Source organism: Planococcus sp. FY231025, from assembly GCF_052078085.1.
Taxonomy (GTDB): domain Bacteria; phylum Bacillota; class Bacilli; order Bacillales_A; family Planococcaceae; genus Planococcus.
This window is the reverse complement of the sequence record NZ_JBQJJG010000003.1, coordinates 115,344-170,739: the sequence shown is the minus strand read 5'-3', so window position 1 is coordinate 170,739 and position 55,396 is coordinate 115,344. Positions and strand designations below refer to the sequence as shown.

General features: G+C 48.6%; 61 protein-coding genes and 1 pseudogene (2 of these 62 only partly in view). 18 read left to right on the top strand and 44 right to left on the bottom strand.

The annotated features are described in order from the left end of the window. The 13 genes from ACTL32_RS03135 to ACTL32_RS03075 form a co-directional block, all read right to left on the bottom strand. On the bottom strand, positions 1 to 713 hold the start of the coding sequence (locus ACTL32_RS03135) for a penicillin-binding transpeptidase domain-containing protein (protein ID WP_441340104.1). Its footprint begins 1,612 nt before the window's first position; the window shows 713 of its 2,325 coding nt (coding positions 1-713); it begins with the start codon at positions 711 to 713; its stop codon lies beyond the left edge, outside the window. Beyond that, on the bottom strand, positions 710 to 1,069 hold the full coding sequence (gene ftsL / locus ACTL32_RS03130; RefSeq protein WP_441340103.1) for a cell division protein FtsL: 360 nt from the start codon (positions 1,067 to 1,069) through the stop codon (positions 710 to 712). The genes ACTL32_RS03135 and ftsL overlap by 4 nt, the downstream gene beginning before the upstream one ends. A 41-nt stretch (positions 1,070 to 1,110) precedes the next feature. Beyond that, entirely contained in the window at positions 1,111 to 2,061 is a 951-nt protein-coding gene (gene rsmH / locus ACTL32_RS03125) for a 16S rRNA (cytosine(1402)-N(4))-methyltransferase RsmH (protein WP_441340102.1), read from the bottom strand. 22 nt (positions 2,062 to 2,083) lie between these two features. After that, the gene (mraZ, locus tag ACTL32_RS03120; protein ID WP_204892703.1) at positions 2,084 to 2,515 is read right to left on the bottom strand and encodes a division/cell wall cluster transcriptional repressor MraZ; all 432 of its coding nucleotides are present in this window, start codon (positions 2,513 to 2,515) and stop codon (positions 2,084 to 2,086) included. 148 nt (positions 2,516 to 2,663) lie between these two features. Further along, on the bottom strand, positions 2,664 to 4,280 hold the full coding sequence (gene bshC / locus ACTL32_RS03115) for a bacillithiol biosynthesis cysteine-adding enzyme BshC (protein ID WP_441340101.1): 1,617 nt from the start codon (positions 4,278 to 4,280) through the stop codon (positions 2,664 to 2,666). 118 nt (positions 4,281 to 4,398) lie between these two features. Next, entirely contained in the window at positions 4,399 to 4,782 is a 384-nt protein-coding gene (locus ACTL32_RS03110; protein WP_441340100.1) for a DUF3397 family protein, read from the bottom strand. Positions 4,783 to 4,785: 3 nt separating this feature from the next. Then, the gene (locus ACTL32_RS03105; protein WP_441340099.1) at positions 4,786 to 5,643 is read right to left on the bottom strand and encodes a ketopantoate reductase family protein; all 858 of its coding nucleotides are present in this window, start codon (positions 5,641 to 5,643) and stop codon (positions 4,786 to 4,788) included. 81 nt (positions 5,644 to 5,724) lie between these two features. Beyond that, complete coding sequence (locus ACTL32_RS03100; protein ID WP_441340098.1) at positions 5,725 to 7,275, bottom strand: acyl-CoA carboxylase subunit beta; 1,551 nt, start codon at positions 7,273 to 7,275, stop codon at positions 5,725 to 5,727. Positions 7,276 to 7,304: 29 nt separating this feature from the next. After that, complete coding sequence (locus ACTL32_RS03095) at positions 7,305 to 7,520, bottom strand: biotin/lipoyl-containing protein (protein ID WP_441340097.1); 216 nt, start codon at positions 7,518 to 7,520, stop codon at positions 7,305 to 7,307. Continuing rightward, positions 7,517 to 8,866, bottom strand: a complete 1,350-nt coding sequence (locus tag ACTL32_RS03090) for an acetyl-CoA carboxylase biotin carboxylase subunit (protein ID WP_441340096.1) — start codon at positions 8,864 to 8,866, stop codon at positions 7,517 to 7,519. Before ACTL32_RS03090 ends, ACTL32_RS03095 begins: the two co-directional genes overlap by 4 nt. Before the next feature lie 246 nt (positions 8,867 to 9,112). After that, on the bottom strand, positions 9,113 to 9,865 hold the full coding sequence (locus ACTL32_RS03085; RefSeq protein ID WP_441340095.1) for an enoyl-CoA hydratase/isomerase family protein: 753 nt from the start codon (positions 9,863 to 9,865) through the stop codon (positions 9,113 to 9,115). Between the two features lie 85 nt (positions 9,866 to 9,950). Further along, positions 9,951 to 10,127 carry a 50S ribosomal protein L32 gene (gene rpmF, locus ACTL32_RS03080; protein WP_204892585.1) on the bottom strand — a complete coding sequence of 59 codons (177 nt, stop codon included), beginning with the start codon at positions 10,125 to 10,127 and terminating at the stop codon, positions 9,951 to 9,953. Positions 10,128 to 10,151: 24 nt separating this feature from the next. Continuing rightward, on the bottom strand, positions 10,152 to 10,685 hold the full coding sequence (locus ACTL32_RS03075) for a YceD family protein (protein ID WP_204892586.1): 534 nt from the start codon (positions 10,683 to 10,685) through the stop codon (positions 10,152 to 10,154). A 127-nt stretch (positions 10,686 to 10,812) separates the two neighbouring features. Here ACTL32_RS03075 and ACTL32_RS03070 point away from each other — a divergent pair, with 127 nt between their 5' ends. Then, positions 10,813 to 12,012: a nucleotidyltransferase gene (locus ACTL32_RS03070; RefSeq protein WP_441340094.1), complete on the top strand. Its 1,200-nt coding sequence runs from the start codon at positions 10,813 to 10,815 to the stop codon at positions 12,010 to 12,012. On the opposite strand, the gene ACTL32_RS03065 is transcribed toward ACTL32_RS03070, so the two are convergent. From ACTL32_RS03065 to rsmD, 3 genes are read right to left on the bottom strand one after another with little or no spacing between them, the layout of a single operon-like run. After that, on the bottom strand, positions 12,000 to 13,025 hold the full coding sequence (locus tag ACTL32_RS03065; RefSeq protein ID WP_441340093.1) for a SepM family pheromone-processing serine protease: 1,026 nt from the start codon (positions 13,023 to 13,025) through the stop codon (positions 12,000 to 12,002). The genes ACTL32_RS03070 and ACTL32_RS03065 overlap by 13 nt on opposite strands. 52 nt (positions 13,026 to 13,077) lie before the next feature. Continuing rightward, the gene (gene coaD / locus ACTL32_RS03060; RefSeq protein ID WP_441340092.1) at positions 13,078 to 13,557 is read right to left on the bottom strand and encodes a pantetheine-phosphate adenylyltransferase; all 480 of its coding nucleotides are present in this window, start codon (positions 13,555 to 13,557) and stop codon (positions 13,078 to 13,080) included. Next, positions 13,550 to 14,125 carry a 16S rRNA (guanine(966)-N(2))-methyltransferase RsmD gene (gene rsmD / locus ACTL32_RS03055; protein ID WP_441340091.1) on the bottom strand — a complete coding sequence of 192 codons (576 nt, stop codon included), beginning with the start codon at positions 14,123 to 14,125 and terminating at the stop codon, positions 13,550 to 13,552. The genes coaD and rsmD overlap by 8 nt, the downstream gene beginning before the upstream one ends. Positions 14,126 to 14,207: 82 nt before the next feature. Between rsmD and ACTL32_RS03050 the strand changes: the two genes are divergently transcribed. Further along, on the top strand, positions 14,208 to 14,588 hold the full coding sequence (locus ACTL32_RS03050) for a DUF7147 family protein (protein WP_441340090.1): 381 nt from the start codon (positions 14,208 to 14,210) through the stop codon (positions 14,586 to 14,588). On the opposite strand, the gene ACTL32_RS03045 is transcribed toward ACTL32_RS03050, so the two are convergent. Next, positions 14,589 to 14,861 carry a YlbG family protein gene (locus ACTL32_RS03045; RefSeq protein ID WP_441340089.1) on the bottom strand — a complete coding sequence of 91 codons (273 nt, stop codon included), beginning with the start codon at positions 14,859 to 14,861 and terminating at the stop codon, positions 14,589 to 14,591. A 207-nt stretch (positions 14,862 to 15,068) separates the two neighbouring features. Between ACTL32_RS03045 and ACTL32_RS03040 the strand changes: the two genes are divergently transcribed. Further along, the gene (locus ACTL32_RS03040) at positions 15,069 to 15,986 is read left to right on the top strand and encodes a glycerophosphodiester phosphodiesterase (protein WP_441340088.1); all 918 of its coding nucleotides are present in this window, start codon (positions 15,069 to 15,071) and stop codon (positions 15,984 to 15,986) included. Positions 15,987 to 16,080: 94 nt separating this feature from the next. Here ACTL32_RS03040 and ACTL32_RS03035 read toward each other — a convergent pair whose 3' ends face one another. Then, positions 16,081 to 16,527 carry a YlbF family regulator gene (locus tag ACTL32_RS03035; protein ID WP_441340087.1) on the bottom strand — a complete coding sequence of 149 codons (447 nt, stop codon included), beginning with the start codon at positions 16,525 to 16,527 and terminating at the stop codon, positions 16,081 to 16,083. 73 nt (positions 16,528 to 16,600) lie between these two features. Between ACTL32_RS03035 and ACTL32_RS03030 the strand changes: the two genes are divergently transcribed. Then, complete coding sequence (locus ACTL32_RS03030; protein WP_441340086.1) at positions 16,601 to 17,086, top strand: PaaI family thioesterase; 486 nt, start codon at positions 16,601 to 16,603, stop codon at positions 17,084 to 17,086. A gap of 6 nt (positions 17,087 to 17,092) precedes the next feature. Here the strand turns inward: ACTL32_RS03030 and ACTL32_RS03025 are convergent, their stop codons facing one another. Beyond that, the gene (locus ACTL32_RS03025) at positions 17,093 to 18,160 is read right to left on the bottom strand and encodes a CAP domain-containing protein (RefSeq protein WP_441340085.1); all 1,068 of its coding nucleotides are present in this window, start codon (positions 18,158 to 18,160) and stop codon (positions 17,093 to 17,095) included. A gap of 142 nt (positions 18,161 to 18,302) precedes the next feature. On the opposite strand from ACTL32_RS03025, the gene ACTL32_RS03020 reads away from it, so the two are divergent. Both ACTL32_RS03020 and ytvI read left to right on the top strand, forming a co-directional pair. Further along, the gene (locus ACTL32_RS03020; protein ID WP_441340084.1) at positions 18,303 to 18,668 is read left to right on the top strand and encodes a YugN family protein; all 366 of its coding nucleotides are present in this window, start codon (positions 18,303 to 18,305) and stop codon (positions 18,666 to 18,668) included. A 106-nt stretch (positions 18,669 to 18,774) separates the two neighbouring features. Continuing rightward, positions 18,775 to 19,833, top strand: coding sequence for a sporulation integral membrane protein YtvI (gene ytvI, locus ACTL32_RS03015; protein ID WP_441340083.1), 1,059 nt, complete (start codon positions 18,775 to 18,777; stop codon positions 19,831 to 19,833). A gap of 35 nt (positions 19,834 to 19,868) precedes the next feature. Here the strand turns inward: ytvI and ACTL32_RS03010 are convergent, their stop codons facing one another. From ACTL32_RS03010 to cyoE, 7 genes and pseudogenes are all read right to left on the bottom strand, one after another. After that, positions 19,869 to 20,330, bottom strand: a complete 462-nt coding sequence (locus tag ACTL32_RS03010) for a DUF420 domain-containing protein (protein WP_441340082.1) — start codon at positions 20,328 to 20,330, stop codon at positions 19,869 to 19,871. Between the two features lie 23 nt (positions 20,331 to 20,353). Further along, positions 20,354 to 21,277, bottom strand: coding sequence for a cytochrome c oxidase assembly factor CtaG (gene ctaG, locus ACTL32_RS03005; protein ID WP_441340134.1), 924 nt, complete (start codon positions 21,275 to 21,277; stop codon positions 20,354 to 20,356). 174 nt (positions 21,278 to 21,451) lie between these two features. Continuing rightward, on the bottom strand, positions 21,452 to 21,784 hold the full coding sequence (ctaF, locus tag ACTL32_RS03000; RefSeq protein WP_441340081.1) for a cytochrome c oxidase subunit IVB: 333 nt from the start codon (positions 21,782 to 21,784) through the stop codon (positions 21,452 to 21,454). A 1-nt stretch (position 21,785) separates the two neighbouring features. Beyond that, entirely contained in the window at positions 21,786 to 22,412 is a 627-nt protein-coding gene (locus tag ACTL32_RS02995; RefSeq protein ID WP_204892601.1) for a cytochrome (ubi)quinol oxidase subunit III, read from the bottom strand. A 490-nt stretch (positions 22,413 to 22,902) separates the two neighbouring features. Next, positions 22,903 to 24,243 (bottom strand): annotated as a pseudogene (locus ACTL32_RS02990) (cbb3-type cytochrome c oxidase subunit I); the annotation flags it as partial. 85 nt (positions 24,244 to 24,328) lie between these two features. Continuing rightward, complete coding sequence (coxB, locus tag ACTL32_RS02985; RefSeq protein ID WP_441340080.1) at positions 24,329 to 25,414, bottom strand: cytochrome c oxidase subunit II; 1,086 nt, start codon at positions 25,412 to 25,414, stop codon at positions 24,329 to 24,331. A 55-nt stretch (positions 25,415 to 25,469) separates the two neighbouring features. Further along, on the bottom strand, positions 25,470 to 26,387 hold the full coding sequence (gene cyoE / locus ACTL32_RS02980; RefSeq protein ID WP_441340079.1) for a heme o synthase: 918 nt from the start codon (positions 26,385 to 26,387) through the stop codon (positions 25,470 to 25,472). 401 nt (positions 26,388 to 26,788) lie between these two features. On the opposite strand from cyoE, the gene ACTL32_RS02975 reads away from it, so the two are divergent. Beyond that, positions 26,789 to 27,652, top strand: coding sequence for a COX15/CtaA family protein (locus tag ACTL32_RS02975; RefSeq protein WP_441340133.1), 864 nt, complete (start codon positions 26,789 to 26,791; stop codon positions 27,650 to 27,652). Between the two features lie 682 nt (positions 27,653 to 28,334). Here the strand turns inward: ACTL32_RS02975 and pyc are convergent. The 3 genes from pyc to ACTL32_RS02960 all read right to left on the bottom strand — a co-directional run bounded on the left by pyc (position 28,335) and on the right by ACTL32_RS02960 (position 33,300). Next, positions 28,335 to 31,775 (bottom strand): pyruvate carboxylase, encoded by a 3,441-nt coding sequence (pyc, locus tag ACTL32_RS02970; protein ID WP_441340078.1) that lies wholly within the window; start codon positions 31,773 to 31,775, stop codon positions 28,335 to 28,337. A gap of 15 nt (positions 31,776 to 31,790) precedes the next feature. Continuing rightward, positions 31,791 to 32,957 (bottom strand): FtsW/RodA/SpoVE family cell cycle protein, encoded by a 1,167-nt coding sequence (locus ACTL32_RS02965; RefSeq protein WP_441340077.1) that lies wholly within the window; start codon positions 32,955 to 32,957, stop codon positions 31,791 to 31,793. 61 nt (positions 32,958 to 33,018) lie between these two features. Beyond that, positions 33,019 to 33,300, bottom strand: coding sequence for a DUF1507 family protein (locus ACTL32_RS02960; protein WP_204892608.1), 282 nt, complete (start codon positions 33,298 to 33,300; stop codon positions 33,019 to 33,021). Between the two features lie 165 nt (positions 33,301 to 33,465). Between ACTL32_RS02960 and ACTL32_RS02955 the strand changes: the two genes are divergently transcribed. The 3 genes from ACTL32_RS02955 to ACTL32_RS02945 are packed head-to-tail and all read left to right on the top strand — an operon-like array spanning position 33,466 to position 34,636. After that, the gene (locus tag ACTL32_RS02955; RefSeq protein WP_441340076.1) at positions 33,466 to 33,972 is read left to right on the top strand and encodes a peptidyl-prolyl cis-trans isomerase; all 507 of its coding nucleotides are present in this window, start codon (positions 33,466 to 33,468) and stop codon (positions 33,970 to 33,972) included. An 11-nt stretch (positions 33,973 to 33,983) separates the two neighbouring features. Further along, positions 33,984 to 34,187 (top strand): YlaI family protein, encoded by a 204-nt coding sequence (locus ACTL32_RS02950; protein WP_204892610.1) that lies wholly within the window; start codon positions 33,984 to 33,986, stop codon positions 34,185 to 34,187. Continuing rightward, positions 34,187 to 34,636: a hypothetical protein gene (locus tag ACTL32_RS02945; protein ID WP_441340075.1), complete on the top strand. Its 450-nt coding sequence runs from the start codon at positions 34,187 to 34,189 to the stop codon at positions 34,634 to 34,636. The genes ACTL32_RS02950 and ACTL32_RS02945 overlap by 1 nt, the downstream gene beginning before the upstream one ends. Here ACTL32_RS02945 and ACTL32_RS02940 read toward each other — a convergent pair. Both ACTL32_RS02940 and typA read right to left on the bottom strand, forming a co-directional pair. After that, on the bottom strand, positions 34,630 to 34,929 hold the full coding sequence (locus tag ACTL32_RS02940) for a YlaH-like family protein (RefSeq protein ID WP_036807104.1): 300 nt from the start codon (positions 34,927 to 34,929) through the stop codon (positions 34,630 to 34,632). The two genes, ACTL32_RS02945 and ACTL32_RS02940, sit on opposite strands and share 7 nt — an antisense overlap. Positions 34,930 to 34,992: 63 nt before the next feature. After that, positions 34,993 to 36,840 (bottom strand): translational GTPase TypA, encoded by a 1,848-nt coding sequence (gene typA / locus ACTL32_RS02935; protein ID WP_441340074.1) that lies wholly within the window; start codon positions 36,838 to 36,840, stop codon positions 34,993 to 34,995. Between the two features lie 110 nt (positions 36,841 to 36,950). On the opposite strand from typA, the gene ACTL32_RS02930 reads away from it, so the two are divergent. Next, positions 36,951 to 37,136: a YlaF family protein gene (locus tag ACTL32_RS02930; protein WP_204892613.1), complete on the top strand. Its 186-nt coding sequence runs from the start codon at positions 36,951 to 36,953 to the stop codon at positions 37,134 to 37,136. Positions 37,137 to 37,224: 88 nt separating this feature from the next. On the opposite strand, the gene ACTL32_RS02925 is transcribed toward ACTL32_RS02930, so the two are convergent. Continuing rightward, positions 37,225 to 38,016: an inositol monophosphatase family protein gene (locus ACTL32_RS02925; protein WP_441340073.1), complete on the bottom strand. Its 792-nt coding sequence runs from the start codon at positions 38,014 to 38,016 to the stop codon at positions 37,225 to 37,227. An 84-nt stretch (positions 38,017 to 38,100) separates the two neighbouring features. Further along, the gene (locus tag ACTL32_RS02920) at positions 38,101 to 38,295 is read right to left on the bottom strand and encodes a hypothetical protein (RefSeq protein WP_441340072.1); all 195 of its coding nucleotides are present in this window, start codon (positions 38,293 to 38,295) and stop codon (positions 38,101 to 38,103) included. A 157-nt stretch (positions 38,296 to 38,452) separates the two neighbouring features. Here ACTL32_RS02920 and ACTL32_RS02915 point away from each other — a divergent pair, with 157 nt between their 5' ends. Continuing rightward, positions 38,453 to 39,091 carry a YktB family protein gene (locus tag ACTL32_RS02915; protein ID WP_441340071.1) on the top strand — a complete coding sequence of 213 codons (639 nt, stop codon included), beginning with the start codon at positions 38,453 to 38,455 and terminating at the stop codon, positions 39,089 to 39,091. Between the two features lie 13 nt (positions 39,092 to 39,104). Here the strand turns inward: ACTL32_RS02915 and ACTL32_RS02910 are convergent, their stop codons facing one another. Next, on the bottom strand, positions 39,105 to 39,383 hold the full coding sequence (locus ACTL32_RS02910) for a UPF0223 family protein (RefSeq protein WP_441340070.1): 279 nt from the start codon (positions 39,381 to 39,383) through the stop codon (positions 39,105 to 39,107). Between the two features lie 9 nt (positions 39,384 to 39,392). Further along, positions 39,393 to 40,364 carry an NAD(P)H-dependent flavin oxidoreductase gene (locus tag ACTL32_RS02905; RefSeq protein WP_441340069.1) on the bottom strand — a complete coding sequence of 324 codons (972 nt, stop codon included), beginning with the start codon at positions 40,362 to 40,364 and terminating at the stop codon, positions 39,393 to 39,395. A gap of 135 nt (positions 40,365 to 40,499) precedes the next feature. On the opposite strand from ACTL32_RS02905, the gene ACTL32_RS02900 reads away from it, so the two are divergent. Beyond that, a complete protein-coding gene (locus ACTL32_RS02900) occupies positions 40,500 to 41,969 on the top strand; it encodes an aminotransferase class I/II-fold pyridoxal phosphate-dependent enzyme (RefSeq protein ID WP_441340068.1) in 1,470 nt (489 codons plus the stop codon). A 40-nt stretch (positions 41,970 to 42,009) separates the two neighbouring features. On the opposite strand, the gene ACTL32_RS02895 is transcribed toward ACTL32_RS02900, so the two are convergent. From ACTL32_RS02895 to ACTL32_RS02870, 6 genes are all read right to left on the bottom strand, one after another. After that, complete coding sequence (locus tag ACTL32_RS02895) at positions 42,010 to 42,876, bottom strand: polysaccharide deacetylase family protein (protein ID WP_441340067.1); 867 nt, start codon at positions 42,874 to 42,876, stop codon at positions 42,010 to 42,012. A 92-nt stretch (positions 42,877 to 42,968) separates the two neighbouring features. Next, positions 42,969 to 44,378, bottom strand: coding sequence for a dihydrolipoyl dehydrogenase (gene lpdA / locus ACTL32_RS02890; RefSeq protein ID WP_204892621.1), 1,410 nt, complete (start codon positions 44,376 to 44,378; stop codon positions 42,969 to 42,971). Between the two features lie 5 nt (positions 44,379 to 44,383). Then, positions 44,384 to 45,793: a dihydrolipoamide acetyltransferase family protein gene (locus ACTL32_RS02885; protein ID WP_441340066.1), complete on the bottom strand. Its 1,410-nt coding sequence runs from the start codon at positions 45,791 to 45,793 to the stop codon at positions 44,384 to 44,386. Positions 45,794 to 45,820: 27 nt separating this feature from the next. Then, positions 45,821 to 46,798 carry an alpha-ketoacid dehydrogenase subunit beta gene (locus tag ACTL32_RS02880; protein ID WP_441340065.1) on the bottom strand — a complete coding sequence of 326 codons (978 nt, stop codon included), beginning with the start codon at positions 46,796 to 46,798 and terminating at the stop codon, positions 45,821 to 45,823. A 3-nt stretch (positions 46,799 to 46,801) separates the two neighbouring features. Further along, entirely contained in the window at positions 46,802 to 47,914 is a 1,113-nt protein-coding gene (gene pdhA / locus ACTL32_RS02875; RefSeq protein ID WP_441340064.1) for a pyruvate dehydrogenase (acetyl-transferring) E1 component subunit alpha, read from the bottom strand. Between the two features lie 254 nt (positions 47,915 to 48,168). Next, the gene (locus tag ACTL32_RS02870) at positions 48,169 to 48,813 is read right to left on the bottom strand and encodes a YkyA family protein (RefSeq protein ID WP_441340063.1); all 645 of its coding nucleotides are present in this window, start codon (positions 48,811 to 48,813) and stop codon (positions 48,169 to 48,171) included. Positions 48,814 to 48,956: 143 nt separating this feature from the next. On the opposite strand from ACTL32_RS02870, the gene def reads away from it, so the two are divergent. After that, a complete protein-coding gene (gene def / locus ACTL32_RS02865) occupies positions 48,957 to 49,523 on the top strand; it encodes a peptide deformylase (RefSeq protein WP_441340062.1) in 567 nt (188 codons plus the stop codon). A gap of 583 nt (positions 49,524 to 50,106) precedes the next feature. Here the strand turns inward: def and ACTL32_RS02860 are convergent. Further along, positions 50,107 to 50,877, bottom strand: a complete 771-nt coding sequence (locus tag ACTL32_RS02860; RefSeq protein WP_441340061.1) for a Cof-type HAD-IIB family hydrolase — start codon at positions 50,875 to 50,877, stop codon at positions 50,107 to 50,109. A 281-nt stretch (positions 50,878 to 51,158) separates the two neighbouring features. Here ACTL32_RS02860 and ACTL32_RS02855 point away from each other — a divergent pair, with 281 nt between their 5' ends. Then, the gene (locus tag ACTL32_RS02855) at positions 51,159 to 51,371 is read left to right on the top strand and encodes a DNA-dependent RNA polymerase subunit epsilon (protein ID WP_204892628.1); all 213 of its coding nucleotides are present in this window, start codon (positions 51,159 to 51,161) and stop codon (positions 51,369 to 51,371) included. Positions 51,372 to 51,373: 2 nt separating this feature from the next. Next, on the top strand, positions 51,374 to 53,041 hold the full coding sequence (gene rnjA, locus ACTL32_RS02850; RefSeq protein WP_441340060.1) for a ribonuclease J1: 1,668 nt from the start codon (positions 51,374 to 51,376) through the stop codon (positions 53,039 to 53,041). Between the two features lie 59 nt (positions 53,042 to 53,100). On the opposite strand, the gene ACTL32_RS02845 is transcribed toward rnjA, so the two are convergent. Continuing rightward, a complete protein-coding gene (locus ACTL32_RS02845) occupies positions 53,101 to 53,760 on the bottom strand; it encodes a potassium channel family protein (protein WP_441340059.1) in 660 nt (219 codons plus the stop codon). An 87-nt stretch (positions 53,761 to 53,847) separates the two neighbouring features. Continuing rightward, positions 53,848 to 54,081 (bottom strand): hypothetical protein, encoded by a 234-nt coding sequence (locus tag ACTL32_RS02840; RefSeq protein WP_377339334.1) that lies wholly within the window; start codon positions 54,079 to 54,081, stop codon positions 53,848 to 53,850. A gap of 358 nt (positions 54,082 to 54,439) precedes the next feature. Between ACTL32_RS02840 and ACTL32_RS02835 the strand changes: the two genes are divergently transcribed. Beyond that, the gene (locus ACTL32_RS02835; protein WP_441340058.1) at positions 54,440 to 54,982 is read left to right on the top strand and encodes a helix-turn-helix domain-containing protein; all 543 of its coding nucleotides are present in this window, start codon (positions 54,440 to 54,442) and stop codon (positions 54,980 to 54,982) included. Between the two features lie 21 nt (positions 54,983 to 55,003). Next, positions 55,004 to 55,396 carry the 5' end (the start) of an ABC transporter ATP-binding protein gene (locus ACTL32_RS02830; protein WP_441340057.1) on the top strand. It continues 714 nt past the right edge of the window, so 393 of the gene's 1,107 nt are visible here — the first part of the coding sequence; the start codon lies at positions 55,004 to 55,006; the stop codon falls past the right edge of the window.

Below are 55,396 nucleotides of genomic sequence, written 5' to 3'. Positions count from 1 at the left end.
ACGGCTTCTGTGACCGCCGATTCGCTATTCGGGAGCAAGAATCCCCATTTATCGGTGCTGAACTCGATTTTGCCGTTCTTTCCAGTTAACACTTCATCATGGATCGCTTCAAGTCCCATTTTGCCTTTTGTAACCATCTGCCCATTTTCCTGTTCTTCCTTCAGTGCGAAGCCGATCAGATGGGAGGCAAAGGCACCATTGGGGTACAAGCGCTTCAGGTCCCTGACGAAAAGGATTCCGGGAAGCTCTTCTTCCTTCATCTCGAGCATCTTCGTATGGCTGATTTCGCGCCCAGCCACTCCGAACTCTACTTGGTAACGGTCTTTTTCCATACCGGTTTCCAATATGCTTAGAAGTTTTTCTTTCGGGGTACTTAAGTACTCAGACAGAATTTTGGCTGTTTTCTCCGCATCCGTAACATGTCTTGGATTGCTCGCTTTCTGTGTAGCGGATTCATCCAAAACGGCGACCACTTTATATGTCAGCGTATCTTCCGCAATCACTTCCCCGTTGCGGTCGATTATCTTTCCGCGCTTAGCTGACAGCACTTCTTCCTGGCTGTACTTCGCCGCCGCTTTGGCCGCCAGTTCCTGGCCTTCTACCGAGCCGGTCGCTTGAATCGTGACAATTCTTGCCGTTAAAAGGAAAAAGAGCCCTGCAAAAACTAAAAACAGCAGAAAGGCTCCCCATTGAAATCGAAACTTTTTTTTCATTGCCCTGGCACTACCTTTACATTTTGCTCATTTAATTTTAGGCCTTGTTCTTTCGCTTTAGCCCAAATGCGCTCGTATGTAGAAAGTTCGCTGACTTGCACAGACAAATCTGTATTTTGTTTCACTTTTTCATCGATTGAATGTTCAATTGTTTGGATCTCTTGAGTAGATGCCTGTATCACCGACTGGTTTTGCAGAACCAGCACGGAACATAATACAAAAGCAGCCAAGAAAGAAAGATAAAGCACTTTCTCGCCTTTGGTGATCAGATTCTTTTTCTTTGCGGGCACCCGGACCGGGTTTTGAGGAACGGCCGGCTGCTGTATGTATGCTTCTTTCCTTGCATGTAATGCCATTTGAACACGTCCTATTCTCTAAAATTCTCTCTAATTTGCTTTTAGTTTTTCTGTTTTTCTCTAAGTTTTTCTGCAATTCTCAGTTTCGCTGAACGCGAACGGTTGTTGACTTCAAGTTCTTCTGGTGATGGAAGAATGGGTTTTCTTGTTACGAGTTTGAGCACCGGTTCCATTCCAGCCGGAATGACTGGCATATTATGCGGCAGCTCAGGCAATGATGACGCTTCCTTGAAAATCGTCTTGCATAGCCTATCTTCCAATGAATGGAAAGTGATGACACTGATTCTTCCGCCGACTGCCAACAGGTCGATGGCATCTTGCAATGAAGTTTCAGCTGCGCCAAGTTCATCATTTACTGCAATGCGGATTGCCTGAAATACCCGTTTTGCCGGATGTCCGCCTTTGCGCCTTGCAAAAGCCGGAATGCCGTCTTTGATGCAATCCACCAATTGGCCGGTTGTTTCAATCGGCGCTTTTTCGCGTGCAGCCTCGATTTTTCTGGCAATCTGTTTGGAGAATTTCTCTTCGCCGTAGCGGTAGAAAATCCTTACCAAATCTTCGAACGGCCATTCGTTGACAACTTCATAAGCACTTAATTCGGCTGTCTGGTCCATTCTCATGTCGAGCGGGGCATCGTGGTGATAGCTGAAGCCGCGTTCCGGCGTGTCCAGCTGCGGCGATGAAACTCCCAAGTCATACAGGATGCCGTCAACTTTTTCGATTCCGCGTTGTTCCAGTTCTTCTTTGATGAATTTAAAATTCGCATGGATGAATGTGATTCTGTGCAAATAGTCTTTCAGCTGATCCTTCGCATGGTCAATTGCGCTCATATCCTGGTCAAAACAAAACAAATGGCCTTCATCAGACAATTGTTTCACCAGATACTCGCTATGGCCAGCACCGCCGAGCGTACAATCTACATAGATGCCGTCAGGACGAATGTTCAGCCCATCAACAGTCTCGTGCAGCAGAACCGTGGTGTGATTGAACAATCCATTTCCCCCGTTTCGGTTTTTAGAAATCAAAGTCCGCTAAATTCTCCGCAATATCATTGAATGAATCCTCAGATGTTGTGAAATACTCTTCCCATGCATCTTTAGACCAAATTTCAAATCTATTTGAGACACCGAGAATAACGCATTCTTTTGTCAGTTTTGCATATGATATTAAAGTGGATGGTATATTTACGCGGCCTTGTTTATCGAGTTCGACTTCGGAAGCTCCCGAGAAGAAGAAACGGGTGAATGCACGCGCATCTTTCTTAGTAACCGGCAGTTCTTTCAATTTGTCCTCGATCTTTCGCCATTCTTCCATCGTGTAGCCAAATAAGCATTGATCCAGGCCTCGGGTTATCACAAAATTTTCCCCGAGCAGTTCACGAAATTTCGCAGGCACGATTAAACGTCCCTTTGCGTCAACGCTATGTTGATATTCTCCCATGAACATGCCCGTCACCCCACTTATTGATTTTAATGTACCACAATCCCCCACTTCCCACCACTTGTTTTTGAAATATTTCACGTATGTTACAGAAAAATATCCCAATTGAACTTATTGAAACAAAAAAAAGCCTGCCAAGGCAGACTTTTCCGGTTTAAAGGCTTACGATTTTGTGATTTTTGTTATAGTCCATTTCGAGTGCCAGCAAGCGCCGGACAAGGTCTGGGCCGTACGCGTTCAAATACGGGAACGGACTGAACACGCGCTCCTGTAAGCCTTCGTTCGGCAACAGTTCCATTTCCAGGAGATCAAAATGCGCAAATTGTGTGCTGTTCTGAAGAATCACTTCATCTTCCAGTTTGTTTTTCAAGAAGTTCAGCTGCTTCAAATGGATTCCGAGGTTCTTTTCGACAAGCGGGGTGAGTCCCCCACTTATTGCCGTAAACGCCGCTTCAATTTCCTTATACGCGGCAACCAGCCCTTCTTTGGTCCGTTCGACGAGCGCTTCTGCCTCTTTTTCGCGGATGGAATCCATCAATTCCAAGCGCATTTGTGCGACTTTGCGTTCGCTGATCACTTGCGGAACGGTCAAGCCGTATTTATCAAGCAGGCTTTGGACGTGCCGGTTCACCAAAGTGATGTTGAGCCGCGGCATGACCACGGGCATCTCCATGCCCATCACATCGAAAGCACCTTTCAGCGCCGCCCAGTAGGCCACTTCACCAGGTCCGCCGACAAATGCGAGGACCGGGAAAACCATTTCCTGCATCAAGGGGCGCGTCACAACATTGTTGCTCAGCAGTTCTGGATTTGTGCGAGCAATATCCAGCAATTCTTCTCGTGAATAGGAAATATCGGTGCCTTTCCCAACAAAGCGCCCGCCTTCCCGTGACAGGAGAATGCGTTCGCCGTGTACCGTGATGAACAGGTTGGCTGCCTCCTGTTCTGCACCGATCACTGTGTTATAGGAAGGGGACAATTCCGCTTCGGTTTCAAAAACCGATTGTGCGATGGCTTCCGCTTTTTCAATCATCTCCTGGAAATAAGCGGACTCGTAGCGCCGAAGCCTCGGATCAGCTGCATCGATATACAGCAGCCCTTCTTTCTGGAAAAAATGATTCAGGAATGAGGCGAAAAAGTCCGTGAAAGTGGCCGCCTCGTCCAAGAAAGCGAAAGCCAATCCATGCAGCTCTTTGGAATAGGCCGTCTCTGGCATGCTCCGGAAATACTCCGTCAAATAGGATTTGATGGTCGATTTGTTGAGGGCAGCTGTAGAGGCAGAATTTTTTCCGTACTCCGTATGGGGAATGTTCAGTTTGTCCAGCCGGCCATTGACGTCCCGGTACAAATGGCTGATTTCCGCCAAATCGTGGTCTTCTCCGGCAATCCAAAAGACAGGGACAATCTTCGTGTTCAATTGTTCAGAAGCTTTTTTGGCCAGAACAATCACCGAAATGGCTTTATGGATTGTATAAAGCGGCCCCGTCAAAAGCCCGGCTTGCTGGCCGGTGACAACGACGTGTGCCCCTTCTTCAAAATCGGCCAAATGCTGGCGCGCTTTTTCAGAAAGACCGCGCGGCTCCATATAGGCCCGAATGATGCCAGCGAGTTCCTCGCGCCTTACAGGATGTTCTTTTAATTTTTCCAGCCGTGTGCTGAAGCTGCCGGCTTCCGGTTTGTATGAAAAGAACTGCTGGATTTCCGGCCGTCCGTTTATGTAGTCTTCCATCAGCCTGCTCGATGGTTCTATATAGTGTTCCGTGATTTTCATGCAGATTTGTCCCCTTTTTCGTTTACATTCAAATCTACTATATCAAACACGGACCCCGTTGAAAAAAAATACGCTTATAAAGGCTGTCGGCAAATGGCCGGCATTCCCCTTCATAAGCTCAGGAATTGAAAAATTCATCGAATGTAAAAAGAAGCCCTGCAGTGCAAATGAGAAAATGGGCGACGCTCAAGACCAGAAAGTAAACGCGCCATGTCTTGCGGGTGAGCCTCGGAATTTCAATTTCTTTCGAATGTTTCCACTCGGCGACCAGCATAAGGATGGCAATGACCAGCGCTCCGGAATAAGTGATCATCGACGCCTCATAATCCCAGATCGCAGCCGCTGCGGACGGAACGGAAAAGAACAGCAGTACGGTGGTCCAATCGGCAGCAACGCCGATCGACCGGTACCCCAATCGTTTTCTTGCAAGCAGAATGATCATAATGAATAAAAGTGCAGGCGCCGCAAGCAGCAGCGCTCCGGCGGCATATAGGATGTCCATGGCTTAAACCTCGGCTGATTTCAGAATATGGTAGAACGCCTTTAATAGCGGCAATTCGGCAGGCGCACGCTGCAATGTATACAGCATGATGGTATCCAGCTCCATTTTTCGGCCTTCGAGCCTGTCGCTAAGCATCGAAGAAGTGTTTTCAGCCGTAGAAGCGCATAGAGCAGTCACTTCTTCAAACGGCAGCAGGTCCTCGATTTCCGGAAATGCCCGGTATAATTCCGTATAGAGGTCTTTCAATAATTCATAGGCTGAAGGGTTCACCAGAAGTTCACCATTCTTGATGCCCATTAACGCAGTCAACGGGTTGATGATGCTGTTCAGCAGCACTTTCCTGAACAGCATCCAGTCCGCATCATCGTGCCATTCACTCTTCAGGGCCCGAACCTGCAGCAGGGGAAGGAAAAACCGCTCTTCGCCCCTTAGCAATGCGAACTTCACCAAACCGTCCCCTGTATGGCGGATTTCATTGGCCCCGGTTTTGAGGACGCCATGTTCAACACTGCCGGCAGCGATATTCGGCTGCGGCATCCCTTTCAAGTAATCGAGGTGCATCATGCCATTCTGCAGAAAGACAATCGGATTCTTCGGACAATGTACGTTCAGCGCAGCGAGCAGCTCCTCCAGTGCATCGTACTTTACAGCCAGCAAAAGGATGGCATCCTCGGGAATCCCTTCAAAGCCGGTTTGCGCTTCCACCATATAAAACGCCCTATCTTTCTTGATTCCCTGCTCATTGATCAGATCGGCCTGTTCTTTGCTGTGCGCTACAACCTTCACATCGGCTCCCGCATCTTTCAGCAGGCAAGCCATCAGCATGCCGACCGCCCCTGCCCCAATAACCGCAAACTCCATACAATCACCCCTTAAGCGAAATGGTCCCTTGCTTTCAAAAAAGAAGCCCACCTTTACAGGCAGGCTTCCAGGTTTATTTTATTATACAGGATAAACGGCATGTTTTCGATACGGCAAAGGCATTTCTTTTGTTTCATAAAATGCCAATCGCTGGGAAACGACTCCGCGCAATTGATGCGGCGCCACGATCTCATCGACGATCAATTCGGATGCCAATTTATAGATATCGATTTCTTCCTTGTATTCGCGGTGTTTCTCCTGAACATATTTGATGCGTTCTTTCGGATCTTCGATTGCTTCGATTTTATTCGAATAAACCGCATTGACGGCTGCTTCAGGCCCCATTACCGCAATTTGCGCAGTCGGAAGCGCGATGCAGACGTCCGGCTCGAATGCCGGGCCGGCCATGGCATACAATCCGGCGCCGTATGCCTTTCGGACGATGACCGAAATCTTCGGAACGGTCGCTGAGCTCATCGCCGCGATGAATTTCGCGCCGTGGCGGATGATGCCTGCACGTTCCACTTTCGTCCCGATCATGAATCCTGGCACATCTGCAAGGAACAGGAGCGGAATCGAGAACGCGTCGCAGAGGTTGATGAATTTTGCGCCTTTATCGGCTGAGTCTCCGAAGAGGACGCCCCCTTTGACTTTCGGTTGGTTGGCAAGGATGCCGACCACTTGGCCGTCGATGCGGGCGATGCCCGTAATCAATTCGCCGGCGAACAATTTCTTGATGTCGAAAAAGCTGCCTTCGTCCACTAACTGGTCGATCAGTTCATACATATCAAACGGCGCATTCTGGTTTTCCGGAATGATCTGTTCGAGCGTCCGTCCGGCTTTCGCAGCTTTCGCTTCGATCCGTTCCGGCTTGACGGCAAAGTTCGCCGGGAAGAACGCCAAATAGCGGCGGGCTTCTGAAATCGCTTCTTCCTCATTTGCAGCCAGTACGTCGCCGACGCCGCTCACTGAGCAATGCATGCGCGCGCCGCCCATTTCTTCAAGCGTCACTTTTTCGCCGATGACTTTTTCAGCCATCCGCGGAGATCCCAGATACATTGATGCGTTGCCGTCAACCATGATGACGATATCACAGAAAGCCGGGATATAAGCACCACCGGCAGCAGAAGGGCCGAATAGTACGCAGATCTGCGGCACCATTCCGGACATTCTCACCTGGTTGTGGAAAATCCTGCCCGCACCCCTACGGTTAGGAAACATATCCAGCTGGTCCGTAATGCGCGCCCCTGCCGAATCGACCAGATAAAGCATCGGAACCTGCATCTTTTCAGCAGTTTCCTGGATGCGGATGATCTTCTCGACCGTCCGCGAACCCCAGGAACCGGCTTTTACTGTAGAATCGTTCGCCATGACGCAAACGGTTTCCCCGTTCACTTTCCCGATGGCTGTTACCACGCCGTCGGCCGGCAAGTCGCCTGCTTCGACATTGGCGAATCTGCCGTCTTCGACGTAATTTTCATCGTCGAACAGGAGCTTCAGCCGGTCCCGTACAAATAGTTTATTGCTTTCCTTCATTTTTTCGTGGTATTTCGGATGACCCCCTGCGAAAATCGACGCGAGTTTTTGTTCCAAGCGTTCGTTATAGCCGGTCGTTTCACTCGTTTTTGTCATCTATGACGCCCCCTTTGTGTAAACAGTGCTTATTCTGCTAATGTGATCAGTGTTTCTTCTTCGTTGACGAAGCTTCCCACTTCAACGTGGATCTTCTCGACGCTTCCTGCTGTTTCCGATTCGACCGGAATCTCCATCTTCATCGACTCGAGCATGATGACAGCCTGCCCCGGTGTAACGGCATCCCCTTCGGATACCAATACGCTTAATACTGTTCCTGCCATTGACGCTTTCAATTCTTTCATGATCCTTGTTCCTCCTTTATTTTAACCATCCATTCCGGCAATACGGACGTTGCGTATTCGCCGGAGACAAATTCTTCCGAACCGATAAATTCCTTGTACAGCGGAAGATTTGTTTTTACCCCGATTATTTCCGTTTGGTCGAAAAATGCTTGTGACTTGTGCAAGGCTTCTGCCCGATCCGCGCCGGTTATGATCACTTTAGAAATCATCGGATCATAGAATGGCGTAACGGTGTTGCCTTGTTCATAGCCGGTTTCAATGCGTGCTCCCGGCCCCCACTCGACCGTCTGCAGCAAGCCCGGTGACGGGAAGAATGTTTTCGGGTCTTCCGCATAGATGCGGTATTCGATGGAATGGCCCGTTGAACGGATGCTGTCCTGGGACGGCAAAGTTCCGCCAGTCGCCACGTCGAGCTGCCACTCCACCAAATCGAACCCCGTCACTTCTTCCGTGACCGGATGCTCCACTTGAAGCCGTGTGTTCATTTCAAGGAAATAAAACTCGTTGTTCTGGTCTACGATGAATTCAACAGTCCCGGCGTTCGTGTAGCTGACAGCTTTTGCCGCTTTGACCGCTGCGTCGCATAACCGCTGGCGCACGTCTTCCGGCAGATCCGGTGACGGCGACTCTTCGATCACTTTCTGGTTGCGGCGCTGCACCGAACAATTGCGTTCGAACAGATGAACGATGTTGCCGTGTGCATCGCCGAAAATCTGGACTTCGATGTGGCGCGAATCCGCGATGAATTTCTCCAGGTATACGACATCATCACCGAAATAGGCCTTGGCGCGGTTTTTGACGGAAGCGAACTGCTGACTGAGCGCTTGCTCATTATCACAGCGCACCATGCCGATTCCGCCGCCGCCAGCACTTGCTTTAAGCATCAGCGGATAGCCGATCTTACCCGCTTCTTCAAGGGCTTCTTCAATCGTAGCGACCCCATCGACCGTTCCAGGCACTACAGGGACGCCTGCTTTGGCCATGGTCTGGCGTGATTCGAGCTTATCGCCCATCTTTTCTATGATAGTTGCGGAAGGTCCGATAAAGATCAGGCCAGCTTCTGCCACTTTGCGGGCAAAGTCCGCGTTTTCCGACAATAACCCATAGCCGGGATGAATCGCTTCGGCGTTATGCGCCTTTGCGGCTTCAATAATTTTGTCTGCTTGCAGATACGACTGCACGACCGGATTTGGTCCGATCAATACAGCTTCGGTCGCTTCACTGACGTAAGGCAGATCCCCATCAGCCTCAGAGTGGATGGCAACCGTTTCAATCCCGAGCCGTTCGCATGTGCGGATGATCCGCCGTGCAATTTCGCCCCGGTTTGCAATTAGGATTTTTTTCATATTAGAAATACCCCCAATGTTTTTCTCCCTTCTATAGCATATACGAATTTTGTAAGCGATTTCAACTATTGGCGGAAAATTTTATATTTTAGCGGCTTTCGGAAAGCGTGAAGATGGGCATGCCGTTAGCCGCACCTATAAATTCCCTGCACAGTCCGGGTCACCTGCGCATGCAAAAAATAGTCAGCCTGGCGGAACTTCAAAGCATAATAAAAAGGCTTCCGGTTTGGAAGCCTTCAAACGCATTCACTTTTTCGTTTTCGCCAGGAAGCGGTCCACTTCTTCATGGTGGGCGTCTTTTTCCCACAATTCTGCGCAGCGGCGGACTTCCTGGTCAACGCGCCCTCTTAAATCAGCAGCAGCCCATTTGCGGATGGCCATTTCTTTATACGCCCGGTGGACTTCCGGACGGATTTTCTTCAGCGATTCCAGGAAATCGGCGATGTCTGCATCCTCGCGTATGATTTTGGTGGCCCAGCCGATCTTTTCAAGTTCACTTGAACCGAACGCACGGGCCTGTCCGAGCATCATCAGCGCACGGTCATGGGCAAGCGTTTCAAAAAGGTACGTCCCCCCTCCCCAGCCGCTCGTGATCGCCAAGGTCCCTTGGATAAATCCGCATTTTGCATGCTCACGGACCAAACGGAAATCGCAAGCGGTCGCAATCTCGCAGCCGCCGCCGACTGCTGCACCATTGACGGCCGCTATTACAGGAACCGGCAAGGTCTTGATGGCATACAGGACATCGCTCATGCGCTTCAGCATGCCGTATGCCTGCTCTTCCGTCCGCAACTCATGGAATACGGAGAGATCGCCGCCTGAACAGAAAGCGTGGGTGCCGGCTGCCGTGATGACGACAAACCGGATTTCTGAATTATGTACTTGCGCCACCATTTTTTCGAGCCCTTCCATGACCTCGGTATTGATGGCATTGCGGATTTCGGGCCGGTCGATCGTAAAAGTCATGACCGCATCCGCCACTTCGATTTTATACGACATGTCCCATCACTCCTCATTTTTGGATAGAGAAAAAGGCTATCGAGAGCCATGGCCTCTCAATAGCCTTTCAGCAGCAAATACTGTTTTATTTGCTTGCTACTACTTCTTTCCCTTTGTATGATCCACATGCTTTGCAGACGTGGTGAGCCAATTTCGATTCGCCACAGCTTGGGCAAGTTACCATGCCCGGCACTGACAATTTGAAATGTGTACGGCGTTTTCTTTTAACGGTTTTGGACGTTCTTCTAGCTGGTACAGCCATTGGTGACACCTCCTTACAATGATTCTATTCATCTGACTGATCAAAATACTTTGCTAAATCAGCAAGTCTTGGATCCGGTTTTGGTGGTGCTTCAGCTTTCTCTGCTTCCACTTGCTCATCTGTCGAATACGACCAGTCTTTGCCGCCTTTGATAACGGCTTCGTCTGCATCTTCCTTGAAGACCTGTATCGGTATCTCAAGCAAAATAAGTTCTTCGAGTACAGGCTGAAGATCGATCGTTTCAGCATCTACAAAATGAACATTATCATCCTTGCTTCCCCGGTCTTTTTCAGACCAAGAGAATATTTCCACCGAATCGATGTCCACCGGGAATTCAACGTCTTCCCAAGTTCGTGCACAAGGCAAAATGAGCATGCCTTCGAGATGGAGCCTGCACGTGATTTGTTGCGAACCAATTGTGCAATGTCCTGTAACGCGGATGGGTGAAATATCGCGAATATCGCTATTGCGCTTTTTCACATCCTCCAATCGAACAGTCTGGTCAATTGGCATCCCGTCTTTGCGATGCTTTTGAAGCTGTTGAATCGCCATTTTCATAAGTATCACCTCTAAGACAACAAAGTTGATTATATAATGCACAGAAAAGGATGTCAAGATAAAATCTTGTCAGGGCAAACCCATCATCGGTATACTGTATTGTAAGTTTAACAAAGGGGCGGATCAAATGAAAGCTACAGGCATCGTTGTCGAATACAATCCATTCCATAACGGCCATCTCCACCATGCGAGGCAGGCAAAAAAAGTTTCAGGTGCGGATGCCGTAATCGCGGTGATGAGCGGGCAGTTCCTCCAGCGCGGCGAGCCGGCATTTGCGGATAAATGGGCGCGCACCCAAATGGCGCTCGCCAATGGCATCGACCTGGTCTTCGAACTGCCTTATGTCTATGCGACAGCGCAGGCCTCGGATTTTGCAAAAGGGGCCATCGCGCTGCTGGATGCAGCCGGCTGCGAGTCTTTCTGCTTCGGCAGCGAGCAAGGAAGCATCGGCCCTTTCCACGCCTCCTACAGCCTCCTTAGGGAACACCGGGCGGTTTATGAAGCATCTATCCATAAAGCTGTCCAAACCGGCATCAGCTACCCCAAGGCGCTGAATAAAGCCTATACGGAACTTACCGGTTCCAAATCCGGTTTTGCCGATCTGACACAGCCCAACAACATCCTCGGTTTCCATTACATAGAAGCGGCAGAAAAAAGAGGGTCTGCCATGAAGCCGCTGACCATCCAGCGCATTTCTGCAGGCTACCATGATCCGGTCGACCGGAATTCATCGATTGCAAGCGCCACGGGCATCCGCAACGCTTTTTTCGAAGAAGGTTCAATTGAAGAAGTGTCCGCGTTTCTGCCCGCGCCTTCCCTTGAGGTGCTCGAAGCGTTCTACGCCGAATACGGGGCCTTCGGGAGCTGGGAACGGTTTTACCCCTTGCTCCGCTACAGCATCTTGCGCGAGAAGCCCAAAAACCTCAGCCGGTTTTCGGAAGTCACGGAAGGCATTGAACACCTGATTTACGAAGCGGCAAAAAAAGAAACGGAGTTTGCCGGGTTTATCCGCCTCATCAAATCCAAGCGATTTACCCGCACACGGCTGCAGCGGATGCTGACTCACATTTACACAGGATTCACCTGGGAACAACTGCGTTCGTTCGAGGAGCCTTCCTACCTGCGGCTGCTCGGGATGTCGGAAACCGGAAGAAAATATTTGAATCAGAAAAAAAAGAATATCGCCCTTCCCCTGATTAGCCGGGCCGCCGATTTAGCGGACCCGATGGGAAAAGTCGATATTCATGCAAGTTTCATGTATGGGCTCGGGATGGGTTCAGGCGACATGAAAAAAGAATTCACCACCCCGCCCTGCTATTTCGGCTGAAGGCCGTCCAAATATGCTAGCGCATCATCAATCGTTTTGACAGGCACCACTTTCATGTCGGTGCCTATTTTTTCTGCCGTTTTTTTGGCGACGTCATAATTCGTCTCGTCCATGCCTTCCGTTTCATCGTCGGGAGCGAAAAAGATTTCAATGCCTTCATTGTCAGCAGCCATCACTTTCTGATCGATGCCGCCGATCCGGCCGACTTTGCCGTCCGCCGCCATCGTCCCTGTGCCTGCAATGTCATAGCCTTTGGTAATGTCCTCATCAAGCAATTGGTTGAGGATTTCCAACGTGAACATCAGCCCGGCAGACGGACCGCCGATTTCTTCTGAATCGATTTTCACTTCCGGAGTGGTTTGGATGGTCTTGTTCTCGACAAAAGAGATGCCGAGCCCGACCCGCTCCGGCGCTGTCGGCAGCGGTGCGAGTTCGATCACATCGCTGATTTCCCGCTCTCCGCGCTTGAAGCGCACGTCCACCGCTTCCCCCTCATCCTTGCCGGCCAAATAGTCGACGAATTGGTCTTGGGTGGTGAACTCCTGCTCGTCCACTGACAACACGCGGTCGCCTGCAGCCAATACACCTTCTGCAGCACCGCCTTCAAGGACATTCATGACATAGACGCCGTTATTGCTGATTTCATAAGGCTTTTCGGCCTGCTCAAACGCCACCTGCAAGGCGTTGACCTGTGAATCGCTCATCATCTTCAGTTGACGGATATTGTATTCTTCGTCGCTTTCATGCGGACTCCGTACCTGGTCCGCCGGAAGGACTTTATAGCCATCCCTGAATTTCGCCATGACATAGAGCGCCGGGGTAGCTCCAAGCATGGATACCGTCATCAAGCTCAGTTCCCCTTGATCATCTTCATCTCCTCCGGCCACTTCCACAAGGGGGCCAAGCTCATAAGCGCCTCCCGGACGCGTTATATAGAAATCCAGGGGATAGGATGACAATAAAATTGCGGATGCTACCACAGCCGCAAAGAAAACCGTTTTTCTCTTTTTCATTGAATGCTCCCCTTCCTTCGGCAAAATGATAAAAAGCCACGAAACCCGTGGCTTACTTGTACTTCGACTTTAACGCTTCTTCAACTGCAGGCGGCACCAGGCCCGAAATACGGCCTCCATATTTCGCAACTTCCTTGACGATGCTCGAGCTGAGGAACGAATACTGGTTGTTTGAAATCATGAAGAGCGTTTCAATGTTCTCATTCAAGAAACGGTTCATCGACGTAATCTGCATCTCGTATTCAAAATCCGAAACAGCGCGCAGCCCCCGGATAATGGCATTCGCTTTGACTTCAACCGAATAATCAATCAGCAGCCCGCTGAATGTATCCACATCGACATTCGGGATGGATTCCGTCACTTCGGAAATCAAGCCCATCCGTTCTTCGACTGTGAACAGCGGATTTTTGGAGGAGTTGTTCAATACCACCACTTTGACTTCATCAAAAATCGTCGAAGCCCGTTTGATGATATCCAAATGCCCCATTGTAATCGGGTCGAAACTTCCTGGCACAACTGCAATTTTACTCAAAATCTTCTCCCTCTTCCCCTTTAAAGCGATAAATTGAAATGATGGTGCTGCCGTACAATTCCTTCTTAAAACGCTCGTAATATTTCGTGCGGCTGCTGAGCTCGACATCTCTGTCATGTTCGCAGACGACGATCGAATCATCCGTCATAATGCCCAGCTCTGCTGCCTTGTCCATCAACCCGTAAGCTTTTTCCATATGGTACGGCGGATCCAGGAACAACAGGCGTGCCTGCACACCATTCTTCTTTATGGCTTTCAGCGCCCGTTCAGCGTCAGCTTTGAACACTTCCGCCTGGCCTGAAAGCCTGGTCTTTTCCAGGTTTGCGTGGATGGTCTCTAAGGCTTTCCGGTCTTTGTCGGTGAATATGGCCCGGTCAATGCCGCGGCTCAGCGCTTCAATGCCGAGGCCGCCGCTCCCTGCAAACAGATCGAGGGCATAGCCGCCGTCAAAAAAAGGGCCGATCATATTGAATATGGATTCTTTCACTTTGTCTGTCGTGGGCCTCGTGGATGTGCCCGGGACTGCCTTGAGCGGCAGCCCTTTGACTGAGCCTGCTACAACACGCATTTTATCGCCTCTTATAAACTGATTTTCTTATGAAATGGACTTTCTTTAATGGTAAAATGAAATCTGGAAAGGACGTGGATTTATGATACAGCGTTTTATCGAATTAGGAGAAGGCTACGGAGATCTTTATGAACTTCGTGAACTGATCTCGACAAATCCCCATCGATTCAAGCATGGGTTTATATTTGCTTCGCCGACAAAGGAGGGCATTCCGACCTTGTCCGTCGCTGCTGCATTCGAGCCCGCATCCGAAGGCGGCTTTATGCCGATCTACATATGCAGGGAGGGCATTCCGGAAAACTCCAAGCGGCTTGGGATTTTCGAAGAGGCCGTGAAGAAGCTGGGCCACACTCCGATCAAAATGGACGTGAAGCATTCTTCGCATTTTGCTGAAAAGCGGTTCTACTTCAGCCACCTGGTTGCCATTCTTCGCCTGAACCACTTTATTCCGCCGATGCAGTAATCAAAGGCCGATTTTGTAATCGTATTCTTTGGCTTTATCCGGTTTTGCGTTTTCATACTCGGTTTTCAGAAACGGCCGCTGCGACTCCAGCACTTGCTTGACATAGGGCAGCTTCAGTAATTTCACCTTGGTCGATTCGATGACATCCTGGTCCATATAGAGGACTGCATATTTAAGCTTGCGCGAAATATAATGGACATGTCCATATTTGCGCAGCGATTTGGCTTGTTTCAAGTGATGCACATAGACGATGAGGCCTTGGCGATCATGCATAATCATCCCTCTTTTCTTAACTTCTAGAATACCATAGGAAAGAAACGGGCCGCAACTGAGGAAATCGGTCCGGGATAAGGCGCCGGCCGCTTCTGCGAACCTCTGCCTTACGGGGGCAATAGGTATTTCCACACGTAAAACTAACACTCATAGCCGGAATTCGCTATAATGGCTTTAGTTGAATTTTCAAGGGGGTCACAAATCGACATGGGCAAAAAGACAAAAATAGGCTTTGCGGCCGTTGCTGTCGGCGCTGCCGCTTGGGCCGGCTCGAAAGCGCTGGCAAACCCGCAGGCACGGCCAAAAAAAGAAGTCCTCAGCTATGAGTCGCCAATTGTATTGGCACATAGAGGAGGAAGCGCCATCGCCCCGGAGAACACGATGGCCGCTTTTAAAAAATCTGCCGGATTCGGCGTAAAAGGTTTTGAGATTGACATCCGCTTGACGAAAGATGAAGAAATCATTGTTTTTCACGATGAATATCTTGACCGCACCACAGACGGGGCGGGCAGAGTGGCGGAGCATACACTAGAAGAGCTGCGGAAACTTGATCTGGGGTATCACTTCCTGGCAGCCGATGGCGCGCATACCTATCGCGGCAAAGGAGAAGGCGTGGTGACATTGAAGGAGCTGCTTGAAGATTTCCCGGAGATGTACATCAATATCGATATCAAAGATTCCCCTGAAGCTTATGAGGGCAGCTTGATGCCGTCGAAACTCTGGCGGCTGATCGATTCACTCGGCGTCCATTCACGGGTCGTTGTGACAAGTTTTTATGATGAACAGATTGACCGCTTTAATCTGTATGCACAAAACCGCGTCGCGATCGGAGCGGGCGAGAACGAAGTGAGGAAGGCGTTCACGGCTTTCAATAGCCAGTTCGGCCATCTTTACAAGCCGAGAAGCGATGTCTTTCAGATCCCGGTGCGCTCTTCGATGTTCCGCCTGGACCAGCCGAGGTTTATCTCGTTTCTGGCAAACTTGAACATCCCTGTCCATTATTGGACCATCGATGCGGCTTCGGAAATCGAAGCGCTTCTCACAGCCGGAGCAAAAGGCATCATCACCGACCGTCCGGATGTAGCAATGCAAGCTGTAAAGGATTTCACGAAAAAAAGCCAATAAAAAAATGTGCAACGTTGCCGTTGCACATTTTTTAAATTGTTCATATTTCCGCATGGGTCCTGCACTCTTTTCAAAAGAACCATTGCAAGTTCCATTATGCTGAACAAGAGCAGCCTCCGCCGGTTCCACAGCTCCCGCCGCAAGAAGAATCGGATGAGAAGAACGGATTGCTCGAAGGGATCTTGACCGCTTCGGAAACCGATCTTCCGATGATAAAACTGACCTGATCCATCAGATCCTGCAGGCTGTTTTCCGCAAACCGCAGCTCCGCCACTTTCTCATTCAAATCAAGGCGGCGTTTATCGATGCGGATCTGCTTCATCACCCGGCTGTATTCCGGATGGTACTTGCCGAAGCGCTGCACTTCTTCATATTGGTCTTTCAATCTGGCAAATGCGGCAATTTCGTCTGCAAGATTTTTATCATTATAGACAGCGTTATAGGCTGCCCGGTATTGTTCAGCCTGTTCCGACTGTAGAATCATTTGGCTCAACTCTTCTCCGGAGTCAGTGATTTGCGCCCATTCATAGGTCATAAACATGTGTATTCCTCCCCTACAATCCCATAATAGCAGAAATACTCCCATTTTCATACATATTGAAAGGAATGGTTCCATGAATAGCTTAGCTTCCCAATTCAACCGCATTCTCGCGGACAGCACGCCAGAAGATATTAAAATATTGACCGACTTCCTCTCGAATTTCGAAAAGAAGCAGCGCGGGGAATTCGGTACTTATTTGAGCGCCAGTTTGAATATGACCCGGGAAACGGAGAACGGGACCAGCGCGGTATCGATCCCGAATACTCCATTCATCCATAATAATATCTCCATCCCGCACGGCGGAATACTGGCGGTCCTGGTCGACACAGCCATGGGAACACTCGCTAACAGCGAATCCCCTCCAGGCATGGCCGCAGTCACCACAAATCTTATGATCCATTATCTGGCCGTCGCCACTTCCGATACCATCACGGCAGAAGCCTCCATGATCCGCAAGGGCCGCCACACGATGGTGATTGAAAGCAATATCTTCCAGGAAGACGGAAAGCATATCGCAACGGCCACAGGCTCGTTCTTCCTCGTCGAGAAAAAAAGCTGATTGCTTTTATTCCTCTTCGGCAGCATCCGGTTCCTGCAGCACCAGGATCTGGGTGTAATATTTCCCAAAAGCCCCGACCCCGATTTCGTTGAACCGGTCAGATAGGATGGCATCGCGATGGCTTTCCGAGTTGATCCACCCATGCACAGCCTCCATCGCATCGAAATATTGCGATGCCGTATTTTCGGCCGCACCTTCAAATTCAATATTTGCCTCCGTCAGCCGGTTGTCGAGACTTTCCAGCTCCACTTCCTCGCCGGAAGCCAAGTTTTTCTTAGCCGTATTCTGGCTATGAAGGGCAGCAAGGCTGCTTACTGAAGGATTGACTGCCAGCGCCTGTTTCTGGTGGTGCAGGCGATAGACATTCGTCAAATCGATGATTTGCTTGGCATTCGCTTCGTCGATTGCGATTTGCAGTGTGGATGAAGGTTTTGTGATTGGCAGTAACTCACCGGTAAACATCATGTCATAAGGCTGATGCCGGATTAATGTTTCGGCGTCCATAAAGCGGACCGCTTCGAGGGCATGGTCCTCCTCGTCAATATAAAGCTGGGCATAGACATCTTCAAAACTCACCAACAAGCGCCTTCCGGTGTCTTCAGCGCTTAGGCTGAACGTATAAATGCTCGTGCCGTATTTTACTGTGATTTCATTTTCTACTATTGTAAAGCGGTACAGGTCTTCAAGCTTCTGTCCGATTTCATAAGGAGAGGCGTCCACCGCAGTGCCTGCAGCATATACTTGCACAATCTGCCCCTCCTTGACGCCGACCATCACAAAACTCGAGAAGGACTGGTTGTAGACCCACCATTCATAGCCGAAAGCAGACGGTTCCATGCGTGCCGGCGTCCCGTAGTCAGCCAGCCATGCTTCTGCCGGTTTTCCGACATAGGTTGATATCCCTTCTGAAGGGCGGTCCACTGCCATCGGGTCTTCTTCCAGGTCATCGGCCGGCAGCGGATCCATCGTGACCGGTGCTTCCAGCGGCTCGTTTTCTTCAATCGAGGTATCAAAATAAAAAAATACGATCAGGATGACCGATAGAAAAATCATGATGCGCAACAAGTCCTTCATTCTATCAGTCCCCCTCCTGCTCTATTTCATTAATTATAACAGCCGTCTGCATTCTGACACAATCTAGCCATTGCAACAACCATTATTTTCATCTATTATTAAAGAAGCGTATAATCAGTTACGAGATAGAGGAGGAGATCCTATGTATTTTGAGAATACAGGACTTGAGAACTTGCGAGTAGATTTCGCATTGCTAGACGATATTATGAAAAGACATGGTTTGACCAAAGAAGGACAATGGGATTACGAGCGCGTCACTTTCGACCGCAAATTCATCGTGCGTGAAGGAACCTATTATCTGCGCGTCTTCGCGTATGCTGTTGACGGCGACATCGATTCAAACGATGCAATCGTCCACGTCATGAAGCCGGTGCTTGGGAAGCATTACTACCCGCACGGCGTCGAGTACGGCGAAAGCGAGCATTTCCCGGAACACTTGGTGAAATCTAGCGTCGACGTATTGAAGGCGATCGAAACAGATCTTGCAGAATTCCGAATCAAAGCATAAACAAACCGCAGTTCATCCCTGAACTGCGGTTTTTTCTATCATCTTCCCTACATGTAGAAGGCACAACTTGGTATAATAGGTTTACGAACAATTAAGGAGGATTGCAGTGAATAAGTGGTTTAATAAGCGCGTGTTCACCATCGCCCTGGCAGTGGCGGTGCTGATTTTAATTTCCGTATACATATTGCCCATTTCGATTCCGTTGATTATCGCTTTACTGACAGCCATACTGTTGGAACCGCTTGTCCGGTTTATGCAAAATAAATTCAAATGGCAACGCAAGTCAGCCGTCATTTCCGTTTTCATCCTCTTCCTTCTGGCCGTATCCGGCATCTTGTACTGGACCGTCACACAGTTGATTGGAAGAATAATACAATTCTCGAAAATGGTCCCCGAGTATGTGAATTCCATGACGGAAATGTGGAATGAAGTTCAAGCGTTCTTTTTCCGCTCGACGGAAGATATGCCGGTTGAAGTGGTTTCTTCTTTTGAAACAGAATTGGCCGGCTTCCTGGAAGGCATCCGGACATGGGTCGTCAATATCGTCAACTACGATACCGTGACCAACCTCCTGACCGGCATCCCTTCTTTCCTGGTCAGCTTCATCGTCTTCACGATTGCGCTTTTCTTGTTCATGCTCGAGCTGCTCAACCTGAAAGAGATGCTGTTCAACCGACTGAAAGAAAGCACTGCTGAAAAAGTGCGTTTCATGGCGGCCCGTTTAAACCACGTGATTTTCGGGTTCCTGAAAGCCCAGTTCCTGGTCAGCGTCATTATCTTCCTTGTTTCGCTGGTCGGTTTGTTCATCATTGTTCCGGAATATGCCATCGCTATGTCGCTGTTCATCTGGCTGATCGATTTCATTCCGATTCTCGGCTCCATCCTGGTGCTGTCCCCATGGTTCATCTATGAGTTCATCACCGGCGATATTGTCCTTGGCACACAACTTGCGGTATTGGCACTGATCCTGCTTGTCATCCGCAGAACCGTCGAACCGAAAGTCATGGGCAGCCATATCGGCTTATCGCCGCTTGCTACACTCGTTGCCATGTATATCGGACTTCAGCTCTTCGGCTTCCTCGGTTTTTTCATCGGGCCGCTGATTGTCATCCTGTTTACATCCGCGCGCGAAGCCGGCATGATCAAAGTCGATTTTAAAGTATAGAAAAAGGAGAACCCATGCCGGGTTCTCCTTTTTTCTTATCCGCCTAAAATCGCTTTGAACACGGAAGTGGTGTGGCCGCCTTCGTAAATGACATACAGCAATAGATAGACCATGACTCCTGTGATGGCAGTAAAGAACCATACGACACTTGTAACAGGACCGAGTTTGCGGTGCTTTTCAAGGCGGTTCTTCAGTCCGAGCCAAATCGTGATCAATCCCATGACCCCGCCTGTCGTCGCAAGCGTGATGTGAAAGATCAGGAAAATGGTGTAGAAAATCTTGTATTCTTCCGGTCCGCCGAAAGCGGTGTTTCCGACGAATAACGTCCGTGAAACATAGATGATGAAAAACGTCAGCGCAGATGCGCCTGCAGCCAACATCATCTTCTTATGCGCTTCAATGCGGCGTTTGCTGATCAAGTACCAGCCGATCGCCACCAGTACAGCGCTCAAAACTATAAAAAACGTGCTAATCGTCGGTAATAACGGCAAATTCATTCAAGTGATCCCCTTTAGCTTCATTAAGCATTATGTCTGTGATACGCCATATCTTTTCTGTCCTGCATAACCTTTGCAGTGATTTCGTCTGCATTGGCATTTTCGTTTCTTAACCATTCATAGAAGACGAGCCACAGGAAGACGGTGAATACCAGTTCCTGCAAGACTTTCATGACGATGCCGCCGGTGCGCTGGTCTTCAAGCGCTGACATCGGCGAAAACAATTCCGGGCCCGAGAGGCCCAATTGAGCGAGCGTGCCGGCTGGCACACATAACGCCATCGCCTGCATCCACGCCTCACCGTCAGTATAAGTCGCATAGAACGGATCCCCACTGAAGATGATCAACGCACAGGCAGGGGTCATCAGGACACTCAGACCGAACAGATAACTCAATTTTTTCAGCCCGTGGAATTTATACGAGCCTTCCAGGGTGTTGACGACCGGCCACCAGTAAAGGATGGCAGATCCGAACAAGACCACATTGGCAGCCGCATGGAGCCAGCTGTTCATTTTCAGGAAGTCGAAAACGAGCGGAATGTGGTAAAACGAGAAGATCATGCCGAAAATGATCAGCGCCAGCATCGGCTTTGTGAAAAAGTCGAAAACCGGTTTAATGAACGGCAAATTGACGAACGGACGCCAGATCCATGAAGGAATCCCCATGATCAATAGCGGCGGTATCAGCAGCAAAAGCAGCGCCATTGAAACCATATGCATGGTGAAAATGATATGGCCCAGCAAATCGATCGGGCCGCCTTTCACCAAATAAAGCAGGATCATGCCGGAAACAAAAAGAATTGCCTCACGCGCCTTTAAAGGTTCGCTGTCTTTGAATTTGTATCTCCACTTGGTGGCAACCAAAAAATATAAAATCGTAATTAGAACGAGAACTCCCAAGTACACTGGGCTCCAGAGCGCCTGGAATCCAAAAATACTGATCGGCATCATGCCTGATTACCTCCCTTTAACCTCAAGTACCCTCATTATATAGTGCCTCGACTGCTATATCAATGAACGAACTATGACAATTGCCGCCAAGAAAGGATTCCGAGCGGATTCTGCGGTTCGATTTCTGGCCAAAACAAAACCCCTCACCTAATAGGTGAGGGGTTCGGCTGTTTACCACCAGATAATCGTGACAAAAGTCAGGATTGTGATGAACGCAACAAATATTCCGCTGAACATGAAGAACGCGACTGTACCGTGTCCTTTATTGCTCATGTGCATGAAATGATAAAGCTGCAGTACGACCTGAACGGCTGCCAATAGAAGAATAATCGGCACGATCAGATAATTCGAGAAGCCAGCTGCAACTGTCGTGAATGCAATCAATGTCAAGAAGATCATCATTGCAAACGATGTCAGCTGCCCGCGCATTTCTTTCGAGCGCTGGCGGCGCAGGTATTCGTATTCTGTACCGGATCTTGTTGGTGTATGAACGTCGTGTGCCATATTAACCGATCACTCCCATCAAATAGACTACAGTAAAGATAAATACCCAAACTACGTCGATAAAATGCCAGTATAGTGATGCTAAATAGAATTTCGGTGCATTGTACATGTTCAATCCGCGCTTAGAGTTGCGGAGCATCAAAGCGATGAACCAGCTAAGCCCGAACAACACGTGCGCTCCGTGGGTCCCTACAAGCGTATAGAAAGCTGAACTGAATGCGCTGTGGGTATATCCGAATCCTAAATGTACATAATGGTTGAACTCGTAGATCTCAAGCCCAAGGAACGTCAGACCAAGAAGAACGGTAATTCCAAGCCAAGCCTGCATCGCTTTGAAATTATGGTTTTTCATATGGTACATAGCGTAAACGCTTGTCAAAGACGAAGTCAAAAGAATCATCGTCATCGCGAAGACGAGCGGCAATTCAAACAAACCGGAAGCGGTAAATTCCATGCCGCTTGGCCCTTTGTCTTTCAGCGCCAGATAAGTCGCGAAAAGCGAGGCAAACGTCACAGTCTCAGCTGCAAGAAGCAGCCAGAAACCGACGAATTTATTTTTTCCTTCGAGTGTTGCTGTTTCCGGATGGTCCGGCCACGTTTGAGGGGTATATTTCTTATTTAAGTCCATCTGTTTTACCCCCTTTAGTGTTTTGAGCGTCTCTCATCAATTCTTCTTTTGTAATATGGAACCCAAGATCATCTTTCAGTGAACGCAGAAGCATTGATCCGAAAGTCATTCCAAGACCGATGATCAGGACTGGCAATGCCCATGGCTTGTCGCCGTCCATATAGTAAAGAGCCCCGAATGCCGCAATGAACATACCAAGTGAGATGAAGACAGGAATGATCGAGCCGTTCGGCATGTGGATATCGTCAAGCGGTTCTGCATAAACCATGCCTTCTTTATTGCCTTCCATTTTCTCAATCCAGTAAGTATCAAGACCACGCACAAGCGGAGTCTGCGCGAAGTTGTAGAATGGTGCAGGTGATGGAACCGCCCATTCAAGTGTGCGGCCGTCTCCCCATGGGTCGTTGCCGATACGCTCGTTTTTAACGATAGTCATGATAATGTTGATCACCAGAACGATGACACCGATTGCCATGAACAAAGCTCCGACAGAACTGATGGCGTTGTATAGATCCCATCCTTGGTCAGCGCCGAATGTATAAACACGGCGCGGCATTCCCATCAAACCTAGGAAATGCTGGATGAAGAACGTCAAGTGGAATCCGATCAGGAACAACCAGAAAGTCACTTTACCCAATTTTTCATTAAGCATCGTTCCGAACATTTTCGGCCAGTAAAGGTGTGTTGCCGCCAAGATGGCAAGTACAACCCCACCAACGATTACGTAGTGGAAATGCGCTACGATAAAGTAAGAATCGTGCAATTGGTAGTCAAGCGGCGCAATTGCCTGCATGACTCCTGTTACCCCACCGGCAACGAATGATGGAATGAACGCGATTGCGTAGAGCATCGGCGTCGTGAAGGAAATGCTTCCTCCCCAAATCGTTAGGAGCCAGTTGAAGATTTTTACGCCTGTCGGTACAGCGATGATCATTGTTGCTAAAGCGAAAACAGCGTTTGCTGTCGGCCCAAGACCAACTGTGAACATGTGGTGAGCCCAAACCATGAAGCCGTAGAAACCGATCAGGATTGTGGCAAATACTAGAGCAGTATAACCGAACAAACGCTTGCGAGAGAAAATCGCAAAGATTTCGGAGAAGATACCGAACGCCGGCAATACTAGGATGTAAACTTCAGGGTGCCCGAAGATCCAGAACAAGTGCTCCCAGATGATCGTGTTCCCTCCCATAGCTACGTCGAAGAAATTCGCGCCGAAGAGGCGGTCGAATACCATGAAGAAGATTCCCACAGTAAGTGGAGGGAAAGCGAACAAAATCAACGCAGAAGCCACGAAAGTTGTCCATGTGAACAAAGGCATTCTCATATACGTCATACCCGGTGCACGCATGTTGATGATCGTAACCAGGAAGTTGATCCCGGCGATCAGCGTACCGAAACCGGCAATCGTTAAACCAAGTGAATAGAAATCGATGCCATGGCCTTCAGAAGCGAGAGCCAATGAAGCATAGTTTGTCCAACCTGCGTCTGGTGCACCGCCAAGGAACCAAGAAAGGTTCAAGAAAATACCACCAAACAAGAATAGCCAAAACCCGAGTGAATTTAAGAACGGGAATGCTACGTCACGGGCGCCGATCTGCAAAGGCATGACCGCGTTCATGAACGCCAGCAATAATGGCATCGCTGCAAGGAAAATCATTGTTGTTCCGTGCATTGTCAATACTTCATTATATGTTCCGGCACTTAGGAAATCATTCCCTGCCTTCATCAATTGGATTCGGATCAACATCGCTTCGATACCGCCGATGACGAAGAACAATCCACCGGAGATAAAGTAAAGAATCGCGATTTTCTTATGGTCTACCGTCGTCATGTAGTCCCAAATGGTAGCACCGAAGCCCTTTTTTTGAGCAATAGAACTCACAATGTATACCTCCCTTTTTTAAGCTCCGATTCTTTTACTCTTCAACTGACAAGCTCATCAAGTAAGCAGCAAGCGCATCAAGCTCTTGCTCTGTGAATTTGTTGCCGTTGTTCAAAGATTCAGGACTAGGCATCAAGTTGCCCGGCTTGTATTGTTGTGGATCTTGAATCCACGCTTTTACGTTTTCTTCATTATGTTCAAGAATTCCGGCTACGCGGTTGCGGTCGCCGAATGTTGCTACGTTCGGTCCAACTCCACCGCCTGCTCCCACACCAGAAGTGGCGTGGCATGCGATACAAGTTTTTTCAGTGAAAAGCTGTTCGCCCTGCTGAGCAAGGTCGCCTTCAGCTGGAGTGACTTCTTCTTGCATTGCAGCAACCCACTGATCGAACTCTTCAGGAGTTACACTTTTGACTTTGAAGTCCATCAAAGCGTGCGAAGGGCCGCAAAGCTCGGCACATTTGCCGTAGAAGACGCCGTCTTCCAATTCAGAAGACTCTTTGTCGAACGTTAAGTAGAATGTGTTGACGTTGTCTGTGTTGACGTCCAATTTACCGCCGATTGAAGGAATCCAGAAAGAGTGTTTAACGTCTGCTGAAATCAAGTTAAAGTAGACTTTCTCTCCTGTAGGCACCACTAATTCCTGAGCGGTTACAATCCCTTGTTCAGGGTATTCAAATTCCCACCAGTACAATTTAGCGTTTACATTTACCGTCAAGTTTGTCATGCTTCCGTCTTCAGCAGCAACGTCCATAGAAGAAACGTCTGCCAAGTCGAAAGTTGAATAAACTGTAGGAACTGCAAGGATCAAAAGCAATACGATCGGAATGGCAGTCCAAAGGAATTCTAAACGTGCACTTCCTTCAACTTGTTCAGGAATCAGATCTTCTCCAAGTTTTGAACGGCGGAATTTAACAATTGCCAAAATGAAGATGATAGTTACGACTAGAATGACAAATGCCATTACAATTGAAGATAAAATCAACAAGTTGAATTGGTCGCTGGCTACTTCGCCGGCTGGCAGCAATGTGGAGATCTCTTCTCGTCCACAACCCGATAGAAAGACGAGCAGAGCCGTCATTAAAGCGAAAAGACGCCACTTTTTAAGCCCTTGTATCATAGCTTTTCATACCCCTCTCTCAATTAAATGAATGTGTTCTGATAATGTTGGGAAACTAGACGAAGACGGCGAAAATGATCATCGAAACAAATAGGATGGTCATATAATTCAACGAATAGATGAACATTGTCTTCGCCCATTTCAAATCATCCTGCGCTTTGAAACCGCGGATAGCCAGATACAGCCAACCTGCATTCAGAAGCGTTGCCAGAATGATAAAGCTTATTCCGAGATCCATTAACAGGAATGGCAGAGGGAACAGCAGCAAAACCCATGCAAGCATCGATTTTTTCGTGCGGTGGAATCCTTTGACTACGGGCAGCATCGGGATGCCGGCTGCACGGTATTCTTCAGTCCGCTTCATGGCCAACGCATAAAAATGCGGCGGCTGCCAGACGAACATGATCAGGAACAACGCCCATGCGCCCATGCCGAGCGACGGTTCAACTGCAGCCCAGCCGATTAGCGGCGGGATGGCTCCCGAGATGCTCCCCACAATTGTATTGCTGACATGTCTTCTCTTGGACCACATCGAATAAAGAACCACGTAAGCCAAGATTCCTGCTATCCCTAGAACACCAGCTGAAACAGAAGCAGAGAACAAAAATATTTCGCCTAGAACGATGAAAGACGAAGCGAGTGCCAATACAGCAGACGGCTTGAATCTTCCGGTAACAGTCGGACGCGCTTTCTTGCTCTCCATCAATGGATCGATGTCAGTATCAATGTAATTGTTCATCGCAGCAGAACCGGCGATGATCAATGCTGAACCGACCAATGTAAAAGCGAGAATGTCCAACTCCTGCAAAAAATGCCTGTCAGAAAACTGAAAAGCCAACCATAGTCCCGTAAAAACGGTTATTAAATTCGAATTCACGATTCCGATTTTGATCAAAGCAAGAAAATCTGCCAGGAATGTGGTCGTTTCAGCTGCCTGATGGCCTTCCGCAGATAAAGACCGGCCGTTTGACATAAAACCCCCTCCTTTCAAAGTTGTAAGCATATTCCGCTAACCATAACTATATCTAAATTCCAGCCATTTTTCCACAGCAAACTGCAATTTCCCGATAAAAGCGATGATTTCATGTAATTTGTCTCAGAAATATGCTCTCCTCATCATACATGAGTATTCACGTTATTTTAAGATAGAAATAAATTAGTTTTTGAACAGTTTGTGAAGCGGCCTCGTATTATGTCCAAATCTTGAAAGTTTCCGTGAAACCTCATTTTCCGTTGTGTTTTATTGCGACTTTCGCTATTATCGAGTATGCAGGCAAAGGACGGTTTAAAAAAGTTTTTTATCGAAAAAAGTAGGTGACATCCTTGCAACAAAGTAAATATATAAAATGGTTTGCAGTAGCGGCGACAATCGGCATGCTGCTGATTTTGCTGGGTGGTGCACTCGTCACGAAGACAGAGAGCGGCATGGGCTGCGGCCGTTCATGGCCGAGCTGCAACGGCGAATTGATTCCCGATGAGATCACCGCCGAAGTGCTGATTGAATTCTCTCATCGCTTGGTCACTGGTGCTGTCGGCATCCTGATCGTCGTACTGGCGGTCTGGGCGTGGAGAAAATACGGCCATATCCGTGAAACCAAGTTCCTCGCTTCGATGGCTGTCTTCTTCCTGGTCCTCCAGGCACTGATCGGGGCTGCCCAAGTCTTGTGGGGACAAGGCGACTTTATCCTCGCGCTCCACTTTGGCATTTCGCTGATTTCCTTCGCTTCGGTTCTGCTGCTTACGCTTCTGGTGTTTGAAGTCGACAGGAAATTCGATGCTGACCGGGTCATGATCGGAAACAAACTGAAATACCATACCATCGGGGTCACGCTTTACTCCTATATCGTCGTTTATACCGGCGCACTTGTCCGGCATACGGAAGCGAGCCTCATCTGTTCGGACTGGCCGCTTTGCCGGAATGACCAATTTGCATTGCCGAGCAATATGTACGAATGGGTGCAGATGGGCCACCGGTTCGCAGCCGGCTTGATCGTCATCTGGCTCGGCATCATCGCTTGGCATGCTTTCAAGAATTACAAAGACCAGCGCGTCATTTACTGGGGCTGGATCACCGCTTTCATCATCGTGCTTCTCCAAGCGACGACCGGCATGCTAGTGGTCCTCACCAAATTGAATTTGGCTGTCGCACTTCTACATTCACTGTTGATCTCTTTGCTCTTCGGATTGCTTTGCTATATGGTCTTGCTCGTTTCGAGAAGCCGCGTCAAAAATTCATAAACAAAAAAGAGCCGGTGCATTCGCGTCGGCTCTTTCATACTGTAGAAAAAGTCTAATATAATGAATCGAAATGTATAAGCCCGACCGGGCTGGCCACTTCGCTTTCCGTGGGCTCGGCTTCAGCCGCTTCGCTGCTCCCACAGGAGTCTCCGTAGCCAGCCCGGTCGGGAGCATCACCTGTATCTAATAGATAAGATAAGGACGCTGATCCTGCTTTAATCTACCAGGAACAAGCTGCTGGCTTCAGGATCCGCAACGGAAGGCGGCGAGCAAGTTGGCCGAACGCAGTTCGGCCGACTTGTTTGCGACGAAGCAGCGCAGCGATGCAACGCCCTTTCATGTCTCGAAGCTAGCGCAGCGACGGTTTTTCATGCACCGAAGCTAGCGTAGCGATGCAGGTGCAATGCAGAGACAGGAGCACCGGTTTTGCCAGCGGGATAGCGAAGTGCCGAAATCCACTCGGACGCCAGTCAATGCTTGACCGAAGCTTGCGAGGGCAAGTATTTGCGACGAGCTTGCGCAGGAGCACAGGTTCTTAGTTAGTTCGGCGCGAGCCCGCGGAAAGCGTCCGCCTGAAGTGAAGGATCCTATACAGCTTCCATTAGTTTTATTCATCTAATTGAAAAATTATTCTTTTGTCTACAAACTGAAAGAGCCGGTGCGCATGCACCGGCTCTTTCAGTTATACTCTTTCCATTTCAATCAATAGATCGCCGGTTGAGATGCCGTCGCCAGCTCCGACATGGATCGCCTTCACGTTGCCGTCAAACGGCGCTTGGACGGTCGTTTCCATCTTCATCGCTTCGGTGACAAGCAAGTGGTCGCCGCGTTTCACTTTCGCTCCAACTTCCCCTACCACTTTCAAAACGGTGCCTGGCATCGTTGCCGCAATATGCGTCTCATTTTTCAGATCGGCTTTCGGCCGTGCCAATGCATCTGTCTCTACAGTCATATCCTGGATGCTCACTTCGCGGGGCTGCCCGTTCAGTTCAAAATAGATGGTCCGGGTTCCGTCTTTTTGCGGCTCGCCGATCGACACCATTTTGATCATCAAGGTTTTCCCTTTTTCGATTTCCACTTCAATTTCTTCTCCCAGCCTCATGCCGTAGAGGAAAGTCAGTGTATCGAGCACTGAGACATTGCCGAATTGCTGATCAGTGGCCGTATATTCATCGAACACTTTTGGATACAGCGCATAAGCAAGCACTTCCTGGCTGGTTACAGGGCGCTCCAGTTTTTCAAACAAGGAGTTCTTGATGCCGTCGAAATCCGCCGGCTCCAACAATTCTCCCGGACGCACCGTAATCGGCTTGCGTTCTTTCAGGACGACCGACTGCAATTCCTTCGGGAACCCGCCGTGCGGCTGGCCGATATAGCCTTCGAAAAATTCGATGACCGATTCCGGGAAATCAATGTTCATTCCCCGCGTCAGTACCGTTTCTTCATTTAAGTCATTCTGTACCATGAACAAGGCCATGTCTCCTACAACCTTGGACGATGGCGTCACCTTGACCACATCGCCGAAAAGCATATTGACGCGGGAGTACATTTCCTTCACTTCTTCCCAGCGCATGCCAAGGCCGACTGCTTTAGCCTGCTGCTGCAGATTGCTGTACTGGCCGCCCGGCATTTCATGGACATAGATTTCAGAATGCGGGCTGTTCATGCCGCTTTCGAAATCGCTGTAATACTTCCGGACGTCTTCCCAATAATGCGACAGTTTTTCGAGCGACGCTACATCCGTCCGCACTTCCCGTCCGCCGCCTTTCATTGCGTAATACAACGAGTTCGCACTTGGCTGCGATGTAAGGCCGGCCATGGTCCCGAGGGCCGTATCGACGATATCGACGCCTGCTTCGATTGCTTTCGAATACAGGTAAATGCCGTTTCCGCTGGTGTCATGTGTGTGCAGATGGATCGGCAAGGAAACCGTGTCCTTCAATTCCGAAACCAGGCGGTAAGCCGCTTCCGGCTTCAGGAGTCCCGCCATGTCCTTGATCGCAAGGATATGGGCGCCTGCCGCTTCCAGTTCTTTGGCCATGTCCTTATAATATTGCACCGTGTATTTATCGCGGCTCGGATCTAAAATGTCCCCGGTATAGCAGATGGCCGCTTCCGCGATTTTGCCGGATTGGCGGACTTCATCAATCGCCACTTCCATGCCTTTGATCCAGTTCAAGCTATCGAAGATGCGGAACACGTCGATGCCGGCATCCGCTGATGCACGGGCGAACTCACGGATGACGTTATCCGGGTAATTCTTGTAGCCGACGGCGTTTGCGCCGCGGAACAGCATCTGGAAAAGGACATTCGGAACTTGTTCGCGCAATTTGATCAGCCGCTGCCATGGATCTTCTTTGAGGAAGCGGTAAGACACATCGAATGTCGCTCCGCCCCACATTTCCATCGAGAACAGGTCATTCTGCAGATGGGCCGTCTCTTTAGCGATATTGAACATATCGTACGACCGGACACGCGTCGCCAGCAGCGACTGGTGGGCATCACGGAATGTCGTATCAGTCAACAGGACCTCTTTTTGTTCATGAATCCACTTCACTAAACCTTCCGGCCCTTGGGCGTCGAGAATCTGCTTTGTGCCTTGTGGTATCGGCGCAGTGAAATCGACTTCAGGTTTTCTCGGATTGGCGTGGATCGGCTTTTTCTTTTTCTCGATTCCCGGGAAGCCGTTGACCGTGACATTGCCGATATAGCTCAGCAATTTTGTGCCTCTGTCTTTCCGTACTGGGAAAATGAACAATTCCGGCGTCGAATCGATAAAGCTTGTATCAAATTCACCTTTAAGGAAATTCGGATGTTTCACAACATTTTCCAAGAAAGGAATATTCGTTTTGATTCCGCGGATCCGGAACTCCTGCAAGTTGCGGTCCATTTTTGCTGCTGCGTCTTTAAATGTCACTGCCCATGTCGACAGTTTCACAAGCAATGAATCGTAGAATGGTGTAATGACAGCGCCTTGGAATCCGTTTCCTGCATCGAGGCGGACTCCGAATCCGCCGCCGGAGCGGTAGACCATCAATTTTCCGGCGTCCGGCATAAAGTCGTTCAGCGGATCTTCCGTTGTGACGCGGGATTGGATGGCATATCCGAATAGCGGGATGTCCTTCTGCTCAGGTATGCCGATTTCCTCGCTGTGCAAGGAATGGCCTTTGGCGATATTGATTTGGGCATGGACAATATCGACTCCTGTAACCATTTCGGTGATCGTATGCTCAACCTGGACACGCGGATTGACTTCGATAAAGTAGAATTCGTCATTCGCCACCAGGAATTCAACGGTCCCCGCATTTATGTAATCGATGTTCTTCATCAGTTTTACGGCTGCGTCACAGATTGCATTCCGCAGCTCATTGCTGATCGAATTGGATGGCGCTATTTCCACGACTTTCTGGTGCCGCCGCTGAATCGAGCAATCCCGCTCGTAGAGGTGGATAACATTGCCTTCTGCATCCCCTAAAATCTGTACTTCTATATGTTTTGGTTTGTCTACGTACTTTTCCACATACATTTCATCTGATCCGAAAGCCGCTTTGGCCTCTGATTTCGCACGCTCGTAAGCGGACTGAAGCTCGTCTGCCTCCTTTACAATGCGCATGCCGCGTCCGCCGCCGCCAAGTGATGCTTTGATCATCAGCGGGAAGCCGGCCGTTTTGCTGAACTCTATTACTTCTTCAAGGGACTCGACCGGTCCGTCTGTTCCCGGGATAACCGGAATGCCTGCTGCAATCGCCTGTTCGCGCGCTTTGACTTTATCGCCGAACATATCAAGATGCCGGGATGTCGGCCCGATGAAGACGATGCCTTCTTCCTCACACCGGCGTGCGAAGTGCACGTTTTCGGATAAGAATCCGTACCCTGGATGTACTGCGTCCGCTTCTGAGTCTTTCGCGATGCGGATAATGTCTTCAATGTCCAAATAAGCGTCAATCGGTTTTTTACCTTTTCCAACCAAATAAGATTCATCTGCTTTATAGCGATGGTAAGATCCACTGTCTTCCTGCGAATAAATCGCAACCGTCCGAAGATTCAGTTCAGTACATGCGCGGAAAATCCGAATTGCGATTTCTCCGCGGTTGGCCACCAAGATTTTGTTAATCTCCTTCAACTCGCAGCACACCCTTTACTTTTTGGATTTTTCGTATTTGTGGAACATGGAAACATTCATCAATACTCCCATAGCTAAAGATAACAAAATAACCGACGTTCCGCCATAGCTGATAAATGGAAGGGTGACCCCGGTCAGCGGAATCAAGCCGGTCAGGCCCCCAAGGTTGACGAACGACTGGATGCCGATCATGCTCGAAACGCCTGTTGCAAGCATGCGCGCAAGCGGGTCGGCAGTGGTCATTGCAATCGCCAGCCCTTTAAGGACGATAAATCCAAGGCCCCCAAGGACGAACAGAACACCGAATACGCCCAGCTCTTCGGCAATGACCGACATGATGAAATCGGTATGGGGTTCCGGAAGATAGCCGAGCTTCTGGATCGATTGCCCAAGGCCGAGCCCGCTGAGTCCGCCGGAGCCGATGGCCAAATACCCGTTGACGATTTGAAGGCCGAAGCCCAACTCATCTGAAAAAGGATTGAAAAAGGCGTCCAGACGGCCAAGCCGTTTTTCAGTAAAGATCATATCCGAGGCAAACAGCATGATCGGGATGATGAAGACAGCCGAAGCCCCGACGACGATCGCTGCAAGCCTTGCGAAGTATTTGAACTTGATGCCGCTTGCCGCCATTACCGACAGCCCGACTGCACCGATGATCATCATTGACCCCAGATCCGGTTCAAAAAATACTGACAGCAGCACGAGCGTCAAGATGATGACCGGCGGAGCGACCGATTCGTTCAGTTTGTTGATGGTGCCGTTTTTGTACTTGTTGGAGAAGACGCCGGCCAAGTAGAGGATGATGCCGACTTTGGCAACTTCCGAAGGTTGGAAATTGGCAAAGCCGAGGCTGATCCAACTTCTGGCCCCGCCTGCTTCAAATCCGATGATGTGCACAAGGACCAAACCGAGGAATATGACCGCCAGCACCGTCATCATCATCCATCTCTTGTTGAAGTGCTTGTAGGGGAAGAACGCTGCCACCGCAAACGCCGGGAATGCAATGGCCAGATTGATCAATTGCTGTATGTAAAAACGGTCAGGAGCATCGCCGTAGTAATTGACTGACCATGCCATGCTGGAACTGTAGATCATCACCAGCCCGAAAAGCGTCAGGGCGATGTAGACAAAGAATAAAGGATAATCGAAATTTTTAGCATATCTTTTCATGTACTGTTTCATTGGAATACCTCATTTTTCGGATTAGTAAAAAAACTCAAACAAAATTCGTTTGAGTTTTAAGTCATTTATTTGTATACGCTTCATGGAGGATCGAGAGTTTCTTCTCCAGCGTATCCATCAGATTTTTTCCGGTTTCGCGTTCGATAAGGCCTAATTTTACGGCAAAATCGATTTCCCGCGAAAGCCCGAACATTTGCGTGTCCAGCACTTCTTCATATAAGGGGCAAGACGGCAGCGTCAAATTGTCCATCTGGACTTTTATCAGTTGCTCAATTTTTTCTGCGTCGGCTTTCAGGAGTTCCAGAGCCTTCAGCTGATAAGTTTGTTCTTCTGTATGTTCCATGAGGACTCCCCCATTAAATGATATTTAGCTATGGTAACCTGTTTAAAGTGTATCTTTTAAACCTCCAAATTGCAAGCCTCTATCCGCCGCAGAATTAATCCCTTTAGGAATTTAGCAGGAAACGGTATACTGATAAAAGATCGATTATTTGATGGAGGGTTAACAATGGAATTTATCATACCGTTTAAAGGTGAAGTGAAATTCAAAATAACACTGGATCCGACCGTCTGGATCTTTGACGACCGCAAACTCAACCTGGAAACCTATTTCACCGAGGAGCGGATTGAGAAAGACGAATTGGAGGAATACAAACGCGGCATGGGGGAACACTGGTCCCGGGAGATCATGGAAGGCGCTACTGTCCCTCCTACCCTGAACTCCGAAAAGACCTACAAGCGGCAGGAAAAGCAGGAAATGATGACCGGCACTTTCGGCATGAAATTCGCGCCTTTCCTGAAAACTGCCGAACCCGCAGCCGGGGCGGATACAGTCGTATTCGAAACGGCGAACGGCGAACACGCCTTCCCGATTCAGGAAGCTGAAGAGTTGATCTTTAAGTTCAGTGAAAAAGGCAAGCCGCTCAAAGAAGACGGCCCCGTGCACATCCTGCTGCCGGACGGCTCGAACCTGGACAGCCCCATGACGGATATCTTGGCGATCCGGGTCGAATAGGAGGAGAAGCTATGCGCGTGAAATGCGTAATCTGCGATACTATTGAAGAATTGGTTGATGACACGCTTGAAGCCAAGAGGCTGCGCAACCGGCCGATCCATACCCATATGTGCAAGAAATGCCACGACCGCATAACCGAGCGGACCAAGGAGCGGATCGCCACCGGCAATTTCCATTTTTACCGGAGTTCCCGCAGAATCGAGGATGACTTCTGATGAAAGTGCTTAAAGGGATCTGGATCGGCTTTTGGAGCGGGCTGCTGCTTGGACTGTTGTTGAAATGGATTCAGGCAGTCACCGGAAAACAAGTCTATACTCTTCTATTGAATGTGGATTTTATTCCCTTGGTCGGCAAAGTGGAATGGTCGGAACCGATTGAGTTCGCCTTCCATATAGCCATTTCCATCATACTTTGCATCATTTTCGTATTTATCGCCAAACATTGGAATTATTCATTCGGCCAATTGACCATACTCAGCCTGGTCATGAGCATCCCGCTCTACCTGTTGTACTTCCCCCTTTCTGCACTCGCCCTTAGGGACGATGTGCCGGAACTGACGGATTTAGGAGCGATCCTCTACTGGATGTTCGCTCATCTGACTTATGCCTTATCGCTTCCGATCCTTTATAAAACGTTCGAACGCAAAAACGCTGCATCTCAATGAGATGCAGCGTTTTCGCGTTTTTCGCGCCAAAGGCGGATTTTATAAAGGATCAGGATGAGCGCTGCAATGACCAGTCCTTCAACAACCGGAAGGAAAAAGGCCAGGAAAGTCAGGCCTAGTCCTCCCGCAAGAAGGAACAATGTAATCACGGCGTTTTTGCCGATCGATAATTTTTTTGCAAAACCGAGCTTATAGACAAACGCCGATAAGAGGAAGATAACCGCAAAAAGTGCATATCCGGCTATCGTGTAATTCGGCAGGTTTTCATATAGGACTCGTGCAACGGGATACATACTGTCATAGACAAAAGCTTGCTCGTCGCCCACAGATTATACATCCTTCCCATTCCATAATGATTATTCTTCGATGGCAACTTTCTTTTTCTTAGCCATGCGCTCACGTTCGTTTTTATCAAGAATTTTTTTACGCAAACGAATAGTTTGTGGAGTGATTTCGCAATACTCATCATCCGCCAAATATTCAAGTGCTTCTTCAAGACTCATCAAACGCGCTTTCTTCATTGTAGTCGTCTGATCTTTGTTCGCTGAACGAATATTCGTCGCAGCTTTGATTTTTACAATATTTACTGTCAAGTCGCTGTCACGGTTATGCTCGCCAACGATCATGCCTTCGTAAATTTCAGCGCCGACTTCAACAAAAGCAGTTCCGCGGTCTTCGATGCCCATTAGGCCATAAGTTGAAACTTTTCCGCGTTCCATGGAAACCAATACACCTTGACGGCGTCCACCAACGCGCCCTGAAGCGACTGGCTGGTAGCTATCAAATGTATGGTTGATGATTCCGTATCCGCGAGTCTGCGTCAAGAATTCAGTTGTGTATCCGATCAAGCCTCGTGCAGGAACGTTGAAGACTAAGCGAACTTGTCCGCTTCCGTTGTTCACCATATCCAGCATTTCGCCTTTACGTTCACCAAGAGATTCAATGATAGCGCCCGTGTATTCTTCCGGCACATCTACTTGAACCCGTTCTACTGGTTCACAGCGAACGCCGTCTACCATTTTAACGATAACTTCCGGTTTGGATACTTGCAGTTCAAATCCTTCACGGCGCATGTTCTCGATCAAAATCGACAAATGCAATTCGCCGCGTCCTGAAACAACCCAAGCATCCGGTGAATCTGTCGGATCTACACGCAAGGATACATCTGTCTGTAATTGTGCATTCAAGCGCTCTTGAATTTTTCGTGAAGTGATCCATTTACCTTCTTTGCCGGCAAATGGGCTGTTGTTTACTAAGAATGTCATTTGCAAAGTCGGTTCGTCAATGCGAAGAATCGGCAATGCTTCCTGATGGTCAGCCGGACAAACCGTCTCACCTACGTTGATATCTTCCATACCAGAAATGGCAATCAAATCGCCAGCTTCTGCTTTTTGGATTTCAACTCGTTTAAGCCCCATGAAGCCATGCATTTTTGTCACTCGGAAATTCTTGACAGAACCGTCAAGTTTCATCAATGCAACTGATTGGCCCACTTCGATCGTTCCACGGAATACGCGGCCGATTCCGATACGCCCAACATAATCGCTGTAGTCAAGAAGCGCTACTTGGAATTGAAGTGGCTCATCTCTGTTATCGACTGGCGCTGGTACATGCTCCATGATTGCATCATAAATAACTTGCATGTTTTCTTCCTGATCAGATGGATCTGAAGAAAGACTTGCTGTTCCATTCATACCTGATGCAAAGATAACAGGGAATTCCAGTTGCTCGTCATTAGCTTCAAGCTCAATGAACAATTCGATGACTTCGTCAACCACTTCTTCTGGACGAGCGAAATCACGGTCAATTTTGTTGACTACAACAATCGGTTTCAAGTTCTGTTCCAAAGCTTTCTTCAAAACAAAACGTGTTTGCGGCATACAGCCTTCATAAGCATCAACAACCAAAAGTACTCCATCAACCATTTTCATGATACGCTCAACTTCGCCGCCGAAGTCAGCGTGTCCAGGTGTATCCAAAATGTTGATCTTAGCGTCTTTATATTGAATCGCAGTGTTTTTTGCAAGAATCGTAATTCCGCGTTCTCTTTCGATATCATTTGAGTCCATTGCGCGTTCTTCCACATGTTCATTTGAACGGAAGATACCAGATTGCTGCAGCAGCTGATCCACAAGCGTCGTTTTACCATGGTCAACGTGGGCAATAATAGCAATGTTTCTTAAGTCGTTACGTAAGTTAGTCATACTTTCACTCCAATTATTCTTTTTTCGTCCCTATAACTGTGTTAGTATATCACATGTAGGGGAAAAACCCTAAGATTTTATTTTGAGTTTTACGCCAGGAGGAAAAATAAGTGAAAAACATCAAATGGATTTTCGTCTTCTATTCTCTTGCTGCAATGTTGTCGATGGCAGGAATCGGAGTTGCCGTTGGATTCCGCAGCATACCGGGCATCTTGCTCGCTATCGTGCTCCTCGGATTCATCATGGCACGCGGTTTCAAAAAGAAAAAAGAGATGATTGATGCAGGTTTATTATAATAAAGCAGAATATGCGGATGCCGCTATGCCCGCTTCCCACAAAATAAAGAGCGCAGACGTCCGGATTTCCGGACCCTCTGCGCTCTTTTTATTTGATCTGGATATAGTCCGATAAGATTCGGCCATGAATCGATGGATTGGCTGCGATGAACGTATCCGACCCCAGAAGGTTCGGCTGCTCCCCTTTGAAATTGGTTGTGATGCCGCCGACCTCGTTGACAATGACAGCGCCGCCTGCGATATCCCACGGGGAAAGCCTCATCGAAATATAGGCATCGATGCGCCCGCTTGCCAAAAAGGCCAGTTCCAGGGCTGCCGAGCCGTAAGAACGGGTCCCCCGGACGTCCTGAATCAGCCGGATCGTATCTTCGTGTTTGACATATCTGTTCGGCGTCACCCACATTGCGTTGATGGCTACAATCGCATCTGCAATTGATGTCTCTTCCAGAGGCTGCATCTTTTCATCATTGAAATAAGCGCCTCCGTCCTTTACAGCGTGGTATAAATCATCATTGACCACGTCGTATATGTATCCGAGCTGCCCTACCCCGTCATTATAAATGCCGAGTGAAATAGCGAAATTCCGCTGTTGATGGACGAAATTCATCGTCCCGTCAATCGGGTCCAAAAGCCATATGACGCCTTCCATATCCTTGATGTCATCCCCGAATCCTTCTTCTCCGAAAATCCGATGGCCCGGATAGTCCTGGCGGATGCGTTCGATGAAGAAATGCTCAATCTCCTTGTCGATATTGGTCACCAAGTCGTTGATGTGCGACTTGCTTTCGATTTCAATTTCAATGCGGAAAGAGCTGCGGATCCGATGCCCCGCTTCTTTGATCAATGATTTGATATATCTGTCTAATGCATGCAAATCCACTTTCCTGCCCCCTTTTTCTACTATTATAAATGAAAAAGGCACATACTGTCTTTTCTCAGTAAGTGCCATTATGTGATAAAAGTATTAGAGCGCATGAAGGGCCTCCAGTTCGTGATGAATTTCCTGTAGCCGCTTTTTGCTTTTCACTTCTTGGATACCATCTTTTTGCTGCATGGCATCGTATAAGCTGGCAAGTTCATAGTCCAATTCCAATTTCAAGACGTTGATGTATTCTTTTTCGACTTCTGCTTTGCGAATGATTTGAATCATCTGTTTCATAGATAAGCACCCCTTCCTCTCCGCATTTCGACAATTCAGACTCTTTTGCTTGCATATCATCCGGTCCCATGGCTGAGTGAGAAAAACTTATTTATACTCTTTCTTCCCAAACTTCGCTAAAATGAAACCTGTGAAATGCTTAAAGGAGGAAATAAAATTGCAGACTTTCTGGAATCAGCAGGATTTTGAAGTTTTTGAAACACCTGGGCTCGAAGACCGGATGGAATTATTGATTTCCCGGGTACGCCCGAAATTTGAGGAATTGGGCAATAATTATGCCGCGTTCTTCTCTGCGCTTACCGGCAAGGAGTTCTATCCCCATGTCGCCAAACATATGCGCCGGTCGGTCAATCCGCCAAATGACAGCTGGGTGGCGTTCGCCCCTTATAAACGCGGCTATAAAGCGCTGCCCCATTTCCAGATCGGTTTATGGAAAAGCCATGTGTTTGTCATCTTGGCCGTCATTTATGAAGCGCCGGGCAAAAGCGCAATGGCGGAACTTCTGCTCCAAAGCGACGCAGTCGCTTCCCTTCCCGGTGACTTCATGTTGTCCGGAGACCATATGAAACCGGATGCTGCCGCCTTAGAAGAATTATCCGCGGCGGAAATCGAAAAAACGATCATCCGGTTGAGAGACGTTAAAAAAGGAGAGTTCGTGATCGGCCGGCACCTTCCGCGCGAAGCTGCTGTAAACATGCCTACGGACGATTTCCACAAATTCCTCGAAGCGACATTCGACGAATTGCTTCCCGTCTACAATACTCTTCTGGAAAACACAAAAGTTCCGCAGCGTTGAGCTGCGGAACTTTTTATTTTTTCATACGGATTATTTCGTCATCATTTGTTTTCGCTTTCATTTCCTTGATGACTGGAAAGCTGGCATAGCCGCTTTCTTCCTCGAACTCGCGGAAATATGTCTTCTCTTCGGCAATCGAAGGGACGACTTCCTTGAACCGGCGATATCTAGCCATCAGATTTCCGCGTTTGATGCCTTTTTCATACGCCATTTCGATCCCCTCGAAAAAGGTGACGACATCGACGATTTCATCTGTGCTCCAGTCAATGGAGAAAGGATATGAATAATCCATGGTGCTTCCCTACTTTCTGATCATGAGCGACCATTTTTCCGAAATGGCTTCCGCTTCTTGTTCCATCCGGCCAAACAGTTCTGCGACTGTAGGGATATCATGAATCAGGCCGGTCACTTGACCTGCCCAGCCGAAGCCTTCTTCCGTATGGCCTTCATAAATGTATTTTTTATTGGCTTCCCCGCTGATGTAATTCCGCAAGGCTTCGTACGTCGGAGTTTCCGATTCGATCTCGAGGATCTTATCGGTCCAGCTGTTCCTTAATGTTCTAGCCGGCGCCCCGATGCTTTTCTTGATAATGACGGTATCGCTTTCAGAACCGTTGACAAGTGCTTCCTTATAAACATCGGAAGCATGGACGCATTCTTTTGTGGCGATAAAACGGGTGCCCATTTCAACACCTTCCGCGCCGAGCGCTAAAGCCGCCATCAAGCCCCGGCCATCTCCGATTCCGCCGGAGGCGATCACCGGAATGGACACGGCATCCACCACTTGCGGGATGAGCACCATCGTGCCGATGTCATCGCGCCCGAGGTGTCCACCCCCTTCATGGCCGACAACCATCACAGCATCTGCACCCAGCTGCTCAGCCTTTTCGGCTTGCCGCCTTGCAGCCACAAGAACCAGTTTTTTTATCGGCGTCCCTTTTAATTGTTCAAATATCGGTGTCGGATTTCCGCCAGTCATCGAGACGACTGGCACATTTTCGTCTATCGCGACGTCGAGCATATGCGAGAATGCACGGCCGTGTTCGCCAATAGCAAAATTAACGCCAAACGGCTTGTCTGTCAACTCCCGCACTTTTTTGATTTCTTTGCGCAGCTCGTCCGGACTTGAAAGGCTCATGGCGGTGATTTGCCCGAGCCCTCCGGCATTCGATACCGCAGCAGCCAGCTCGGCGTAGGCAAGATATGCAAGACCGCCTTGCACGATCGGCAAACGGATTCCGAGCAGTTCGGTTATTCGTGTATCAAAGTTCATAGCGTTATTCCTCCCCTTCCATATTTCCTTTATTCGATGGAACATTCAAAAATCCTTTTATTTTTATAGTATAGCGTCTTACAACGTGCTATAATTCAATTTGTTTTTATTTTAAATAAGTTAGGTGGGTTCCCATTGTCTCAATTAGAAACTCCGTTATTCGATGCGCTCTTGAAGCATCGGAACCGGCACCCAATCCAATTCCATATTCCCGGCCATAAAAAGGGCCAGGGCGTCGATCCGGCATTCCGTGAATTTGTCGGCGACAATATCCTTTCAATCGACTTGATCAATATCGCCCCGCTGGATGATCTCCATTCACCCAAGGGCGCTATTAAAAAAGCGCAGGAACTGGCTGCTGAGGCATTCGGCGCAGATTATACGTTCTTCTCCGTCCAAGGAACGAGCGGGGCCATCATGACGATGATTCTGAGCGTTGTTGGCCCGAACGACAAGATTCTTGTCCCGCGCAACGTCCATAAATCAATCATGTCCGCCATCGTATTCGCTGGCGCAATCCCAATTTTCATCCATCCCGAAGTCGATCCGGAACTCGGCATTTCCCACGGCATCTCAGCAGAAGCTGTCGAAAAAGCATTGAACGAGTACCCGGATGCAAAAGCGGTCCTTGTCATCAACCCGACCTATTTCGGAATTGCCGCGGACCTGAAGCGCATTGTGGATATTTCCCACGAGCGCGACATCCCGGTCCTTGTCGATGAAGCGCACGGCGTCCATATCCATTTCCATAAATCGCTGCCGGTTTCTGCAATGGCGGCCGGAGCGGATATGGCAGCCACTTCCGTCCATAAACTCGGCGGCTCGATGACCCAAAGTTCCGTCCTGAATGTCCGTGAAGGCCTGGTGTCGCCGAAGCGCGTACAGTCAACCCTGTCGATGCTCACGACGACTTCGACTTCCTATCCGATCCTGGCGTCGCTCGACACAGCCCGCAGGCAGTTGGCTATCCACGGATACGACTTGATCGATCAGGCGATCCGGCTGTCACAGGATGCACGGAAAAGGATCAATAAAATCCCGCATCTCCGCTGCGTCGGCAAGGAGCTGCTCAACACATCGGCGACATACGATATGGATCCGACAAAGTTGTTGATCAGCGTCAAAGATCTCGGCATCACCGGCCATCAGGCAGAGGAATGGCTGAGAGAGAACGCCAATATTGAAATCGAACTTTCCGACTTGTACAATATCCTGTGCCTAGTCACAATCGGTGATACGCGCAAGGAACTGAACTTGCTGGTCAATGCGCTTCAACGCATGAGCGAAGCGTTCGAGAGCGATGCAGCTGTCATCGAACCGGTGGTCCTGCTTCCGGACATCCCGAGCCTTGCCATGACCCCGCGCGATGCATTTTATGCTACGACGGAAGTCGTCCCTATTGGAGAAGCCGTCGGCCGGATATCAGCTGAGTTCATTATGGTCTATCCTCCGGGCATCCCGATTTTCATCCCTGGCGAAATCATCACGCAGGAGAACATCGCCTATATCGATATGAACGTCAAAGCCGGCCTGCCTGTCCAAGGCCCTGAAGATGACACTTTGCAAAATTTACGCGTCATCAAGGAACAGAAAGCCATCAGATAAAACCTACGGCCCTGAAGCGCATTGCTTCAGGGCCGTTTTTTTATGGCGTGATGCCTTCGATTTCATCCGGGTCGACAAAGCTATATCCTTTTGCGCTGAGCCCCTTGATGATGCCAGGCAGTGCTGCTGCGGTCCATTCGCGGTCATGCATCAGCAAGTTCGATCCATTCCCCAGGAATTCCGTATTGACCATGATATCCGTCAACGCGGCAGCGTCCATGTATTGCTTTTCCCAATCATAGCCATAGGACCAATTCATCAACAGCATGCCTTCCTGGGCAACAAGCGCTTCACTGAAATCCGTGTTGCTGCCGTTCGGTGCCCGGAAGAATTTCGGCTTCTCTCCGATAATCTCCTCCACTGTCTGGCTGAGCGAAAGAATCTCCTCTTTCTGCTGAGCTTCGCCGATCGTCTTCAGGTTGGTATGAGTATATGTATGGTTGCCGATTGCAAAGCCCATCTCATGAATTTTTTTCAGATTTTCTTTTTCTTCATCCGTGTCCAGAAAATGACCGTTGACGAAGAAAATTGCAGGCACTTCCAATTCCTTCAATGCGGTCGCCATCTCTACTGAATGATCGTCCGGAGCGTCGTCAATGGTGATCAATACCGCTTCTTCCGGCGCATCCGAAATCGGCTCTACGCGCCAATTGGCTTCATTGACCCGGTATTTCGGCTCGGCCGGGGCTTCTGCAGTCGGTTCTTCCGGAGCTTCTGCTTCTGATTCAGCCTCCGCTTCTGGTTCAGCTTCTTCTTTAGTTTCTTCTTTTGCAGGTTCCGGAGTTGCAGCCGGCGCTTCTTCTGCACTTTTTTCCGCTTCGGTCTCTTCTTTTTCAGCAGGTTCAGCACTGCAGCCCGCCAAAAGGGCGATTGTCGCAGTTGCTGCCATCCATTTCTTGAATATCATGTCTTATCACCTATGTCCCTTTCGGAGCCATTTTACCATATCCACATGCATAAAAAAAGAAGCCGCGCAACAAGTTGCGGGCTTCTTTCGTATTATTTGATGATGTGGATTGGAGTGCCAAGCGCCACTTCTGCCGCTTCCATCGTGATTTCAGCCAACGTCGGGTGCGCGTGGATGGTCATCGCGATATCCTCTACCGTCATGCCTGCTTCAATTGCAAGGCCAAGTTCAGCGATCATATCAGATGCGCCTGCGCCAACGATTTGTGCGCCAAGAAGCAAACCATCCGATTTGCGTGAAACAAGTTTCACGAAACCTTCAGCTGCATTCAGCGACAATGCACGTCCATTTGCACCGAATGGGAATTTCGCAGCCTGAGCTTCGAATCCTTCTTCTTTTGCCTGCTCTTCTGAAAGGCCGACACTTGCCAGTTCAGGATCTGTGAAGCAGACTGCTGGAATTGCCAAGTAATCAACGACTGATTTTTCGCCAGCAATCGCTTCTGCAGCCACTTTACCTTCATATGATGCTTTGTGCGCCAATTGGAGGCCAGCTACAACATCACCGATTGCATAGATGTTCGAAATGCTTGTGCGGCATTGCTTGTCGACTTCGATCAACCCGCGCTCAGACATTTTGAGGCCTAGTTCTTCAAGGCCCATTTCATCTGTGTTCGGACGGCGGCCCACAGTTACAAGGACATAATCCGCTTCAACGGTTTTTTCTTCCCCGCCTGCTTCATAAGTCACTGTTACGCCTGTTTCTGTTTCTTCAACGCCTTTAGCAGACGCTTTTGTAATCACCTCGACGCCTTTTTTCTTCAAGCCTTTTTTGACGATTGCCGTCATCTGCTTTTCGAATCCAGCCAAGATGTCAGGTGCGCCTTCAAGGATCGTCACTTCAGAACCCATATTTGCATATGCTGTCCCAAGCTCTGTACCGATATAGCCGCCGCCGATAACAAGCAGTTTGCCTGGCAATTCTGTAAGAGCCAATGCACCTGTCGAGTTGATCACACGTTTTGAGAATTTGAATGTCGGGATTTCAACCGGACGTGATCCAGTTGCGATAATGGCATTCTTGAATTTATACGTTTGAGCTGAATTTTCGTTGATGACACGGATTGATGTATCATCTACAAAATAAGCTTCGCCGCGGACGATTTCCACTTTATTGCCTTTAAGAAGCGATTCTACGCCGCCTGTCAGCTTTTTCACCACGCCGTTTTTGAATTCCTGGGCTTTCTCGAAGTTCAACGTCACTTCGTTCGCAATAACGCCCATATCTTCAGAATGCTTGGCTTCTTCAAAACGGTGTCCGACTGAGATCATCGCTTTTGAAGGGATACAGCCGACGTTCAAACAAACGCCGCCGATGTATTCTTTCTCAATGATCGTTACTTTTTGTCCAGTCTGTGCTGCACGGATTGCTGCTACATATCCGCCAGGGCCAGAACCGATGACGAGCGTATCTGTTTCGATTGGAAAATCTCCTACTACCATAAGTTTTACGCCTCCATTAATAGTAATTCTGGTTCACTTAGTAAACGTTTGATGTGATTTAATGCATGTTGCGCAGTTGCTCCATCAATCATCCGATGATCGAAGCTCAATGATAATGCTAACACAGGTGCCGCTACAATTTCACCATTTTTAATGACCGGCTTCTCTGCGATGCGGCCGATTCCAAGAATCGCCACTTCCGGATGGTTGATGACCGGCGTGAACCACTGGCCTCCGGCAGAACCGATATTGGTGATCGAACAAGAAGCGCCTTTCATTTCAGCAGGCGTCAATTTGCCTTCGCGGGCCTTGGTCGCCAAGCCGTTGATTTCATCGGAAATTGCAAACACAGACTTGCGGTCAGCATTTTTGATGACCGGTACAAGGAGGCCTTTTTCAGTATCCGCAGCGATGCCGATATTGAAGTAATGCTTCTGGATGACTTCGCTTGTGTCGTCATCGAATGATGTATTCAATGCCGGGAACTCGCGCAACGTGCTGACAAGCGCTTTTACTACATACGGCAAATACGTCAATTTGATTTGCTTTTCAGCTGCAATGTCTTTGAACTTTTTGCGGTGAGCGACAAGTTCGGTAACATCCACTTCGTCCATCAATGTCACGTGCGGAGCGGTATGCTTAGAATGCACCATCGCTTTAGCGATTGCACGGCGCATGCCGGACATCTTCTCGCGTGTTTCAGGGAATTCGCCTTCAGGTACAGGAGCTGCCTTCGGTGCCGCTTCTTTCGCTGCTTCTTCTTTTGGAGCCGCTTCGGTTTTCTCTGCAGCAGCCGTCGGTTGCTCAGCTGCAGCTTGCTGCTGTCCGCCGCTCATAAACGATTCAACATCTTCTTTCAGAATTCGGCCATTATTGCCTGAACCTGAAACTTGCGTAATGTCCACGTCTTTATCGCGGGCAAATTTACGCACAGACGGCATTGCGATGACACGGGCGTTCGGATCTTTCGGCGCTGTTTGCGCTTGCGGCTGTGAACCTGCGCCGGTTTCCCCTACTGGAGGCTGTTCTTCTTTAGCTGGTTCCTTGTCGACATCCTGGCCAGCTTCCGCTGTTCCAGCCTGAACTTGCTCTTCAGTTTCCTCTTCGCCTTCAGGATCTGCCGTCTTTTCAGGAGCTGCTTCTTTTTCATCGCCTGAGCCTTCGTTGTCAGCAGCATCATCGCTTTCGATCGTTACGAGTACATCACCGACGACAGCGACAGTGCCTTCTTCGACCAGGATTTCCTTGACTGTTCCAGAAACTGGCGAAGGCATTTCAACTACCGCCTTATCGTTCTGCACTTCGAACATAATGTCATCTTCTTCGATTCGGTCGCCTGCTTTCACGAACCATTTTACAATCTCACCTTCATGGATACCTTCACCGATATCCGGTAAACGAAATTCAAAAGCCATTAGTTTCACCCTTTCTATTCTCGACCATTAAAACGTTAGAACTTTTTTAGCTGTTTCTACTATATCCTTCGAATTTGGAAGCCAAACTTGCTCAGCTTGCGAGAATGGGAATATAGAATCCGGTGCAGTTACGCGAAGTACAGGAGCCTCTAGGCTAAGAATTGCACGGTCCATGATTTCAGCCACGACGTTAGCGGCAATTCCAGCCTGTTTCTGCGCTTCTTGTACAACCATTGCGCGTCCTGTCTTTTCGACTGAAGCCACAATCGCTTCGATATCTAGCGGCTGGATGGTGCGCAAGTCGATAACTTCTGCTGAAAAGCCTTCTTTTTCAAGTTCTTCGGCAGCTTTCAAGCTTTCCTGTACCATTGCGCCGTAAGCGATGATCGTCAGGTCTGTTCCTTCACGCTTCACGTCCGCTTTGCCCAGTGGAATCGTATATGATTCTTCAGGCACTTCCTGGCGGCCGGAACGGTAAAGTTTCAAATGCTCCAGGAAGATGACCGGATCGTTATCGCGGATAGAAGAAATCAACAATCCTTTTGCATCGTATGGTGTTGATGGGATAACAACTTTCAATCCAGGCTGGGAAGCCATAAGGCCTTCAAGTGAATCTGCGTGCATTTCAGGTGTGTGGACGCCGCCGCCGAATGGCGAACGGATTGTGACCGGAGCATTCAAGCTGCCGCCGGTGCGGAAACGCATGCGTGCCATTTGCCCGCTGATCGAATCCATCACTTCATATACAAAACCGAAAAACTGGATTTCAGGGATCGGACGGTATCCTTGCAATGCCAGACCGATTGCCAAACCGCCGATGCCCGATTCCGCCAATGGCGTATCGAAAACGCGGTCTTCCCCGAATTCTTTTTGCAGCCCTTCCGTTGCCCGGAAAACACCGCCGTTGTTCCCTACATCTTCTCCAAAAACAAGTACATTTTCATCGTTTTGCATCTCTGTTCTTAGAGCGTCGGTAATTGCTTGAACCATCGTCATTTGTGCCATCGCTTACTTCGACTCCTTTGCGTTGTAGATATCAAGCTGCTCTTGTACGTTGAAAGGAACTTCTTCGTACATGATTTCCAGCATATTTGTGACAGTCTGTTTCGGAGCAGCATCCGCTTTCTTGATTGCTGCTTTGATTTCTTCTTTAGCTTGTTCGATCACTTCGTTTTCCTTCTCTTCGCTCCAAAGCCCTTTAGCTTCCAAATACTTGCGGAAACGAAGAAGCGGATCTTTCTTTTCCCATTCGCTGTCCGTATCGGATGTGCGGTAGCGGGTCGGATCGTCTCCGGCCATTGTGTGCGGCCCGTAGCGATAGCAAAGTGTTTCGATCAATGTCGGGCCTTCGCCTCTGATAGCGCGCTCGCGTGCATCGCGTGTGACTGCGTAAACTGCCAATGGATCCATTCCATCTACTAATACTCCAGGAATCCCTGCGGCAACTGCTTTTTGCGCAATGGTTTTTGCGGAAGTCTGCAATTCACGCGGTGTCGAGATTGCGTACTGGTTGTTCTGCACGATAAAGATTGCCGGCGCACGGAATGCACCTGCAAAGTTGATGCCTTCATAAAAATCGCCTTGCGAAGAACCGCCATCGCCTGTATATGTAATAGCGACCGCTTCTTTTTTGCGTTTCTGCATGCCCAAAGCAACTCCGGCTGCCTGAATGTACTGGGCGCCGATGATGATCTGAGGCGGCAGGATATTCAAACCTTCAGGCATCTGGTTGCCCATAAAGTGCCCGCGCGAGAACAAGAATGCCTGGTGCAACGGCCAGCCGTGCCAGATCAATTGGGGAACGTCGCGGTATCCCGGTAGGATGTAGTCTTCTTTGCTGAGTGCAAAATGGGAAGCAAGCTGAGAAGCTTCCTGCCCCGCAGTCGGCGCATAAAACCCAAGGCGCCCTTGGCGGTTCAGCGAAATGGAACGCTGGTCAAGTATACGCGTATAGACCATCCGGCGCATCAATTCCTGAAGATCTTCATCGGATAGTTTCGGATCCGCTTCTTCATTGACGATTTCGCCCTCTTCATTCAAAATCTGAACCATTTCAAATTTTTCTTCAATTGCGTGCAATGTTTCCACTGGTTGGAACTGCATGGTTTTTTTCGCAGCCATAAAAGCAACTCTCCTTTATCTGTATTAAAATTATTTAATTCAATTAGTAATACAATACAATTTCTTTCTCAGTATACGTGAGAAAATTTTATGGGTCAATCATACCGAATCTATTATTAGCAAGCATTATAGGAAAATAGAAAATTCAAAATCCAAAAACTGTATCACTATATCTTTCGGTCTGTATTATAAAACAGTTGAGCTTTGTCTCTCCTTTTATAGCACAGAAAAAAGCGGCCATGGAGGCCGCTTTTCTATTGTTCACTTTTTTCAATCGTTTCGATCGTTTTGTTTTTCAGCTCATTGAATTGTTCGGTCTGTGTGTTGAATGCTTCGACCGCTTCCTGCACTGCTGTATTTTGCTCGTTCACTGCAAGAGCTTTCTTTTGAAGTTCCTGGAGATTCGCCTCATCATCCAACAGCATTTCATACAGTTCCTGCTGTTGGGTGTTCAGCGTCTCATAGGCTTCGGCGAAAACCGCATGCGATTCGAAACGTTCCTGCATCTTCGCTTTCAAAGCTTTAAGATCGGACTTGACCGCTTCGTCTTCAGTTTCAGCGATCACTGTGTCGATTTCCTTGAAATTTTCTTGGGCGCTGGCCATTGAGGCCGTTTCTGCCTTGAGGAGTTCCAGTCTTTCTTCGGCCCTTGCAATCGCTTCTTCTGCATGCCCCTGCACTTCTTCTTGCTGTTCTTGGGTCAAAGCCATAATGGACTCAAAAAGTTCCTGCTCCTCTTTCTCGAGCTTTTCCATTTCACCTTGTGTTTCGCGGTATTCTTTTTCTGCTTCGAATGTATTTTTCAAGACGCCGTCCAGCTGTTCGCCTGCTGCCGGGCCTGAACAAGCCCCTAAAAGCAATGCACTCGAAAAAACGGTCGCTATAACTGCTCTTTTCACGCTTAACCCTCCTCATATCCTACATCAACTATAATCTGGCAAATAAAAAAATACAACCGGGAAAATGGATGTTTTTTCTTTTATAGCACGGCTTTTTTGGGCTATACTAAGGAGTAGCGGAATGAATGAAAGGATGAATTCACTTGATACTTATGAAAGACATTATACGGGAGGGCCATCCGACATTGCGGATGCGTTCGGAAGAAGTGGCGTTTCCCTTATCCGATGAAGACCGGAAACTCGCTGAAGACCTTCTGATGTATGTAAAGAACAGCCAGGACGATGATATGATTGAAAAATATGATTTGCGGCCGGGAGTCGGAATCGCGGCCCCTCAGGTCAACCAGCCGAAACGGATTTTCGCGCTCCATTTTGATGAGTCTTCGGACGAAAACCTGAGCCTGATTGCCATCAATCCGAAAATCGTCAGCCATTCAGTCGAGCGCTCCTACCTCACTTCCGGTGAAGGATGCCTGTCCGTCGACCGGGCCGTGCCAGGTTATGTGCCAAGATATGCCCGCATTACGGTCAAAGCTTTTGATATAGAAGGGAAAGAGTATAAGATGCGGTTAAAGGGTCTCCCTGCCATCGCGTTTCAGCACGAACTCGATCACTTGAACGGCATCATGTTCTTCGACCACATCAACCCGAAAAACCCGTTCGCTGAAATTGAAAATGCAACACCAATAGACAGAAGCTCAGGAGATTGATCTCCTGAGCTTCTGTCTTATTTTCGGTATACGGTGAATTAATGAAGATCCTATTTATATGCCGCTTCGGCGCTTTGGGCACGGCTCCCACAATGAGCCGAGAAGACCACTCGTCTCATTGTTTCGCCCAGCCCGTGGACGCGCCGGCGCTAGATTAGCTCTTTGAGAACAAGCAACTCTAGCTGTTTCTGTAGTGCTATCTAAGATATGGAGCATAACAGCGGAGAAAACCGTACTGCTCCTGTCCCTGCATCGCTGCGCTAGCTTCGGGACATGAAAAACCGTTGCAGCACTGCGTGCTTCGTCGCAAAGACTTGCCCTTGCAGACTTCGGGTAAGTCATGCCTGCGGGATAGCGAGACAGCCGAGACCCCGCAAGCCGCGAAGCGGCTGAGGAGGCTTGGCGCTCGCTCGCGGCAAAGAGATGGCTCTAAGGAAGTTTGAGCCATCTCTTTGCGACGAGCGCATAGCGCGCAGGAGCACAGGGGTTTTACGAAGCTGTTTTGCGGAATATCGAATATAAAACTACAAGTAGTTCAACGTATCCCGATACTTTGAAGCTTGGCAACATCCAAATGTTTTTATTAAACCAATCCGAAATGGCTGAAGGCTTTCGCTAGCCCGTCTTCGTCGACATGGCTGGTTACGTGCGAAGCAATGGCTTTTGTTTTCTCATGGCCGTTCGCCATCGCCACGCTGATACCTGCAATCTCCATCATCTGCAGATCATTCAAACCGTCGCCGAAAGCGATTGTATCTTCTATCGAATGCCCTGTCGCGCGGATCAATTGTTCGATGCCGCTCGCTTTGCTGCCGCCTTTTGGAAGGATATCGCACGACACACGGTGCCAACGCACAAAATCCACTTCCTTGAACGTTTCGTGGTATTGCCGCTCTTCTGATTCTTCGCAGAAAACAAGCGCCTGGTAGATTTCATTGTCGCTGTGGAATCCTTCTTCCGTCTGCGGATGAGGAAATTTCAAGCTTTTGATGCTTTCATCGATGTCCGGATGGAAGTCAATCGATGAAACCATTTTCAGTTCATTCATATAAACAAGCGGATGGTCCCGCTGCCCTGCGAATTCGGTGATCGATTGGAGCGTTTCTGAGTTCAGCGCTTCCTTATGGATCGTTTTCCCTTTATGGACGATGTATTGGCCGTTGAAGGAAATATAGGTATCGATGTTCAAGTCTTCGCGGAGCTCTTCGAACATGAAAGGCGCACGCCCGGTGGCAATCGCCAGTTCATGGCCCTGCGCTCTCGCTTTAACAAGCGCCTCTCTTGCACTCGCTGGCAGCTCTTTGCGTGAATTCAATAACGTTCCATCAATATCCAATAATAATAATTTACTCATAATAAAAGATCTCCATTCACTAATTAGATTCTCGCTGAGGCTTGTTTCTTTACATTTTTCAGAAAAAACAGTATAATGCCGTCAAGGAGTGAGTTAGCCATGCTGAAACGGATCAAGAGAAAACTTCTCAAGCAGCTAAATGGCATCATGAACAAGAAAAAGATTGCATAATCTTGCGGCCCTTCTTAATAAATTAAGAAGGGCTATTCTTTATTTTAAAACAGTGTCATGATAATATAAAGAAAGTGATTTTATTTGAACGTGCAAAAGGAGAGCAAACTATGATCTTTAAAGTATTATACCAAGAAAACCGTGCAGAGGTGCCAGTTCGCGAAAACACTAAGAGCCTCTATGTTGAAGCTTCATCCGAGCGTGAAGTGAGACAGCACCTGAAAGACCGCAATTATAACATCGAATTCATCCAGCTGCTTGAAGGAAGCCATCTTCAATACGAGCAAGCGAGCGCGAATTTCGAAGTTGAGAGTTTGGAATAACGATGAAATTTGTAAAAAATGACCAAGTTGCTGTTTTCGCCCTCGGCGGACTAGGGGAAATCGGCAAAAACACGTATGGTGTCCAATTCCAGGATGAAATCATCCTGATCGATGCAGGCATCAAATTTCCGGAAGACGATTTGCTCGGAATCGATTATGTTATCCCGGATTACACATACCTTGTAAAAAATGTCGATAAGATCAAAGGCCTGTTCATCACTCATGGCCATGAAGACCATATCGGCGGAATTCCTTATCTTTTGAAGAAAATCAATATTCCCGTCTACGGCGGCAAACTGGCGTTAGGCCTGCTCCGCAAAAAACTGGAAGAACACGGTTTGCTTCGGCAGACTAAGATGATGGAAATCGACGAAGATGAAATCGTCAAGTTCCGCAAGACTTCCGTGAGCTTCTTCAGCACCACGCACAGTATCCCGGATGCATTCGGCGTCGTTGTCAAAACACCGCCAGGTAATATCGTCCACACAGGCGATTTCAAATTCGACTTCACCCCTGTAGGCGAACCGGCCAATCTTTTGAAAATGGCCCAGATCGGCAGCGAAGGCGTACTCTGCCTGCTGTCAGACAGCACGAACGCGGAAGTTCCGGACTTTACGATGTCCGAGCGCAAAGTCGGCGAATCGATCAAAGACATCATGCGTAAAGTTGAAGGTCGCTTGATCTTTGCAACCTTCGCTTCGAACATTTACCGTTTGCAACAAGTAACGGATGAAGCCGTAGCGCAAGGCCGGAAGATTGCCGTTTTCGGACGCAGCATGGATAACGCCATGACCATCGGACGCGAGCTAGGCTACATCAACGCTCCTGAAGATGCGTTTGTCGATACCCAAACGCTGAACCGCCTCCCGGCAAATGAAGTGCTTATTTTGTGCACAGGTTCCCAAGGTGAACCGATGGCTGCCCTTTCCCGGATTGCCAACGGCACGCACCGCCAAATCCAGATCCAGCCGAATGATACAGTCGTCTTCTCGTCTTCCCCGATTCCGGGCAATACGAGCAGCGTTAACCGTACGATCAATTTATTGTTCCGCGCCGGAGCAGACGTCATCCACGGGTCACTGAACAATATCCATACCTCTGGACACGGATCTCAGCCGGAAAACAAATTGATGCTCCGATTGATCAAACCGAAATTCTTCATGCCGATCCACGGCGAATACCGCATGCAGAAAATCCATGCACAGCTTGCAGTGGACTGCGACGTACCGCTTGAAAACACATTCGTCATGGAAAATGGCGACGTGCTCGCCATGAGCCAGGACGAAGCTTCAGTTGCCGGCCGCATTCCATCCGGCGATGTCTACATCGACGGCAGCGGAATAGGCGATATCGGCAATATTGTCCTCCGCGACCGCCGTGTCCTTTCAGAAGAAGGATTGGTGATCGTGGTCGTCAGCGTTGATATGAAGAAAAACAAAATGGTCTCCGGCCCGGATATCATCTCCCGCGGATTTGTCTATATGCGCGAATCCGGCACGATGATCTACGAGGCGCAGCAAATGTTGAACCGCCATTTGAACAAGAAGATCCACGGCAAGAACACGGAATGGGCAGAGCTGAAGAACGACATTTCAGATGTGCTCGGACCATACTTGTACGAAAAAACAAAACGCCGTCCGATGATCCTCCCGATCATCATGGAAGTTTAATAAACAATAAAAAGGAAGTTCCGGCCCATGCCGGAACTTCCTTTTTTTGATGCTTCCATTCAGTTCAATACTTTCTTTTCAAAGCGGTTGATGTCCGCATCAGAACCGATGATGATCAGGACGTCTGCCAACTCGATTTCAAGGTCGGCCTGCGGGGAGACGATGATGTCCCCTTCCCTTTTGATGGCGACGATATTGATGCCGTATTTCGCCCGGATATCGAGGCCGATGAGCGTGCGACCGGCCAATTTGTCGTTGGCCTGAATTTCCGCTATCGAATGTTCATCGGAGAGCTCCAAATAATCGAGCACGTTATTGGACAGCATGTTATGCGCAATGCGGATACCCATATCGCGCTCCGGATGGACCACTCGGTCGGCGCCGATTTTGTTGAGGACTTTTGCGTGATAATCGTTCTGCGCTTTGACAGTGATCTGTTTGACCCCAATTTCCTTAAGCATCAGTGTCGTCAGGATGCTCGCTTGGATATTCTCGCCGATCGCGACAATGACGTGTTCGAAATTCCGGATGCCCAGCGATTTCAACACCGTTTCATCCGTCGTATCTGCAACTACCGCCTGTGTCGCGATTGTCGCAAATTCATCCACGCGTTCACTGTCTTTGTCGATTGCCATTACGTCGGCATCTTGTTCAATCAGTTCTCGGACAATGCTGCCGCCGAAACGGCCAAGCCCGATGACCACAAATTCTTTCTTCATGTCCATCCCCCAAATCTTCAGCTTCCACTCATTTTACCATACTCCCCCTCCCTGTGAAAAAAGATGGCAGGAATTAAAAAACCCCGCTCATCGGCGGGGGTCCAACGGCCTTTTTGGCCGTTTATCGCAATATTCACATGTGATATCACTGCATTTTTCTTCGCGCCATTCATTGCAGCTCGAGCAGTAGCTGGCGTCGAATTCATCATCAAACGTCAATTTCTCCAAGCAGCTATGGCAATACGTATGAACATCCATCCAATTGATGAAGTTCTTGTTTGCCAATAGATAAAGTCCCTGCTCTTCTTGTTTGTAATTCATGATGGAAGATTTTTGCACTACGCGTTTTTTTGGATCCAAAAAAAAGTTCATTTTGCTGTTCATATTGATTTGATCACTCCCAGGGGATAGGTTGAGCTATATTTGCGTCACGATTCGTCAATGTTAAGGCCAGATTAAGAATTATACGTCCATGTTAAGCTTTGCACTTTCTCTATGATAGTAAAACCTTGCCCTAAAAAGCAATAGATTTGAACTTTAAATAATATAAATATTTATGATTTCCAAAAAGATTCCTATTTTGTATAATAAAAGATAGTCCAAGTAAACTTTAAATCTACTTTAACTAAACATTTAGGTATTTGACGGTTTTGATTCTATAAGAGAAGTGGTGACTGATATGCAAATCGGCCAAAAAATCAAAAGGCTTCGATTGAAAAATGGGCTGACGCAAGAGGAGCTGGGAGAACGCACAGATCTCAGCAAAGGCTTCATTTCCCAATTGGAGCGCGACATGAATTCCCCTTCAATCGAAACCTTGTTTTCGCTGCTGGAAGTGCTCGGAACGACACCACGGGATTTTTTTGATGACAGCGACAAGGAACCCAAAATCGTCTTCACCCCTTCCGACCATACCGTCCATAAAGATCCGGATGCCGGCTATGAAGTCGACTGGCTTGTTGCCACATCGAACGAAAAGGAAATGGAACCGGTCTTTCTCACCTTGGCGGAAAAAGGGGAATTCAAAAAATTCGAGCCTTCCCTGGCTGAAACTTTCGTCTACGTCCTGAGCGGCAAGGTCCGGCTGGTGCTTGGCAATAAAGAATATACGGCCAGCGAAGGGGATTCCATCTATTATGAAGCTTCCGACCACCATCAATTGGTCAACGATTTTGAAGGACAGACCGAAATGGTGATTGTCGCAACCCAATCTTATCTATGAACCCAGGAGGGATAGCAGAACATGGCAGAAACACCGATTATCCAATTTAACAATCTTACACAAACATATGACGGGGCCGGCCCTGTCCTCAACAACGTTAGCTTCGAGCTCGAGCGCGGCAAATTCTATACGCTGCTCGGCCCTTCCGGCTGCGGGAAAACAACAATCCTCCGCCTGATAGCGGGTTTTATTGCCCCGACGCAAGGCGACATATTCATCAAAGGCAAAAAAGTGAACCATCTGCCCGCCAACGAACGCCAAGTGAATACCGTCTTCCAGGACTATGCGCTTTTTCCGCACCTTAATGTTTTTGAAAACGTGGCATTCGGGCTGCGCATCAAAAAAGTGAAAGGCGCGGAAATCAGCCGCCGGGTCCAAGAAGCACTGGAGTTTGCCAATCTGACGGGATATGAA

Excerpts from the sequence above, each read along its gene's own strand:
- ftsL (WP_441340103.1), bottom strand. The coding sequence starts at position 1,069 with ATGGCATTACATGCAAGGAAAGAAGCATACATACAGCAGCCGGCCGTT.
- mraZ (WP_204892703.1), bottom strand. The coding sequence starts at position 2,515 with ATGTTCATGGGAGAATATCAACATAGCGTTGACGCAAAGGGACGTTTA.
- bshC (WP_441340101.1), bottom strand. The coding sequence starts at position 4,280 with ATGAAAATCACGGAACACTATATAGAACCATCGAGCAGGCTGATGGAA.
- ACTL32_RS03110 (WP_441340100.1), bottom strand. The coding sequence starts at position 4,782 with ATGGACATCCTATATGCCGCCGGAGCGCTGCTGCTTGCGGCGCCTGCA.
- ACTL32_RS03105 (WP_441340099.1), bottom strand. The coding sequence starts at position 5,643 with ATGGAGTTTGCGGTTATTGGGGCAGGGGCGGTCGGCATGCTGATGGCT.
- ACTL32_RS03100 (WP_441340098.1), bottom strand. The coding sequence starts at position 7,275 with ATGACAAAAACGAGTGAAACGACCGGCTATAACGAACGCTTGGAACAA.
- ACTL32_RS03095 (WP_441340097.1), bottom strand. The coding sequence starts at position 7,520 with ATGAAAGAATTGAAAGCGTCAATGGCAGGAACAGTATTAAGCGTATTG.
- ACTL32_RS03090 (WP_441340096.1), bottom strand. The coding sequence starts at position 8,866 with ATGAAAAAAATCCTAATTGCAAACCGGGGCGAAATTGCACGGCGGATC.
- ACTL32_RS03085 (WP_441340095.1), bottom strand. The coding sequence starts at position 9,865 with ATGTCGTATAAAATCGAAGTGGCGGATGCGGTCATGACTTTTACGATC.
- rpmF (WP_204892585.1), bottom strand. The coding sequence starts at position 10,127 with ATGGCTGTACCAGCTAGAAGAACGTCCAAAACCGTTAAAAGAAAACGC.
- ACTL32_RS03075 (WP_204892586.1), bottom strand. The coding sequence starts at position 10,685 with ATGAAAATGGCGATTCAACAGCTTCAAAAGCATCGCAAAGACGGGATG.
- ACTL32_RS03070 (WP_441340094.1), top strand. The coding sequence starts at position 10,813 with ATGAAAGCTACAGGCATCGTTGTCGAATACAATCCATTCCATAACGGC.
- ACTL32_RS03065 (WP_441340093.1), bottom strand. The coding sequence starts at position 13,025 with ATGAAAAAGAGAAAAACGGTTTTCTTTGCGGCTGTGGTAGCATCCGCA.
- rsmD (WP_441340091.1), bottom strand. The coding sequence starts at position 14,125 with ATGCGTGTTGTAGCAGGCTCAGTCAAAGGGCTGCCGCTCAAGGCAGTC.
- ACTL32_RS03050 (WP_441340090.1), top strand. The coding sequence starts at position 14,208 with ATGATACAGCGTTTTATCGAATTAGGAGAAGGCTACGGAGATCTTTAT.
- ACTL32_RS03045 (WP_441340089.1), bottom strand. The coding sequence starts at position 14,861 with ATGCATGATCGCCAAGGCCTCATCGTCTATGTGCATCACTTGAAACAA.
- ACTL32_RS03040 (WP_441340088.1), top strand. The coding sequence starts at position 15,069 with ATGGGCAAAAAGACAAAAATAGGCTTTGCGGCCGTTGCTGTCGGCGCT.
- ACTL32_RS03035 (WP_441340087.1), bottom strand. The coding sequence starts at position 16,527 with ATGTTTATGACCTATGAATGGGCGCAAATCACTGACTCCGGAGAAGAG.
- ACTL32_RS03030 (WP_441340086.1), top strand. The coding sequence starts at position 16,601 with ATGAATAGCTTAGCTTCCCAATTCAACCGCATTCTCGCGGACAGCACG.
- ACTL32_RS03025 (WP_441340085.1), bottom strand. The coding sequence starts at position 18,160 with ATGAAGGACTTGTTGCGCATCATGATTTTTCTATCGGTCATCCTGATC.
- ACTL32_RS03020 (WP_441340084.1), top strand. The coding sequence starts at position 18,303 with ATGTATTTTGAGAATACAGGACTTGAGAACTTGCGAGTAGATTTCGCA.
- ACTL32_RS03010 (WP_441340082.1), bottom strand. The coding sequence starts at position 20,330 with ATGAATTTGCCGTTATTACCGACGATTAGCACGTTTTTTATAGTTTTG.
- ctaG (WP_441340134.1), bottom strand. The coding sequence starts at position 21,277 with ATGCCGATCAGTATTTTTGGATTCCAGGCGCTCTGGAGCCCAGTGTAC.
- ctaF (WP_441340081.1), bottom strand. The coding sequence starts at position 21,784 with ATGGCACACGACGTTCATACACCAACAAGATCCGGTACAGAATACGAA.
- ACTL32_RS02995 (WP_204892601.1), bottom strand. The coding sequence starts at position 22,412 with ATGGACTTAAATAAGAAATATACCCCTCAAACGTGGCCGGACCATCCG.
- coxB (WP_441340080.1), bottom strand. The coding sequence starts at position 25,414 with ATGATACAAGGGCTTAAAAAGTGGCGTCTTTTCGCTTTAATGACGGCT.
- cyoE (WP_441340079.1), bottom strand. The coding sequence starts at position 26,387 with ATGTCAAACGGCCGGTCTTTATCTGCGGAAGGCCATCAGGCAGCTGAA.
- ACTL32_RS02975 (WP_441340133.1), top strand. The coding sequence starts at position 26,789 with ATGCTGCTGATTTTGCTGGGTGGTGCACTCGTCACGAAGACAGAGAGC.
- ACTL32_RS02965 (WP_441340077.1), bottom strand. The coding sequence starts at position 32,957 with ATGAAACAGTACATGAAAAGATATGCTAAAAATTTCGATTATCCTTTA.
- ACTL32_RS02960 (WP_204892608.1), bottom strand. The coding sequence starts at position 33,300 with ATGGAACATACAGAAGAACAAACTTATCAGCTGAAGGCTCTGGAACTC.
- ACTL32_RS02955 (WP_441340076.1), top strand. The coding sequence starts at position 33,466 with ATGGAATTTATCATACCGTTTAAAGGTGAAGTGAAATTCAAAATAACA.
- ACTL32_RS02950 (WP_204892610.1), top strand. The coding sequence starts at position 33,984 with ATGCGCGTGAAATGCGTAATCTGCGATACTATTGAAGAATTGGTTGAT.
- ACTL32_RS02945 (WP_441340075.1), top strand. The coding sequence starts at position 34,187 with ATGAAAGTGCTTAAAGGGATCTGGATCGGCTTTTGGAGCGGGCTGCTG.
- ACTL32_RS02940 (WP_036807104.1), bottom strand. The coding sequence starts at position 34,929 with ATGTATCCCGTTGCACGAGTCCTATATGAAAACCTGCCGAATTACACG.
- typA (WP_441340074.1), bottom strand. The coding sequence starts at position 36,840 with ATGACTAACTTACGTAACGACTTAAGAAACATTGCTATTATTGCCCAC.
- ACTL32_RS02920 (WP_441340072.1), bottom strand. The coding sequence starts at position 38,295 with ATGAAACAGATGATTCAAATCATTCGCAAAGCAGAAGTCGAAAAAGAA.
- ACTL32_RS02910 (WP_441340070.1), bottom strand. The coding sequence starts at position 39,383 with ATGGATTATTCATATCCTTTCTCCATTGACTGGAGCACAGATGAAATC.
- ACTL32_RS02905 (WP_441340069.1), bottom strand. The coding sequence starts at position 40,364 with ATGAACTTTGATACACGAATAACCGAACTGCTCGGAATCCGTTTGCCG.
- ACTL32_RS02895 (WP_441340067.1), bottom strand. The coding sequence starts at position 42,876 with ATGATATTCAAGAAATGGATGGCAGCAACTGCGACAATCGCCCTTTTG.
- lpdA (WP_204892621.1), bottom strand. The coding sequence starts at position 44,378 with ATGGTAGTAGGAGATTTTCCAATCGAAACAGATACGCTCGTCATCGGT.
- ACTL32_RS02885 (WP_441340066.1), bottom strand. The coding sequence starts at position 45,793 with ATGGCTTTTGAATTTCGTTTACCGGATATCGGTGAAGGTATCCATGAA.
- ACTL32_RS02880 (WP_441340065.1), bottom strand. The coding sequence starts at position 46,798 with ATGGCACAAATGACGATGGTTCAAGCAATTACCGACGCTCTAAGAACA.
- pdhA (WP_441340064.1), bottom strand. The coding sequence starts at position 47,914 with ATGGCTGCGAAAAAAACCATGCAGTTCCAACCAGTGGAAACATTGCAC.
- ACTL32_RS02860 (WP_441340061.1), bottom strand. The coding sequence starts at position 50,877 with ATGAGTAAATTATTATTATTGGATATTGATGGAACGTTATTGAATTCA.
- ACTL32_RS02855 (WP_204892628.1), top strand. The coding sequence starts at position 51,159 with ATGATCTTTAAAGTATTATACCAAGAAAACCGTGCAGAGGTGCCAGTT.
- rnjA (WP_441340060.1), top strand. The coding sequence starts at position 51,374 with ATGAAATTTGTAAAAAATGACCAAGTTGCTGTTTTCGCCCTCGGCGGA.
- ACTL32_RS02845 (WP_441340059.1), bottom strand. The coding sequence starts at position 53,760 with ATGAAGAAAGAATTTGTGGTCATCGGGCTTGGCCGTTTCGGCGGCAGC.
- ACTL32_RS02840 (WP_377339334.1), bottom strand. The coding sequence starts at position 54,081 with ATGAATTACAAACAAGAAGAGCAGGGACTTTATCTATTGGCAAACAAG.
- ACTL32_RS02835 (WP_441340058.1), top strand. The coding sequence starts at position 54,440 with ATGCAAATCGGCCAAAAAATCAAAAGGCTTCGATTGAAAAATGGGCTG.